This window comes from Halosubterraneus shenae (assembly GCF_050510935.1).
In the GTDB taxonomy this organism is placed as follows: Archaea; Halobacteriota; Halobacteria; order Halobacteriales; family Haloferacaceae; genus JBDGPU01.
The window spans coordinates 164177-218024 of sequence record NZ_JBNLVO010000004.1; the positions used below are offsets into that span (position 1 = coordinate 164177).

Here is a 53848-nt window from a genome sequence, read left to right on the forward strand (position 1 = left end):
CGAACCGATGGCGGACGTGGCGATCGAGAACCCCGCTTACGACGCGACTCCCGTGGAGCTGGTCGACCAGGTCATTACCGACGACGGCGAACTCGACTTCTGAAGGTCGCGGGTGGTGGTTCGATGGTTCGTTTTTTATATACTATATAAAGGAACGGCCGCTGGGGTACTTGGTCTGAACCGCTGGAGCGGTCTCTGCCGCTCTTGCTTATAAACTGTATGAACAGGTGCAGACGCTGCTGCACTTGACCGCATCGCAAACGCCCAGAAAGCCTTCGGCCTTTCTTTATAAGCGCGCTTGAACAGGTGATACGGTCTTGCTCTCGACAGCACTGCAAACAACCAGAAAGCCATCGGCCGCTCGCGGTCGCTGAGCAGGATATCCGCGGCTCTCCGCAAAGCCCGCCGCGGATAGAGCCTGGCTCAGCGACTCCGTTACACCGCGACCGGCCGTCGCCCTTTCAGCCCGCCAGGACAGCTCCGCTCGGCAACTGCGACAGCGACAGCACCTCAACCGCGACAGCGACAGCTCTGCAACCCCGACAGCGACAGCTCCGCAACCGCGACGGCGACAGCTCTGCAACCGCACCGCGCGCCAGCTGTCCGGCGGACGACGCCAGCCCAGTGGCCGCCGCGCGCGACGCCACGGCCACCACTCCTGGGTGGGACTGAAAGGGGCAGCCGCTGAGCGGGAAGCACTGCGATGGTAGCACCGCAACCCGTCGAGCGAACGCAGTGAGCGAGCCGGGTGAGGAGCGCAACGAGCAGCGCGACCGCTCAGCGGCTGGGGCTTTCTGGGGGTGCCGAGTGGTGTCGCTCGCGACGACAACCGACGCTATTTATAAAGGCTCAGCTGGGACGAAACAACTCGCGGATCAGACGTCGAAGACGACGTAGGCGTACCAGCCGTCGTCGCGCCGCTCCAGCTCCATCTCGGAGTAGGTGACGGCTTTCACGTCGCGGGCGTCGACCGCGTCGAACGGGACGCCCCGCGCGCTCGCGTCGACGACCCACTCGCCGTCCTCCCCGTCCGGCTTATAAACCGCGGCCTCGTGGAAGGCGGGAAGAACGCCGCGCACGTCGCGCTCGTAGATGAGCTGGTCGAGGTAGTCGAAGAGGAGAGCGTCGCGGGATTCCGCGCGGACCTCGAACTCGAATCGGTCGCCGACCTCGGGGACGTCCTCGCACATCGCGGCGGTGAGCCCGTCGGCGACCGCGGCGAAGACGCCGCCGAGCGTGTCGGCCGTCGCCTCGACGGCCACGTCGGCGGTGTGGGCGCGGAGGTCGAAGCTCATGCGTCCCTCTCTCCGTCGTCCTCGCCGTCCGCGTCGTCGGTCGAGCGCTCGCTACCCGCGCCGTCGCCGGACTCACCGTCGCCTTCAGCCGACTCCGCCGATTCGACCCGGTCACTTCGAGCCCTGTTCGTCCGGTGTTCGGGCGGTTCCTCGGTCGGTTCGCGCTCGTCGGGGTCGCGCCCGGCGGCGCGTTCGGGTTCGGTCTCCGTCGGCTCGCGTTCGTCGGGGTCTCGGGCGGCCTCGTCCGGGGGCCGTTCGGTCGGTTCCCGCTCGGACTCGTACCGGCCGGCGCGCTCCGCGGGCGTGACCCGGCTGTACGCGTCGTCCTTGTCGCCGGGCATGGAGCGGTCCGGCGTCTCCGGCTCCTCGCGCTCCCGCCGGGCGAGCGAGTCGGCCGTCCTGGCGCGCTCGGGGTCGACGTTCTCGTCGTACTCCTCCGGTCGGTCGGTGATCAGGTCCTGCGGGCGCGTGATGTCGCCGATCTTCTGTCCCGGGTCGAGTCGCTGCTCGACCTGGTCGATCATCGAGATCTCCCGGAGCTTGCTCTCGGAGACGCCCGACACGCCCCCGGTCGCCTCGGTGAGCGCGACGCCACTCGTCACGAGCGCCCGGATCCCTTCCTCGACCGTGAGGTCGACGTCGACGACGCGGTCCTCGCGGACAAAGATGACGTAGCCGCCCATCACCGGGTTCGGCGCCATCGGCATGAACAGCGTCTTCATGTCGCTCTCGCCGACCGGCCCGGCGATCGACTGCGGCGTCTCGCTGGTCACGAAGGCGATCGTGTACGACCCGTCGGTGGGGTACTCGACGAGGACGACGTCCTGGAAGTTCTCCGTCTCGGAGTCGATCATCACGTCGCTCATCTGGCGGAAGCTCTGGTAGACGGAGCCGATGCCCGGGATGCGCTCGATGACGTAATCGAAGTAGTCGACGGCGAGCTCCCCGTACCGCGAGGAGTTGGCCGTCAGGCCGACCAGCAGGATCAGCACCAGGAGCACGAGCGGCGTGGTGACCTCGACGAGGACTTCGCGCTCGACGACGCCGTAGTGAGGGACGTGGACCCGCGGCGAGAAGGGGAGGATGACGTCGGAGAATAAGTCGAGATAGACGTAGATGTAGTTGAACGCGATCGCCAGAACGATCAGCGTGATGAGCAGCGGAACGATGACCGCAACGCCCGTGAGAAACGCGTTCCGGAGCTCGGAAACGATCCGCGGGGAGTCGTCTGCCATCGTCGGATCGGACACGGGTGCGGGAGTTAACACTTCTGACACCGGTGCAGGGCGAGGACGGTTGGAAGCGACTGCCGAGAACGCCATCTGGTCCGCGGCAGTCCCCTGTGACGGAGGAATTATATTCGATGCGCTTCTTAGTCCACCTCAGTGAGCGTCACCGCAGAGAAACGCGAGGACCCGATCGGCTGCTCCGATCACGTCACGGAGGCGTGGGAGTTGAAGGAGCGGATTCGGGAGGCCGAGGGCGTCCTCCAGCAGCGACGAGGGTTCTTTACCGACGCCTATCGGCGGGCGACCTGTCACCTGCTGTTCGAGGACGACGAACTCGTCGCGTTCGCCTCCGCCCGTCGCGACGGCTACATCCTCTTTCTCGCGGTTTCGCCCGACGCCCGCGGCCGTAACTACGGCGAGCGGCTCGTCGCGGAGGTGGCCGAGAACCACCGCACAGTCACCTGTCACGCCCGGACGACGAACGAGAACGCCATCGGCTTCTACAAGCACCTCGGCTTCGAGATCAAACGGCACATCGACAGCTACTACGAGGACGGTGGCGACGCCTACTACCTCAAGCTGGGCGAGAACTCCCTGCGAGACCGGCTCTCCGACTTCATGCGCGGGTAGCCCTCGTTTTTCTCGCCGGGGGCGACGAGGAACCAAACTACTTAGGCAGACGATTGAGGGGAGCCGTCCGCGTTCTCGTTGCTACGGACGAGGGACGGCGGCGCGAGCCCTCGTTCGTCGGCCGGTGGAATGTCGGCCGCAGCGGCTATCCGGGCCTGTGGGATACAGGACAAACGCCATCCTGCGTTTTCGTGAGAAAACCGGGGCGGCGTCCCAGGTACCCCGTTTCCGGATTCAGCCGTCACGTCCGGCGGCCGCGATCGCTATCGCCCGGGAGACTTCCGCTCGTCGAGAGTCGGTTCGCTCCGTAGAGACGTCGGTTCGCTCCGTAGAGACGTCGACGCGAAGAAGCGGTCGACCGATCGGAAATAGCAATCGGCGAGTGATTACGTCGCATGGGCGCGAGAGTGGGGAATCACGCGAGAGGGACGGAGGTACTCTCAAGAACAGGGGCTGCTCTCGGGAGGGTACGGTCCGGGAACGCGGAGCGCGGCGTGACAAGCGCTCGCGTGCCTCGCGCTGAAGAACAACCGTTAAAAGTCGCGGGAGGGTTCGTATGGATATGGCTGGAACTATCGAAGTGCTCGTCCCCGGCGGGCAGGCCAACCCCGGTCCGCCACTCGGTCCGGAGCTCGGCCCGACGCCGGTCGACGTGCAGGCAGTCGTTAACGAGATCAACGAGGAAACCGAAGCCTTCGACGGGATGGAAGTCCCCATCACCGTCGAGTACGAGGACGATGGCTCGTTCACCATCGAAGTCGGCGTCCCGCCGACGGCGGAGCTGATCAAGGACGAGGCCGGCTTCGAGACGGGCTCCGGTGAGCCCCAGGAAGACTTCGTCGCCGACCTCTCCATCGACCAGGTCAAGAAGATCGCCGAGCAGAAGTCCTCCGACCTGCTCTCGTACGACACCAAGAACGCCGCCAAGGAAGTCGGCGGCACCTGCGCCTCCCTCGGTGTCACCATCGACGGCGAGGACGCCCGCACGTTCGACGACCGCGTCGACGCCGGCGACTACGACGACACGCTCGAAGCGTAACGAGTTCCACTTTTCACTCGCGGCTCGCCGCTTTCCCGAACCCGCTACAGTAGCGAAGCCGCGGCTCTGCTCGCGTTCAGTTCATCCGCGGGTCGAGGCTCTCGACGAGCGCGTCGCCGACGACCTTGAACGCGACGACGGTCGCCGCCAGCGTCGCCACGGCGAAGCCGGAGACCCACCACTTCACCAGCAGCGGCACCTCGCCGCGGACGGTCCCGCGGGCGATGACGTTTCCGAACGACTGGAGATCGAACGCCTCCAGTCCGAGGAACGCCAGCCCCGCCTCCGTCAGCAGCAGGATGGGCACCTGCCGGGTCGCCGTCGGGATGGTGACCCCGGAGACGGCCGGGACGACGTGCGTACCGAGGATGTGCCGATCGCTGCCGCCGAGTGCGCGTGCGGCCTCGACGAACTCGGCGTCGCGGAGGCGACGGGTCTCGCTCCGGACGATCCGGGCGGCACCGCCCCAGCCCAGGAACCCGAACAACAGCAGGATGACCAGCAGCGACTCGCCGGTGATGAAGATGACGAGCAGGTAGACGATGAGCGGCGGTACCGCGTCCTGGACTTCCACCGAGCGGATCGAGACGACGTCGACGAGCCCGCCCTGGTAGCCGGCCACCACGCCGACGACGAGCGCGATGGGCACGATGAACGCGAGCGAGATGACGCTGACGTAGAGCGTGATGTGGAGGCCCTGGAGCAGTAGCAGTTCCAGCCGGTACCCGTTCAGGTCGGTCCCGAGCGGGTACTGCCAGCTGCCGTGGCACTGCCCTTCGACGACCCGACCAGCACACTGGGGGACGTGGGTGGCGTCGATAGTGGCGAACACCGGCGGCTGGTTCGCGTGCAGGAAGGTGAGCTTCAGGTCGGGCGCCAGCACGATGCCGACCGTTCCGAGGAGGTACACGGCGGCGAGCCAGCAGAGCCCGACGACGGCTTCGGGTCGGGCGCGAAACCGAGCCCAGAGCGTCCGCGCCTGTTCGCGGTCGGCCACGAGCGGGATCACGACGTAGAACAGCAGCGGTACGTGAGCCGCGATGAACAGCCAGTCCAGCGGCGTCGCCCGCCACGTTCCCACGGTGAACCCGTCTCGAACGAGGAGGTCGAACAGGGCAACGGCAGCGACCGCCCCGAGCACGACGGCGAATAGGCTGGTGCGGTGCCGCTGCCAGCGGTTGCGGGAGGGCATCGATGGGGGACACCACTGTACATGTCTTGATAAGATTTATCTCTCATCCTCTTGACGCTCGTGTAACGAACAACCCCCGAACCCTCCCCGAACCCCCTCCAAACACTCTCCGAACCCCCTCTAAACCCCCTCCGAACCCCTCCATGAACGTTCGTCGTCACGTCCTCAAGCGGCTCGTGTTCGCCGTCATCGCCGTCTATCTCGTGATCTCGCTCACCTTCGCCGTCGTCGTCCTGACGCCGGACGCGAACCTCCGGGGCGAGCTCGGGACGGCCGCCTGGGCCGGCGCGTCGGAGGAGGAACTGGCCGAGATCCGGGAGACGTACCTGGCGGCCCGCGATCGGAACGCGCCGCTCTCCGAGCGCTACGTCGACTGGCTGGTCGACGTGACGCTCTTCCGGTGGGGGCTCTCGCCGACCCAGGAGAAGCCCGTCGTCGACGCCGTCGCCGGGGCGGTGAGTCGAACCGCGGCGTACCTGCTCCCGGGGGTCGTCGCCGCGACGGTCGGCGGGACCGCGCTCGGCCTCCACTCGGCCCGGCGCCGGGACACCGTCTCCGACCGGGCGGGCCGGATCGGGAGCTACGTCCTGCTGGGCCTCCCCAGCTTCTGGCTGGCGACCGTCGGCATCGCGCTCCTCGGCGATAGCGGGACGCCGTTCGCGGTGGCTCGCGGGGAGGCCGGGCTCGTCTGGACGGTCGTCGCCCCCGCGGGCATCGTCGCCGCCGGGTTGCTGGCGGGACAGGTGAGCCTGACGCGGTCCCACAGCGTCGACCACTTCGGCACCAACTACGTCCAGTTCCTCCGCGCGAAGGGACTCTCCGAGGGAGCGATCTCCTGGCGGGTGCTCCGGAACGTGATCGTCCCCGTGCTCTCGCTGCTCGCGGCGGAGCTGTTCGCCGTCCTCGTCCTCACGATCGTCGTCGTGGAGACGGTGTTCCACATCCAGGGGATCGGCTGGCTGATGTACGTCGCCACGAGGGAGAACGACATCCCGCTGATCCTCGGGACGACGATGGTGTTCGTGGTCGTCGGCGTTGGCGGCAGCCTCGTGTCCGACCTGGCGAGTGCCTGGCTCGACCCCCGAACGCGGGAGTCGCGCTGAAGCGGGAGCGGAGCGCACAGGCGGGAGCGGAGCGCACCAGCGGAAGCGGAGCGCACACGTCTCCCACGCGACGCAGTCTCACGGGCCACACCCTTCGACGCTTTTAAGCCTGTCATGGGCGTCTTTCCGATGAGACAGGCTTCGCCTGTTTCACTGACCCGTAGGAGCATTCACGCGTACTACGGAGGTGAACTAATGGCAGATTCAATAGAAGAAGCAGTATCCCGCGCACTCAGCGAGGCACCTGAGCGGAACTTCCGCGAGACGGTCGACCTGGCTATCAACCTGCGCGACATCGACCTAGACGATCCGTCGAATCGTATCGACGAGTCCATCGTGCTGCCGTCCGGCACGGGGCAGGAAACGTACATCGTCGTCTTCGCGGAAGGCGAGACCGCCGTCCGCGCCGAGGACGTGGCTGACGAAGTGCTCGACAGCGACGACCTCGAGGAGCTTGGCGACAACGACGACGAGGCCAAGGACCTCGCCGACAAGACCGACTTCTTCGTCGCCGAGGCCAACCTCATGCAGGACATCGGTCGGTACCTCGGTACCGTCCTCGGTCCGCGAGGGAAGATGCCGACCCCGCTCCAGCCCGACGACGACGTCGTTGACACCGTCGAACGGATGAAGAACACGGTCCAGCTCCGGTCCCGCGACCGGCGGACCTTCCACACGCGCGTCGGCGCGGAGGACATGAACGCGGACGACATCGCGGACAACATCGACGTCATCGTGCGTCGCCTCGAAGCGGACCTCGAGAAGGGGCCGCTCAACCTCGGCGACCTGTACGTGAAGACGACGATGGGTCCGTCCGTGGAGGTGCCCGCATGAGCTCCGTTCGCAAAACGGAGACGATCCCGCAGTGGAAGCAGGAGGAGGTCGACGAGCTCGTCGACTTCATCGACTCCTACGCCTCCGTCGGGGTCGTCGGGATGGCGGGCATCCCGAGCAAGCAGCTCCAGAGCATGCGCCGCGACCTGCACGGCTCGGCCGAGCTGCGGATGAGCCGCAACACGCTCGTCACGCGTGCGCTCGAGGAAGTCAACCAGGGCGTCGAGGAGCTGACCCAGTACGTCAACGGACAGGTCGCGCTCATCGGCACCAACGACAACCCCTTCGGGCTCTTCCAGCAGCTGGAAGCCTCGAAGACGCCGGCCCCGATCAACGCCGGCGAGGTCGCCCCGAACGACATCGTCATCCCCGAGGGTGACACGGGCGTCGACCCCGGGCCGTTCGTCGGCGAGCTCCAGACCATCGGCGCTGCTGCGCGCATCCAGGAGGGCTCCATCCAGGTTACCGAGGACTCGAAGGTCCTCGAGGAAGGCGAAGTCGTCGACGACGACCTCGCGAACGTCCTGACGGAACTCGGCATCGAGCCGAAGGAAGTCGGACTGGACCTGAAGGGCGTCTACTCCGAGGGCGTGCTGTTCGAGCCGGACGAGCTCGAAATCGACGTCGAGGAGTACCGCGCGGACATCCAGTCCGCCGCGGCCGCAGCCCGGAACCTCTCCATCAACGCGGAGTACCCGACGGCCCAGACCGCCGGCAGCCTCATCGCGAAGGCCGCCGGCGACGCCAAGGCCGTGGGCCTCTTCGCGGAGATCGAGAGCCCGGACGTCGTCCCGGACCTGATCAGCAAGGCGGACGCACAGCTTCGCGCTGTCGCCACGCAGGTCGAGGACGAGGATGCGCTCCCCGAGGAGCTGCAGGGTGTCGAAGCCGCCCCGGCTCCGACCGAGGAGAGCGCTGCGGACGAGGAGACGGACGAAGAGGAACAGGCTGACGAAGAAGAAGCTGCCGAGGAACCCGACGACACCGACGAGGACGAAGACGGTGACGGCGGCGAAGGTCTCGGCGAGATGTTCGGTTAAACGGAGTTTACAACAATGGAATACGTTTACGCTGCACTGATCCTGAACGAATCGGGCGACGAAATCAATGAAGAAAACCTCACGGACGTGCTCGAGGCTGCGGGCGTCGACGTCGAGGAATCCCGCGTCAAGGCGCTCGTCGCCGCGCTGGAGGACGTCGACATCGAGGAAGCCGTCGAGACGGCCGCCGCGGCGCCCGCCGCTGGCGCAGCCGCCGGTGGCGCCGCCGAAGCCGAGACCGAGGAGGTCGAGGCTGCCGAGGAAGAAGAGGAAGCCGAAGAGGAGGAAGCCGCCGAAGAAGAAGAGGAAGAAGAGGGCGACGAGGGCGAAGGCCTCGGCGAGCTCTTCGGTTAAACTCCGGCTTCCCGGAGCGCGCCCACGCGGGCGTACTGACCTCGACGCGGACTCGACGTTTGACTCCCGTTTTTTCTTGACTCACATCGACCAGCGGTGCGGCCACTCGGTCCAGTGAGGTCGACCCCCACTCGCTCAGCTGCGTCGCCGTCGCGGGCGGCCGCCGATCCTCCGCGCTGGTAGCGACGGCGACTACCTATTCGCGGCGTCGCGAGTACACCACCGCGAGGTAGCCACCGACGCCCGCGAAGAAGGCCGGATAGATCACGCCAACCCCGAACGTCGCCCAGAGGATGCTCGGCATGATCGTTCCGCCTTCGCCGGGGACGCGGAGCAGGAACGCCCCGATCAGCCCGAGCGGGGCAGTCCCGGTGAACAGCAGGGCCGCCTTCTTCGCTCGGCGCATGCCGAAGGTCGTGTCGACGTCGCGCGTCGCGAGCGCGCCGGCGACGGTGTAGACGACTGCCGGGATCGCCAGGAAGAGCAGGGGGAGGCCGCCGGCTTCCAGCAGCAGGTTGATCGTGACCGAGGCCCTGAACTCCGCGCCGGTCGAGACGGGCACCGACAGCGGCGCCAACTGCGCGTTATAGAAGAGGTGGCCCGCGGCGACGGGCGTCGACACGACGCTCGGTCCCAGCACGTCCGTCAGCGACAGCCTGAACGACGAGAGTTCGAACTGCGCGCTCGCGAGCAGCGACTGGTACGTCCAGGCCGCCAGTGGGAGGAACGCGAGGTAGCCGACGAGGAACGCGGCGACGCCGTAGGGCGCGCGCTTCCCGGCCGGATACCGGACGCGGGTATTGCGGGGGCCAACCATGGTACCACTCAGCAAGCGATGCGGGAAAAACCGGGTGGTTCCGGCGGATGCGACGGGTTCGGGCGATGAACGGATTCCGGCGAGTGCGAGGGATTCGGTCGACTGAACGGATTTCTGCCGCGCGCGTGCCAGGATCGACTACCGTCTCGGCGCGGCGCTCCCTGGACGGACTCGCCAGTGGTCGTCTGTTGCTTCTTATAAAAACGTCGTGCCGTCGTCGTGGTCGACGGCGACGGCAGGGTGCCGTATCGACAGCTACCGCAGCTATCGGAGTCGAACGCGGGCGCGAGACTTACTGGAAGGCGGCGGGGCCGACTTCCTCTTCCGTCTCGACGTCCGCTTTCTGGAACCGCTCTTCGATCTCCTCGTACTTCTCCTTGGACTCCTCGGTGACGCTCGGGCCGACCTCCTCAAGCGCCTCCTCGAAGTGCGCCATGGTGATGCGCACGTTGCCGACGGATTCGGCCAGCTCGTCGGGGGAGACGCTCCCGATGAACTCGCGGGAGGCCGCCATCGAGGCCTCGCGGGTGAGCGCCTCGATGTCGGCGCCGACGTAGTTCTCCGTACGACGGGCGATCTCGTCGAGGTCGACGTCGTCCGCGAGCGGCTTCTCGCGGGTGTGGACCTCGAGGATCTTCCGGCGCGCGTCCTCGTCGGGCACCGGCACGTGGATGTGGCGGTCGAGCCGACCGGGACGCAGCAGTGCGGAGTCGATGAGGTCCGGGCGGTTCGTCGTCGCGATGACGACGACGTCCTCGAGCGATTCGAGGCCGTCCAGCTCCGTCAGGAGCTGGGAGACGACCCGTTCGCTGACGCCGGAGTCGCCGGTGTTCTGGCCGCGCTCCGTGGCGATGGCGTCGATCTCGTCGAAGAAGACGACGGTCGGCGCGTTCGACCGGGCCTTCTCGAAGATCTCGCGGACGCCCTTCTCGGACTCCCCGACGTACTTGTTCAGCAGCTCGGGGCCCTTGATCGAGATGAAGTTGGACTCGCTCTCGTTGGCGACGGCCTTCGCGAGCAGGGTCTTCCCCGTGCCCGGCGGGCCGTACATGAGGACGCCCTTGGCGGCCTCCATGTCGAGCTCCTCGAACACCTCGGGGTAGTCGAGGGGCCACTGGATCGTCTCGCGGAGGCGCTCCTTCGTCTCCTCGAGTCCACCGACGTCCTCCCAGGTGATGTCGGGGACCTCGACGAACACCTCGCGGAGGGCGGAGGGTTCGATCCCCTTCATCGCCTCCTTGAAGTCGTTCTCGGTAACCTGGATGGACTCCAGCACGTCAGCGTCGATCTCGTCGGACTCGAGGTCGATGTTGGGCCGGATGCGCCGCAGGGCGTGCATCGCGGACTCCTTCGCCAGCGACTCGAGGTCGGCCCCGACGAAGCCGTGGGTGTTCTCGGCGTACTCGTCGAGGTCGATCTCGTCGACCAGCGGCATGTTCCGCGTGTGGACCTGCAGGATCTCCTTGCGGCCGTCCCGGTCCGGGACGCCGATCTCGATCTCGCGGTCGAAGCGGCCACCGCGGCGCAGGGCGGGGTCGATGGCGTCGACCCGGTTCGTCGCCCCGATGACGACGACCTGGCCGCGCTCCTCTAGCCCGTCCATCAGCGAGAGCAGCTGGGCCACGACGCGCCGTTCCACGTCGCCGCCGGCCTCCTCGCGCTTGGGCGCGATGGCGTCGAGCTCGTCCATGAAGATGATCGCGGGGGCCTCCTCGGTGGCCTCCTCGAAGATCTCACGGAGCTGCTCCTCGCTCTCGCCGTAGTACTTCGACATGATCTCCGGCCCGGAGATGTTGTGGAAGCTGGCGTCGATCTCGTTGGCGACGGCCTTGGCGATCAGGGTCTTCCCCGTGCCCGGCGGGCCGTGCAGGAGGACGCCCTTCGGCGGGTCGATGCCGAGCCGCTTGAACAGCTCGGGGTGGCGCATCGGCAGCTCGATCATCTCGCGGACCTGCTCGAGCTCGTCGTCGAGGCCGCCGATGTCCTCGTAGGCGACGTCGGGACCCTCCCCGGTGCCCTCGGGACCGCCGGTGGTCTCCTCGACGATCTCCTCGGCCGGCTTCTCGGAGATGGTGATCTCGGTGTCGTCGGTGACGACGACGGTGCCGGACGGCGTCGTGGAGGCGATCTTCAGCGGGACCGCCTGCGACTGGCCGCCCATGAAGCCGAATCCCAGCGGGAGCTGGACGTTCTGGCCGGCGGTGACCGGCTGGCCGCCCAGCTCGCGGCGGATGAGCGCGTCGACGTTGCCGCGGATCCCCAGGCGCTGCGGGAGCGCGATGGTGACCTGCTCCGCGGGCTTGACGTCGACCTTCTCGACGTCGACCTGGTCGTCGATGCCGACGTTGGCCTCCTGTCGAAGGTTGCCGTCGATCCGGATGACGCCGGAGCCGTCGTCCTCGGGGTAGCCGGGCCAGACGCGGGCGATGGCGCTGCCCTCGTCGCCGCTGACGCGGACGAAGTCACCGCCGGAGAGGTCCTTCTCCTCGGCGGCGACGCGGTCGATCGCGGCCAGGCGGCGGCCGGCATCCTTCTGCTTGAGGGGTTTGACCGTCAGCGTCATTTCTCCACCTCGATGGTGAGGACACCGTTGGATACCGACGCGGCGTCGGCCGTGTCGGGCAGGTCGAGCTCCGCCTCGGACACGTCGTCCCCGCGGTCGACCACGACGATGGCGGTCGAACCAACCGTGTCGACGGAGACGTCGTCCTCGTCGACACCGAGGTCGGCGGCAACGACCCACCGGTCCTCGTACTCGTAGCGACGCAGCAGACTTTCGCCGCCGATTGTTTGCGTTGAGTTCATTAGTGCTAACTACAAGTTAGGTTCGAGACTATATAAGCCTGTCGCCAACTAATCGCAAGAGGGCTCCGGGTCGGTCCCACAGGATGATGTTGCGGTTCATACCGCAATGCTACCGTCTCTCAATCCGGGCCGTCCACCGACGGCGGCGGCGGCGACGTGACACGCCATCCGGACCAGGGCGACGGGGCCCACGGGGTTTTTGCCCGCTCCGCCGGGAGGTGTCGTATGGAGTGGGTGTCACATCACGACCGGGAGACCGCGTATCGGCTGTCGGACCGCGACGCTGACGGACCGACGGTGCTCTGTATCCACGGCAGCGGCGGGTCTAGCGGGGTCTGGAAGGCCCAGGCTCGCATCGCCGACGAGTACCCGGTGGCGGCGCTGGACCTCTCGGGCCACGGCGAGAGCGACGACGTCGAGGCAGCGGCGGGGTACGAAACGCTCATCGCGTACGCGGACGACGTCGTCGCCGTCGCCGAGGCCGTCGACGCCGACGTACTCTGCGGGAACTCCCTCGGTGGCGCGGTCGTGCTCTGGATCGCCCTCCAGCGCGACCTCGACCCCGAGGGGATCGTCCTCTCGGGCACCGGCGCGAAGCTCTCGGTGCTGCAGGACCTGCTCGACTGGCTCGCCGGCGACTTCGACCGGGCGATCGAGTTCCTCCACGGGGAGGACCGACTGTTCCACGACGCGCCCGACGAGTACGTCGAGCTCTCCGAGGCGCAGATGCGCGAAACCGGTCGTGCGGTCACCGAGCGCGACTTCCGAACGTGCCACCGGTTCGACGTTCGGGACCTGATCTCGGACGTCGACACCCCGGCGCTCGCGGTCGTCGGCGAGCACGACAAGCTGACGCCGCCGCGCTTCCACGACTTCTTCGCGGAGGAAATGCCGAACTGCCGGCGTGCGCTGATCGAGGACGCAGCGCACCTCGCGATGTTGGAGCAACCGACCGCGTTCAACGCGGTGCTCACGGAGTTCCTGGACGCGCTCGAGGCCTGACGGCTGCGTCGCTACTTGTGAAGATCGACGCCGACGGCCGCGTCGCTACGCGGTGAAACTTCGAAGAGAGAAAGAACGGAAACGACGCGTCAGTTGTCGCCCGTCTTCGACTGCCAGCTGTACGAACGGCGCTTCGCGGACTTCCCGAACCCACACGAGGAGCAGCGCTCCTTCTTGATGTGGTAGGATGCTTCGCCACAGCGGCGACACTTCACGTGAACCGTCTTGTTTTTCTTCCCCTGAGAGGGCGTTCCAGCTCCGGTCATGCTTTGATAGTGACGACGTTATCGCCGCGTATAATCGTTGTGTCTTCCACCGCGACGGCGAACTCCTCCTCGACGTCGAACCGCTCTTCCGCACCGTCCTCGGGTTCGATGACGACGTTCATGTGCTGGTCGTAGCCGGCGAGGATTCCGTAGTACGTCGTGCCGTCCTTGAGATGGACCGTCACCGCACCGTCCAGTGATTCTTCGAGAACGTCGAGAGGTCGTCCAGGCATATCCGGGAAGGCGCGCGTCGCACTATTAAAAATACCGGGATGGCGAAGGTAGCGCCGGGATTCGGCCGTCGATCGCGGGGGAGTGCCCTCGTGAACGCGGAGCGAACTCCAGGTGTGACGATGCAAGACATCGCCCGCGAGGTCGAAACCGTTGCCAGCGAGGGCAAAACGCGTCGCCCGCGAGGACAGCCACGCCACGAGCAGGGCGGACGACCACGTTCCCGGCGTCTCGCCGCGCGACGCGTGGCGTCGATGGCCGAACCCCAGTAGTTTTTAAGAGACGGGCGTGTAGGCGCAACTACCACACTCCCGCGGGACACGGTGAGCCGGTGTCGGCTCGACCGCAGCGGGGCCCATCGCCGACGTGCTGTAAGACGCCGGGGCTTTGGCCCCAATTTGCGGGTTTCAGTGAGTAGCATCACCGCATTAGCGGCTTCAGATGCTCAGCAAAACCATGGAAATCGAAATCGCAACAATCGGCGGATACGAAGAAGTCGGTCGACAGATGACGGCCGTTCGCGCGGGCGACGACATCGTCATCTTCGACATGGGCCTGAACCTCAGTAAGGTCCTGATCCACGACAACGTGGAGACCGAGAACATGCACAGCCTCGACCTGATCGACATGGGCGCCATCCCGGACGACCGGGTCATGTCCGAGCTCGAGGGCGACGTGCAGGCCATCGTGCCGACGCACGGCCACCTCGACCACATCGCGGCCATCCCGAAGCTCGCCCACCGCTACGACGCGCCCATCGTCGGCTCGCCGTACACGATCGAGCTGGTCAAACAGCAGATCCAGGGCGAGAGCAAGTTCACGGTCGAGAACGACCTCGTGAAGATGGAGGCCGGCGGCACGATGGCCATCGGCGACTCCGAGCAGGTCGAACTCGAGTTCGTCAACGTCACCCACTCGGTGATCGACGCGATCAACCCGGTCCTCCACACGCCGGAGGGCTCGGTCGTCTACGGCCTCGACAAGCGCATCGACCACAACCCGGTCATCGGCGACCCGATCGACATGGAGCGCTTCCGCGAGATCGGCCGCGAGGACAACGGCGTCCTCGCCTACATCGAGGACTGTACGAACGCGGGCCGCAAGGGCCGCACCGCCTCGGAGTCGGTCGCGCGCGAGCACCTGCACGACGTGATGACGTCGATGGAGGACTACTCGGGCGGCATCGTCGCCACGACGTTCTCCTCTCACATCGCTCGCGTGAAGTCCCTCGTCGAGTTCGCCCGCGAGATCGGCCGCCAGCCGGTCCTCCTCGGGCGCTCGATGGAGAAGTACTCCGGCACCGCCGAGCGCCTGGACTTCGTCGACTTCCAGGGCGACGTCGGCATGTACGGCCACCGCAAGTCCGTCGACCGCACGTTCAAGCGGATCATGAAGGAGGGGAAGGGCAACTTCCTCCCCATCGTGACGGGCCACCAGGGCGAACCCCGCGCCATGCTCACCCGCATGGGTCGCGGCGAGACTCCCTACGAACTGGACGACGGCGACAAGGTCATCTTCAGCGCCCGGGTCATTCCGGAGCCGACCAACGAGGGCCAGCGCTACCAGTCCGAACAGCTCCTGCGGATGCAGGGCGCCCGGATCTACGACGATATCCACGTTTCCGGCCACCTGCGCGAGGAGGGCCACTACGAGATGCTGCAGGCGCTCCAGCCCGAGCACGTCATTCCGGGTCACCAGAGCATGGAAGGCTTCGCGCCGTACGTCGACCTGGCCAAGTCGCAGGGCTACAAGCTCGGCCGTGACCTGCACGTAACGGAGAACGGCAACACCATCCAGCTCGTCGAATGAGCGACGAAGCGATGGAGGCACGGGTCCTGGACGCCATCCGCGACCGGCGGGAGCTCGTCAACGGCGCCATCGACGAGGAGCTGCCAATGGCGGAGCCCGAGCGGCTCTACGAGGCGTCCCGCTACATCATCGAAGCCGGCGGGAAGCGCCTCCGCCCGACGGTGACGCTGATCGCCGGTGAAGCGGTCACCGACGTCGCGCCGGGCTCGGCGGACTACCGGTCGTTCCCCGCCCTCTCGGGCGAGGAGATCGACCTCATGCGAGCGGCGGTCGCGCTGGAGGTCATCCAGTCGTTCACGCTGATCCACGACGACATCATGGACGAGGACGAGCTCCGTCGCGGCGTCCCGGCCGTCCACGAGGAGTACGACACGGCGACGGCGATCCTCGCCGGCGACACGCTGTACTCGAAGGCGTTCGAGATCCTCACGGAGACGGGCGCCGACCCGCAGGACGCGCTGGAGAGCATGCGGATGCTCGCGTCCACCTGCACGAAGATCTGCGAGGGGCAGGCGCTGGACGTCTCCTTCGAGGACCGCGAGGACATCCTGCCGGAGGAGTACCTCGACATGATCGAGCTGAAGACGGCGGTCCTCTACGGAGCGGCCGCCGCCATCCCGGCGCTACTCGTCGGCGCCGACGAGGAGACCGTCGATGCCCTCTACAAGTACGGCATCGACTCCGGGCGCGCGTTCCAGATCCAGGACGACGTCCTGGACCTGACGGTGCCCTCCGAGAAGCTCGGCAAGCAGCGCGGGTCCGACCTCGTCGAGGGGAAGGAGACGCTGATCACGCTCCACGCCCGGCAGGAGGGCGTCGACGTCGACGACCTCGTCGACGCCGACACCCCGGCCGAGGTCACGGAGGCCGAGGTCGACGAGGCGGTCGCCGCACTCGAGGAGGCGGGCTCCATCGAGTACGCCCAGGAGAAGGCCCAGGCGCTCACGACGCGGTCGAAGGAGCACCTCCAGGTGCTCCCCGACAACGAGGCCCGATCGCTGCTCGAGGACCTCGCCGACTACCTCATTAGCCGCGGCTACTGAGGCGGACGCAGGCGGGGCGGCTTCGCTGGCGAGTCGCCGTCGCCAGCGACCGGCCTTCGCCGGCGACCTCTTCATTTCCGTTACTGCTCGTGCCGAGTGGCAACACCGGATCGTTTCACCGGAAACGAGGTGTGGTGATGGCTCACTAGCTCGTCGGACGCGGGAGTGGACACCAACCGGTACTGCTGGAAAATCGCCGGCCTGTGCCGTATCCGGCGGAAGCGCGCCAGGGACCCGCCAGTCGCGACACCGGCGAGGGCGACCCGAACGAACAACGCTTTATCCGACACGGTCGTGGGTCGATCCGTGTCCCGCTACCGGAACGCGCTGCTGTTTTTCACCCTCGCTACCCTCTGGGGTGGCTCCTTCGTCGCTATCGAGATCGGGTTGGAGTTCTACCCGCCGGTGCTGTACGCGGCCTACCGGTTCGACTTCGCCGCGGTCATCCTCGTGAGCTACGTGCTCCTGACGCGCGACGCGCCGCTGCCGACGACGCGGGCCGACCTGCTCGCGATCGCCCTCGCGGGCGGGTTCACCGTCGCGGCCAACAACTCGCTGCTGTTCGTCGGCCAGCAGTACACGACGAGCGGCATCGCGGCGGTCACCTACAGTCTCGTGCCGATCATGACCGCCGCCGTCGCCGGCGTCATCGCCCAGGGCTCGGGCCTCGACGCGCGGGGCGCGATCGGTGTCCTCCTCGGCCTCGCCGGCGTCGCCTTCGTCGCGCAGCCGGACCCCCAGAACCTCACCGGCGGGGTCACGATCGGCGTCGCGCTCGTCTTCCTCGGGGTCACCGCCGTCTCTATCGGAAGCGTCGGCCTGCGCGAACTCGAGACGACGTTCTCGAGCATCGAGACCACGGCCTGGGCGATGCTCGCCGGCGGCTTCTTCATGCACCTCTTCAGCATCGGCCTCGGTGAATCCCAGAAGCTCCCGGTCGCCGAACCGATGGCCATCGTCGCCCTCGGATTCCTCAGCGTCTTCGCGAGCGCGGCCGCCTACTCCATCTACTTCACGCTGCTCGACCGCGTTGGCGCCTTCCAGATCAACCTCGTCTCCTACGTCGTGCCAGTCGTCGCGACCGTCGCCGGCTGGGCGCTGCTCGGCGAATCCGTGACGGTGTACACGGTCGTCGGCTTCTGCATCATCGTCGTGGGCTTCGTGCTCCTGAAGCGCGCGGCGATTCGCCGGGAGTTGCCGAAAGTGCGTGGCGCAATCGGGAGCTGGTTCTGAGCTTTTCGTGTGGGCTTTCTTTCGGTGATTGGCAGTCGTCGCGTGCGACAGGGTTCGGTTTGCTCCGAAAGGTCCAGTCGCTGAGCGGTCGTGTTTATAAATGAGGTCGGGGGTCGTCGCGAACGACACCACTCAGTATGTCTCGAAAGTCTCAGCTGCTGAGCGCTTGTGTTTATAAACAGGATCGGCTATCCTCGCTGTCGACACCACTCAGCATGCGTTGAAAGCCTCAGCCGCTGAGCGGTCGCATTTATAAACAAGATCGACCGTCGTCGCTTTCGATACCACTCAGCATGCCCAGAAAGCCCCAACCGCTGAGCGGTCGCGCTGCTCGCTGCGCGCTTCGCCGACTCACTCGCTCCCTCCGGTCGCTCGTTCGCTGGCTCAGTGCTTACGTCGCAGGGCGTCCCGCTCAGCGGTTGCCCCTTTCAGTCCCGCCCCGGAGTGGTAGCCGGGCGTCGCTCGCGGCGGCTGCCGGGTGGTCGCGGCGCGGGTGCGGCGGCGCGCGCGAGCAACGCGTGCGAGGGAGGCCGGCGCCGAGGCGGTGCGGTTCCGGCGCCGGCCGAGGCTGGGGAGGGCCGAGGCTTGCGGTAGCTGGGCGGTGCTGTCGCGGTCGCTGTTGCGGTCCTGGCGGACTGAAAGGGCGACGGCCGCTCGCGCCGGAGGGGAGTCGCTCCGACGGCCCCTATCCGCGGCGGGCGGTGCTGAGAGCCGCGGATATGCCGCGGAGCGACCGCGAGCTGCCGAGGGCTTTCTGGGTATTTGCGGTGCTGTCGAGAGCAAGCCCGTATCACCTGTCCAACCCCGCACAAAACGAACGGCCGAGCGTTTTCTGGGTGTTTGCGGTGATGACAAGCGCAGCAGCGTCTGCACCTATAAATATCTCTTATAAATAAGAGAAGCTGAGGGGTTTCAAGGAGGTCGCAGTGCTGTATGGAGCGCGACCGTCTCACCTGTGCAAATCAGCATATCAATAGCAGCCTACAACGTTCCAAAGATGGGCGAGGCTATCCAGTACGACTAACGAAACGCAAAACGAACTGAGCGCTATTTAAAGACGACCGACGCTTTCGACGGAGACGGACTCGATGTCGTCAATGTCGGAGAAGGCCTCCTCGACGGCTTCCGTCCCACCAGCGTCGTCCGGAACGATGACCGTCGGCAGGAGGGCGACGAGGCCGAACGCGACGTCCTCGCGCTCGAAGCCGCGGATCTTCGCGCCCTGGGGGAGCGCCGCCTCGAGCTGCTCCTGCAGCGAGTCGAGGTCGACGTCCGGGTTGTTCGGCATGACCTTGATCTTGGCTGCAACGTCGCCCATCGTTAGGGCCCCCGGAAGCCGCAGTCAGGACACTCGTAGAGGTTGCTCTGCTTGCGGCAGGTCGCGCAGCGGCTGATCTGCGTGCCACAGTCCGGGCACTTGAACCGGGCGGCGTTCGTCCCGGACACCTTGATACCACAGGAGACGCACTTCTCGTCCGCCTGCTGGTGGGTTTCGCTCATACTCAGTAGAACCGGCGCGTGACTTTTAACCGTTGTTCTTTGCCCCGGGCTCAGCTGAGGAGGATCGGCCCGATCAACACCCCCATCAGGTGGACCCGCCGAGCCCCCATGCGAGGCGGAACCAGCCCCAGCACCGTCGCCCCGGCGAACGCGACGACGCCGACGACGCCCGCGAACAGGTACGAAACCGTGAGAAGCAGAAGCAGGACCGCAACCGAGAGCCGTGCGTAGTTCACCGCCCCCACCAGTCGAAGGTAGGCGTCCCCGACGAGGAGGAGCAGACAGAAGCCGGACACGGCGCCGAGCGTCGCGGCGACGAGCAGGATCGGGAGCGCGAACGGCACCTTCGCCCGGTCGAGCGCGACCATCACGCCGGTCCGGGGCGTGCCGAGGGCGACGAGCGCGAACAGCGCGAAAATGGTGTTCGCCGTCGACGCACCGCTGGTGGCGACGACGAACCCGCGGTCGGCGTCGTCTTCGGGGACTGCGGGCAGCGCGAGGATCGCCGCGATCGCGGCCGAGACCCCCGGAATGTAGCCGACGACGGCCCCGGCGAGCGACCCGGCGCCGGCCGTGATCCCGAGGGAGCGCGGCGCCATCGCGATCCGTGCGTCGGCCTGCGGCGGGATCCCGGAGCCGCGGACGGATTCGACGACGACCGGGGCGCCGAACAGCCCCGCGAACAGCGGGACGAGCATCCCGCCGGTGTCGAGCGGCGCCGCAGGCCTCACGTCCAGCGCCACCACTCCGAGCGCGGCGCTCGCCGCGAAGGCGGCGAACCCGCCGACCGCTGCGTGGCGCGAGGATTCCGTGAGAACGAGAAAGACCACGACGCCCCCGAGGAGCAGCGAGAGATGCGCGCGGACGAGCGGATAGAGCCGGACCATGAGCCAGGTCACCGGCACGGCCAGCGGGAGCGCGAGCGCGACGGCGGCGCCGGAGCCGATCGCGGAGAGCCGGACCGCCTCCCGGCCGCGCCCGGCGATGACGAGGCGGTGGCCCGGCAGCGAGGCAACGGCCATCGCGGCGTCGGGAACGCCCAGCGCGAGCGCGGGAACCACGTCGAGGAAGGTGTGAACGACGCCGGCACCCAGCATCGCGACGCCGACTAACAGCGGATCCGCTGGGGTGCTCGGCGCGAAGCCGGCGAGGAGGAGCGCGAAGTTGTTCGCGTGAAGTCCCGGCAGGAGGCCGCTGAGGGTCCCGAGCGCGGCGCCGCCGAGGAGAAACGCGAGCGCCGCAGCTGCGAAGCCGGGGTCGACGACGGGACGGACGAACGGCTCCATCCCGTGGTCTTGGCCTCGGCTTCCCGGGTAAAGCTACGGCGAGAAAGCGACCGAGTTACGCGGCGGTCGGCTGCGTCTTCTTGCGCGTGACGTAGCCGGCGATCCGGTTGCGGACGCCCTTCGATTCCACGGTCGTGAGCTTGTCGACGCTCTCCTTGTTCGTCTCGAAGTCCGTGTTGAACGAGTCGGGGTAGCGCTCGAGGAGCGCGTTGCCGAGCTGTTTGATGTACTTGGGTTTGATAGCCATACGGGCCGATACCCGCGGCGCAAACTAAAAGGGTTCGTTCCGGTTCGGCCCGACGCACGGATTCAGCGACGCTCCCGCCAGTTCGTGACCTCGTCGATCGTGGCAAACGCCTCGCGCTCGCGGGGCCCGCCGCACCGCTCGACCGTGTCCGCGAAGTACGCCAGCCGCGTGAGGAGCTCCTCCTCGTCGAAGTCGGGCACGTCGAGCCGGGAGGCGGCCACGGTCGCGTCGACGACGGCGCCGAACCCGCGATTGATCGTCGGCACGCGCTCCGCGAGCACCTCGCTCTCGACGGGCGAAAGCTCCCACGTGACGATCTCCGTGTCCCCCTGCTGGGCCGCGTCGACGCGCGTCGCCTCGACCTCCACCCAGGCGTCCGCGCCGGGAAGCACCGGGTCGTGCTCCTCCCGAACCGTCAGCGCCGCGTCGACGAACTCCCGGGGATCCGTGGTGAACTGGACGACGCCCCCGCCCCGCGCTTCGAAGTTGCGTCGCGTTCGCGTCCGCCCGTACGTGCGAGCGGTGACCGCAGCAGTCTCGTCGTCGCTCCCCGGTGCGTGCACCCCCAGGGCGGCCATGTTCCACAGGTCGTTCGGGCCGAGCGTCGCGACGACGGTCTCCGTGACACCCCGGAGGTCGACGGGCCACTCGTCCGGCTCGGCGGTCGGTTCGGCCTCGGCTCGTCCGTCTTCCCCCTCCCCGGTCACAGTTCGAGCCCCCGTTCGAGCGCGATGAACGTCGCCGCGCAGGTGAGATCGGCCGTGGTTCCCGGATTGATCCCCTCCTCGCGGAACTCCGCCGCGAGCTCCTCGGCGGCGACGAGGTCGTTACCGACCGCGGCCGCGCGCTGCATGACGTCGCGCGCGACGTCCGCGTCGTGGTGTGTCGCAACCAGCGTGTCGGGGGCCTCGGCGAGCAGCCGGAGGAACGCCCGCGCGACCCTGTCGAGGACCGGGCCGTCGTCGGCGAGGATCCCCTCGGCGGCGGCGAACGAACGGGTAAACTCGCCGACCCACTCCGTCGCGTTCGCGTCCGGGACCCCCTCGTCGGGCTCCGCGGAGAGCGCCATCACGTCGTAGAGCGTCAGCTCTCGCTCGCGGAGCGTGGGCGCCGCGTCGCCCCCGCGGCGGACGTCGAGCGCGGGCGCGTCGCTCGGCGGGTCGCCGACGGCGACGTCGACGTGTTCGAACGCGCGGTAGAAGTCGACGGCGTCGTCGACGGTCGTCGCCCGGACGACGCGGTCGACGGCCGACGGCGACAGCGCCGCCTCGCTCGCGACGGTTCGCACGAGCGGCGCCAGCAGCAGTAGGCAGCCGAACTGCGTGTTGCCACCGCCTTGCCGCCCCATCCCCGCGACGGCGCGCTCGAAGGCGTGCCCGACGCGTGCGCCGGATTCGGCGCGCTCCAGCCCCTCGCGGGCGCCGACCGCTCCGGTCAGGAAGTGCTCGAACCGGAGGTCGTCGAGGTCGCGCTGCCTGTCGACGTTTCCGGGCTTCGGCGTCCCGGCGACCTCCAGCAGCAGCGCCAGCTGGGCGTTGTCGGCGGGCGAACGCTCGGGGGCCGGCAGAGGTCCGGACGCTGGCGTCACTGCCGGACCTCCTCGGCGGCACTCGACGATTCAGTCTCGTCTCCGGCCGACTCGTCGACATCCCCCGCCGACGCGACGGCCGCCGCGACCCGGGAGAGCACCCGCGGGTCGTCGCTCGGTCGCCCGACGCTGACGGCGTCCGCGCCGTACTCGAGGTACTCCCGCACGCTCTCTCGGTCCCGGACCTCGTTGTTCGCGACTACGAACAGGTCGGTGGCGTTCGCGACGTCGGCGACGACGACCTCCGAGTCCATCGCGTCGACGTGTATGAGGTCGGCCCCGGCCCGCTCGACCGTCCGGGCCACCTCTGCGAGGTCGACGCCCGGGACCTCCGTGCGGACCTTCACGCTCACCGTCGCGCCGGCGTCCGCGGCCGCCGCGACGTGGTCCGCGAGCCGGTCCGGTTCCTGGAGGAGCGATTCGCCGCAGCCGACGGCCTTGAGCTCCGGCTGGCGACAGTGCGCGTTGACCTCCGCGATGGCGTCGTGGTCGGCACAGACCGCTGCAGCCTCGCGGATCGGGGCCGGTGTCGCGCTCCGGAGGTTGACGCCGGCACGGAGCGGCGCCTCGGCGAGGGCTTCGAGCTGGGCGTCGACGAACGCGAGCGGCCGCTCGGGCAGGAACTCGTCGCGATCGCGCTCCACGAGGTCGCGAGCCGCGGCACGACTGGCGGGGTCCAGCGAGACGCCGCCGAGGAACGCGCAGCCGACGTGGGGCGTGGCCCGTTCGGCCCACGCGGCGTCCGCCTGGCCGCTGAGGCTGGCCGCCGCAACCGCTGGGTCGAAGGGCACGTCTCCCCCCGAGTCCGCCGTTTCGTCGTCGGGCGTCACGAGACCCCCTCCAGCGCGGTTCGGCACGCGCGGGCGACGCGCTCGGCGTCGTCGGCGTCGTCGATCCGGGTGTCGGTCCGGACGACCGGGCGGTCCAGGTCGGTGCCGTCCTCGTCGTCGAGGACGAACGCGTCAGCGAAGGGGTAGACGTCCGCGACGCCCGCGGTGGTCGGCGTCTCCCCGACGCCCGCCATCAGCTGGTTCGCCGGACCGGAGAACACCTGGTCCTCGATGAACGGGGAGACGGCGACGGCGGGGGTTTCCCGCAGTGCGTTCTCGACGCCCGGCAGCGCCAGCATCGGGCCGATGCTCGTCACCGGGTTCGACGGACCGATAACGACCGGCTCCGCGAGGGCGTCCAGCACGGCGTCGGTCGGGGCGGCCTGGTCCCCGCCGCGGAACTCGACGTCCTCGACGGTCGGCTCCCCGCGGCGCGCGACCCAGAACTCCTGGAAGTGCATCGGTCCCTCGTCGGTGTGGACGATGGTCGCCACGGGGTCGTCCGACATCGGGAGCAGGTCGATCTCGAGGTCGAAGGCGTCCGCGAGCGTCCGCGTGACCGCGGTCAGCGAGCGCCCCTCGTCGAGCAGGCTCGTGCGCGTGACGTGGACTGCGCGGTCGCGGTCACCGATCTCCATGAACTCGGCGACGCCGGAGAACCGTCGCCAGCGCGCGATCTCGCGGCCGCTCGTCTGGGCTTCGTCGTCGAGGTAGCGCGGGCCGCGTTCGAGCCCGGCTTCGTCGGCGAGCCGGAGCAGCTCCTCGTGTGTCGCCGTCGTGTCGTCGGCGATCCCCCACCACGTTTCGCGGTCGAGGACGCCCCCGCCGTGGAAGAGGACGGTGTCGACGTCGGGACAGACGAGGTGGCCGCCGAGCTCGACGTCGTCGCCCGTGTTGCCGACGACCGTCACGTCGGCGGGGTCCCACAGGCGCGTCGCGCCGTCGAGCAGCTTCGGCGTGCCGGTCCCGCCGGCGAGGAACGTAACCATGTGTCCCGTTCGTGCGTGGGCGGAAATGTAAGTATCGACGCCGGATCGCCATGGGCAACGTCGTCGGGGAGCCCGCAACGGTGTACGTTTTTACCACCGACCGACCAACGCCCTCGCATGAGCGACGTTCGCCGCCGATTGCTGGAGGAACTCGCCGAGGGCCCCGTCTCCGGGCCGGAGTTCGCCGAGGCCGAGGGCGTCTCCCGCGCTGCCGTCTGGAAACAGATCGAGGGCCTCCGGGACGCCGGCTTCGCCATCGAGAGCACCGACGAGGGGTACGAGGTCGTCGACACGCCGGCGTTCGGCGGCGACGCCGTCGCCTTCGACCTCGACGCACCGTACGACGTCGAGTTCCACGAGTCCATCGGATCGACGAACGAGCGCGCGCGTGAGCTGGCCGGCGAGGGCGCCGCCGACGTCGCGGTCGTCGCGGACGAGCAGACGGGCGGCCGCGGCCGACTCGACCGCGAGTGGTCGGCACCGTCCGGCGGCGTGTACGTCTCTATCGTCCTCCGGCCGGACGTGCCACCGGCGCACGCGCCGATATTCACCCTCGCCGCGGCCGTGGCGACGACCCGGGCCTGCCGCGAGGCCGGCGTCCACGCGACGATCAAGTGGCCGAACGACGTGCTAGTCGTCGGTGACGGGGGAGGGGACGGCGGCGAGGAGGGTGACGGGGACGGCGGCGAGGAGGGTGACGGGGACAGCGGCGACGACGGCTCGGCCGACGCGGAGTCGACACCCAGCCGTGGCGGCCACAAGCTGGCCGGCATCCTCACCGAGATGGAGGGCGAGGCCGACCGCGTGAACTGGCTCGTCGTCGGCATCGGCGTCAACGCCAACGTCGACGCCGCGGCCCTCCCGCCGGGCGCGACGAGCCTCCGGGAGCAGGTCGGCGACGTCGACCGCCGCGTGTTCCTCCAGCGCGTGCTCGAGGAGTTCCACGACCTCGCGGAAGCACCCGAGACGGTGCTCCCCGCGTGGCGCGACTACGCCGAGACGATCGGTCAGCAGGTCAGGGTGGAGACGGGCAGCGGCGTCATCGAGGGCGAGGCCGTCGACGTCGAGTTCCCCGGCGCGCTCGTCGTCGAGACGGACGAGGGGCGAGAGCGGGTGCTGGCGGGCGACTGTGAGCACGTTCGCCCGACCTGAGAATCCGGTCCGGTCTCGGCGGAAAAACGGTCCTGTTCTGACGCTGGTTCCGGTTCGAACGCCGACGCCTCAACTGCTCCCGGACGCTTCCGGGCCGGCCGATTCCGAGATGTTGGTTTCGTCCTCCTCGGCCGAACCGGACGCGACCTCCCCCTCACCGAACTCCGGCGGTCCCTCCTCACCGAGTCGAACCGTGAGCACGGGGACGCTCGACCCGCGGACGACCTTCTCGGCGACGCTGCCGAGCAGGAGCCGGTCGATACCCCCTCGGCCGTGGGTGCCCATCACGACGATGTCGCAGCCCTCCTCCTCGGCGTAGCGGATGATCTCGCGGCTCGGCGATCCTTCGACGACGGCGGTCGTCACGTCGACGTCGTACGGCTCCGCGACAGCCTCGACGTCGCGGACCGCGGCGTCCGCGTCCGAGCGCAGGAGGTCGTCGATACCGTCCCACGAGGACTCCATCGGCAACCCCGCGTAGCTCGCCGTGTTGATGACGTACAGCGCGTGGACGCTGGCGCCGTGGGCGGCCGCGAGCTGGAGCGCGTGCTCGACGGCCTGCTCCCCTTCCGCCGAACCGTCCGTCGGCACCAGAATCCGATCGTAGAGGACCATGATAGTGTGTCGCAGGGTACCCGCTGCACTTTTAAAAAGACTGCGCACGTTTTGCCGGTTTCTGAGCACCGATCGGCCAGCTACCAGGGCAGGCGACCTGCACGCTCGAGTCGAGCAGTCGACCCGAGTGCGGTTTCAGGGTCGTCGATGAGTCCGATCGCGAACTTCGGCCGCCGTCGGATTACGCCATGTTTGTCCACGAGAGTCCGACACACCGGACCGCCAGGGGGGTTACCCGCTACCGACGAAGCCTGGCCACCGTCGCGCCGTCGTCGTCCTCGTCGACGGTCACCAGGTCGTCGTCGGCGAGGTCCTCGACGAGCCCGGCGAGCCACTCCCGGCCGTACTCGCCGTTCGGCGCGTAGTCGACGCGAATCCGGGGCCCGAGGTCGTCCAGCGCGAGCTCGTCGAACTCCTTCAGCGTGGAGATGACGCGCCCCCGGAACTGCCGGCGACTCCCCTCGAAGCTGGGCTGCTCGGGCACGTCGGGCGCGGTGAAGTCGCCCGTCTCGTAGGCGTGGCACCACTCGCGCCAGGGGCAGCCGGCCGTGTCGCAATCGGGACTCTTGCCGCAGGCGACGCCGCCGAGCTCCATGATGGCGTTGTTCCAGACGCGCGACTCGCCGTCGGGCATCACGAGCGAGGCGACCCTTTCGAACGCGTCGTCGTCATCGGGCACGTCGAACGCGCGATGCAGGACGCGCTTGACGTTGGTGTCGACGACGGCCTCGCCGTTGTTGAACGCGAAGGAGGCGACGGCGTTGGCTGTGTACGGCCCGACGCCCATCAGCTCCGAGAGCTCGTCGGGGGTCCGGGGGAACTCGCCGTCGTAGTCCTCGACGATCTGCGTGGCCGCCTCGTGGAGGTACTTCGCGCGGTTGTTGTACCCGAGCGAGTGGCTCGACCAGAAGCCGACGACGTCGCCGCGCTCGGCCGCCGCGAGGTCCGCGGGCGCGGGCCACCGGTCCAGGAACGCCTCCCACGCGGGGACGACGCGGTCGAGCTGCGTCTGCTGGCTCATCACCTCGCTCACGAGGATCTCGTAGGGGTCCTCGGTCCGGCGCCAGGGGAAGTCGCGGTGGTCGGCCTCGTACCACTCGACGAGCGCCGACCGGATCGCGTCGCGTTCGTCGGGGGCCGACGGCAGCGCGGGCGCGTCGCCGTCCTCGATCTCGACGCCCTCCTGAGTCATGGTCCGGTCTGGGGACTCGGGCCGCTTAGCGATGGTGATCGCGCGGCGGCGCGTCTCCGTGGCGGCGCGTCTCCGCGCGCCGCGTCCATACGGTCGGGCGAGGTCGCCGGCGACGGGTCCCGCGTCGAAACCCGTTTCCGCCCGGGCGCCGACGTTCCGCCCATGTCGCTCGACGAGCTTTCGGCGGACGTAGAGGACACGTACAGCGACCTCGGCGACGAGGTCGAGGTCGAACTCCCGCGCGAGGCGCGCACGGAGCTCGCGATGCTCGCGGCCGCCTTCGGCACCGACCCCGAGGAGCTGGTCCGGCGCGGGATCCACGCGCTGTTCCGGCAGAGCGTCGACACCGGCGACCTCGACTTTCAGCTCCGGAGCGCGTACGACGTCACCTACGACGAGTACCTCTCCGACATGACCTACGACGAGATGACCGGGAGCAGTCCGCCGCCCCGCGACGACGAACGTCGGTATCAGATGTAAGTGGGAGACCGGAAGGCGGGATAGTGTGGATGGATCGTCGGTGGGAGTTCTCGAGGTGATTCTCTCGGTCCAGTCCGACTGCCGAGCGGTTGTGCTTATAAATGAGACCGGTTGTTGCCGCTTGCGAGACCACTCGAGATGCTTCGAAATCCCTAGCCGTTGAACGGACCCACTTATAAACAAATCCGGCTGTCGTCGCCTGCGACACCACTCAGCATGCTTCGAAAGCCTCAGCCGCTGAGGCGGCCGCGCTTATAAACAAATCTGGCTGTCGTCGCTTGTGACCACTCGGCATGGTTAGAAAGCCCCAGCTGCTGGGCGGTCGCGGCGCGAGGGCGATGGCGCGCGCGAGCAACGCGTGCGAGGGAGGCCGGGGCGCGCCGGCGCGGTGTGGTCCCGGCGCGCCCCGGCCGAGGCTGGGGAGGGCCGAGGCTTGCGGTCGCTGTGTGGTCGCGGCGCCGTTGCTGTTGCTGTCCTGGTCCTGGCGGACTGAAAGGGCGACGGCCGGTCGCGCCGAAGGGGAGTCGCTGCGACGACCTCTATCCGCGCCGGGCGGTGCGGAGAGGCGCGGATATGTTGCGCAGCGACCGCGAGCGGCCGAGGGCTTTCGAGGTGTTTGCGGTGCTGTCAAGCACAAGTCCGTATCACCTCTTCAATCCACTTTATAAAGAGCGGCCGAGGGCTTTCAAGAAGTCTGCAGTGCCGTCAAGCCCAGCGCCGTCTGATCCTTCCCCTTCAACTTATAAACAAAATCCTCCAAAAAACCGCTCCCGTACCTCCCGATTTCAGTCAGTTCACGTCCTGCACGGCCTTCGTCAGCAGGTCGACGCCGAGTTCGATCTCGCGTCCGGTCACGTCCATCGGCGGGAGGAAGCGGAGGACTTTGTAGCCGCACGAGAGCGTCAGTAGCCCACGCGAGAGCGCGGCGTCGACGACGTCGTCGCGGAGCTCCTTGGACTCGAACTCGGCGGCGAGCATGAGCCCCTTGCCGCGGACGTCGACGACGCCGTCGAGGTCGGCGTCGCGGAGGGTCTCCTGGAACTGGCGCCCGCGTTCGGTTGCGTTCGCCATCAGGTTCTCCTCCTGGATGGCGTCGAGGGTGAGCACGCCCTGTAGGGAGGCGATGATGTCGCCGGCGCCCCACGTCGAGGAGAGGCGGCTCTTCTCCTCGGGGAAGACGTCCGAGCGCGAGACCGTCGCGCCGACGCGGAGCCCCTTCGCGCTCGTGATGACGTCGGGTTCGATGGCGTAGTGGTCGGAGGCCCACATCTCGCCGGTCCGGCCGACGCCCGACTGGATCTCGTCCGCGATGAGCGTGATGTCGTGCTCGTCGGTGAGCGCCGCGATCTCGTCCATGAACGCCTCCGAGGGGAAGCGGTAGCCGCCCTCGCCCTGAATCGGCTCCATGATCACGTACGCGACCTCGTCGGGGTTGATGTGACCGCGGTCCGGGTCGAGCTTCTTCCGGAGCCGGGACTCACCGTCGACGAAGAAGCCGCACGAGCAGCTCTCGGGGTCGCTGCCCGCGTCGTCACAGAAGGGGACGTCGTGGATGGAGCTGATCTCGGGGAAGTTGCGCCGGTAGACCTCCTTCGAGCGGTTCAGCGAGAGCGTGCCGAGCGTCCGACCGTGGAAGGCGCCCTCGAAGGTGATCCCGTACTTCCCGCCGTCGCTCTCGTCGTAGGCGATCTTGAGCCCGTTCTCGACGGCCTCCGCGCCGGAGTTCGAGAGGAACACGGTGTCCATGTCGTAGTGGCTGGTGAGGTCCGTGAGCCGGTCCATCAGGTCGGCCGGACCGGGGAGGGCGTCGTCGCCACCGGGTTCGCCGCCGCCGGAGACGTAGAAGTCCTGGCCCGCGATCTTCAGCGGGTCGACGAGGTCGAACTCCTCCAGTTCGTCCATGATCAGGGGGTTGTTGTACCCGAGCGGCGCCGCGGCGACGTGGCTCGTGAAATCGAGCAGGACGTTGCCGTCGACGTCGGTACAGAACGGGCCCTCGGCGGGCGCCGACCGGTCCCAGACGAAGTCGTACACGTACGTGCTCGGTGCAGCCGACTCGTGATGGTACTCGACCCACTCCCGGGCGCGGTCCCCGGGGAGGTCGTCGACCTGGGGTTCGACGGTGTCGCGATCCATACACCCCCCTCACACCGGGGGCAGTTAAATCCAGTCTCGGGCAGAGCAAGTTGGAGAAAACTCCAAGCAGTCGCCCGGTTTCGATCGGTTGATCCCGGCAGTCGCGCTTATGGTGGCGTCAGATTTCGCCTGTCGGGCACCGCGGCCCGCAGGGTCGCCGGCGACCCCGCGATCGAGTCAGGCAACGTGCATGAGCGCGGTCGCGAGGAAGCCGACGGCGAGGGTGACGGCGCTCCAGACCGAGACGCGGCGGAAGAACTCCTTCGTGCCGCCGGCCGCGAGGACCGTCTTGACGACGATGCTCGCGGTCGTCGCGAAGAGGATCGCGACCGTGGCCGCCGTCGCGTCGACGGTCCCGCTCCGGAAGAGGAGGACCGTCGAGGTGGCGACGCCCGCCGAGGAGACGAGCCCGGAGATGAACGCCCCGGCGTACAGCCCCGCCGTGCCGAACTCCGCCTGCGCGATGGCCGAGCCGGCGAGGATGAACAGGAACACCGAGCCGAACGCCAGCGCGTTCCGGAGCGAGAACGGGTTCTCGATCTCCATCTCGATCGTCGTGTCCCACTCCGCGACGAGGTAGGAGATGACGACGCTCGCAACCGCGATCGACCCCAGCGGGATGGCGATGTCCCAGAGCATCGCGGTCCCCGCGGTCACCGTGAACGCGACGGCGATCCCGAGGTTCCGGAGCGCCATGGCCGCGTTCGACAGCAGGACCGCCGCGACGCCGTAGTTCGCGCTCCCCGGGTGCTGGTTGATGTGGTCGATCATCGCGCCGACGACGGCGGCCGAGGACGCGAGCCCGCCGAAGAAGCCCGTCACGGCGATCCCGTGGCCGCCGTACGTCCGGACGAGCACGTAGTTGACGATACCGATAGCGGCCACCGTGACCACCATGAGCCACGCGATCCGGGGTTCGAGTACGACGCTGCCGACCTGGACGCTCTCGGCCGGCAGCAGCGGGTAGACGACGAACGCGATGATGGCGAACTCCGTCGCCGACCGGATCTCCCGCCGCGAAAGGTTGCCGGCGAAGGTGTGGAGCTCGCGTTTCAGTACGAGCAGGAGCGACGAGAAGACGGCGACGCTGACGCCCTCGACGATGCGCCCGATCGCGACGAGCATCCCCACGCCGTACGCGACCATCAGCGAGACGCTCGTCGTCAGTGCGAGCGCCCGCGGGGTGTCCGCGAGCAGGCCGTCCACCGCCAGGAGGACGCCCATGACGATGACGAAGACGGCGCCGGCGACGACGAGCAGGTCCGAGAGGAACGGCGTCTGCATCGCCAGCATTGTGAACACCGCGCCCAGAAGCGCCGTCAGCGAGAACGTCCGGATGCCGGCCGGCTTGTCCGACCACTCGCGCTCGAGCCCCAGGAAGAGACCGAGGGCGGTCGCGAGGGCGAGCCGGACGACCGGTTCCTCGAAGGAGACGCCGACGAAGGTCTGAACGATCGACGGCGAGAGGTCCGCAGGCAACATGCCGATGGTGTACGGCAGGGGCTCGTAAAACCTCACGGGTGTTCGCGGGAGTGGCCGGAGCGGATGCTCGCGGGAGTGGCCGGAGCAGATGCTCGCGGGAGTGACCCGCGCCGACGCGCACGACCGCGGTCGCCCCGCGTCTGCGACGCTGACGGGTCGCGACACGTTTTTACTGTCGCGTCCGCCGGTTGTAGTATGACGCTCGAGTGGGACCGCGGCCGGCTGGCCTGGTGGCTGTTCGGGGCCCTCCTCGCGGTCGTCGTCGGGTTCGTCGCCCTCTCATTCCTCGGCACCATCGTCTTCGCGGTCTTCCTCTACTACGCGACCCGCCCCGTGTACCGTCGGCTCCGCCTCCGGGTTCATCGCCCGAACGTCGCCGCCGCGGTGTCGATCTTCGCGCTCGCGCTCCCCGCGCTCCTGCTCGTCGGCTACACCGTCATCGTCGCCGCCGGCCAGTTCCAGCGCGCCACAGCTATCCAGCTGCCGGAACTGGACGACGAGCTACTGGCGGCCATCGCGGAACCGCGCGCCATCATCACCGCCGACCTCCGGTCGTACATCTCGGCGGGGTCGATGGGGCGGCTGCTGGACACCCTCGGTTCGGCGGCGGACACCCTGATCCTCGTCGGGGTCGGCGTGGTCCAGCTGTTCCTGGTCGTCGCGCTCGCGTTCTACTTGCTGCGGGACGACGCGAAGATCGGGCGCTGGTTCGTCGAGACCTTCGACAGGTCCGACGGGGTCGTCGTCCCCTTCCTCACCGCGGTCGACGACGACTTCCAGAGCATCTTCTTCGGCAACATCCTCAACGCCTTCCTCACCGGCGCCATCGGAGCCATCACCTACTCACTGCTGAACGTCTTCGCCCCCGAGGGGATGCTGATCCCCGCCGCGGCCCTCGTCGGGCTCCTCGCCGGCGTTGCGAGCCTGGTGCCCGTGGTGGGAATGAAGCTCGTCTACGTCCCGGTGGCGATCTTCCTCGTCGGTCGCGCGTTCGTCCTCGGCGATATCGAGTCGCTCTGGTTCGCGGGGCTGTTCCTGGGCGTCTCATTCGTCTTCGTCGATTCGATCCCGGACCTGATACTCCGGCCGTACGTTTCCGGCCGCTCGCTCCACGTCGGCGCGGTCATGATGGCGTACACCCTCGGCCCCCTGCTGTTCGGCTGGTACGGGATCTTCCTGATGCCGATGCTGCTGGTCGTCGTCGTCCGCTTCGCACAGATCGTCCTGCCGGAACTGGTTCACATCGGAAGCGGGACCGAGAAACTCGACGTCGCCGCGGCGACCCAGCCCCGGCGCGACGCGACCGCCGGCACGGCTGCCGAAGCCACCCCCGCCGAGAAAGCCGATGGAGGTAGCGACGTGGTCGGCGACGAAAACAGCGTCGCCGGCGACGAGAACACCTTTGCCGGCGACGAGAGCAACGTTGCTGGCGACGAAAGCGGCGTTAGCGGGGACAAAAGCGGCGTTGCCAGCGAGAAAAGCAGCACTGCTGGCGAGAAACGACCCGGCGGCGACGCTATCGGGCAGGACTGAAAGAGAATCGGTGGCGAGAGCGGCCTTACTCCGCGTCGACGTACTGCCCTTCCCACTCCTGGCGGGCCTCTATCTCGCGGCGACCGCGACTCGTCAGCGTGTAGTAGTTCGTCCGGCGGTCGCGCTGCCCCTTCTCGACGAGCCCCTTCTCGACGAGCGTGTCGAGGTTCGGGTAGAGTCGACCGTGGTGGATCTCCTTCTCGTAGTAATCCTCGAGTTCGTCCTTGATCGCCAGCCCGTGGGGTTCGTCGAGCCCAGCGATGACGTACAACAGGTCTCGCTGGAAGCCTGTCAGATCATACATTGGTCGGATCTACTTCTATATTAGAGTTGAGAGAAAATAAATATGTCGCTATCATCTTTGACTATAAACCTATTCACCCCGATCAACGCACGATACTGGGGAGAACCGTTGCTGTCAACCTCAGAATACGATACGACGCCTGTCAGATTTGACAGGGATTCGTGTCTGTTTGGGTGAATTTTGTGCAGGCAGGATCCGGTCGCTGCATCTCCGCGGAGTTTGGCCGACCGATGAATCGAGCTCGACGCCGTTTGGACACGCAGAAACCTGCTCGAGATCGTAGATACTGTCCGAATAAGCCGAAAGGAAAACAAACCACGCGGGAACCGCGTGGTTGCTTGCCGCCCTGAATCAGTCCCCGCTGACGCTTCGGCCCTCCAAGCGAAGCGTCGTTTGAGGCTTTTCCGTGGCACATAATAAAGGCTTGGGTCGTGAGAACACGCACCAGGGGGTTCGGACGGCCGTCGGAGACCGTCGTCGCTGGCGGGCGATTAGATGTGCTCCTCCTCGAGCACCCAGCCGAGGGCTCGTTTGTAGTAGGTGAACATCTCCTTGATGCCCTCGTGGCGCATGTTCTCGTCGTCGAGCTGCTCCTGGAGGAACTCGTACTGCTCTCGGATCTCCGCTTCGTCGCGCATGTAGGGGCTTCAGGAGCCCTGGGATAAGAGAGTGTGGTCGAGCGTCGTGCCCGTCCTGACCGCGAGGTGTCGCCGCTGATTGTCCCTGGGAGGCTCCCGGTCTTTCCACGACGTCGTGGGGGCGACCCACGTTCGGAGCGGTGCGAACGACAACGCCTTTAGTCCGGTCGACAGTAGAAACGGAGAGCGATGGACGACCGCACTCGTGAGTACCTCAAGGGTCGCTTCGGCGATTACTACCGGAGCACGTCGCTCACGCCGCCGCCGGACGCCAACGAGCGCGAGTGGGGTCACATTCCGTGGACGCCGGGGTCGGAGACGACGATGATCCGGCACCAGTCGCTGTACGACCTCGGCGACCTCGACACGTTCTTCGAGGAAACCGCGCCGCGGCACGCCTACTTCTCCGCGGCGCGCTACGGCAACCCCGGCGCGTCGACCATGTCGAAGAAGGACTGGCGGTCGGCCGACCTCGTCTTCGATCTCGACGCCGACCACCTGCCGAGTATCGACCCGGAGGAAGCCACCTACGCCGAGATGCTGGCGACGTGTAAGGCCGCCCTGGAGCGTCTGCTCGACTTCCTGGAGAACGACTTCGGCTTCGAGGACCTCCAGATCGTCTTCTCCGGCGGGCGCGGCTACCACGTCCACGTCCGCGACGAGGCGGTGCAGACCCTCGACAGCGACGCACGCCGCGAGATCGTCGACTACATCCGCGCGATCGACCTCGACACCGACGACCTCATCCAGACGGTCTCCGCGAGCGGGACTACCCAGCGCGTCCTCCGGACCAACGGCGGCTGGGGCGCGCGCGTCCACGAGGCGCTCGTCGAGTACGCCGAGGAGCTCCGCGAGATGGACGACGAGGACGCCATGGAGCGCCTGCAGGAGCTCGACGGAATCGGCGAGGGGCGCGCGGAGACGATCCTCGGCGCGTTCCGCCGGAATCCGGACGCCGTCAGCGAGGGGAACCTCGAGGCGGGCGGTCCTGGCGTCCGCCGACTCGTCGACGCGCTCGCCAGCCGCGTCCGGGCGAACGAGACCTCGCCCATCGACGAGCCGGTCACGACCGACACGCGCCGACTCATTCGGCTACCGGGCACGCTCCACGGCGGCAGCGGGCTCCGCGTCACGCGGATCGACCCTGACGACCTCGACGACTTCGACCCGCTCGTCGACGCCGTCCCCGACCGCTTCGTCGGCCGGGAGATCACCGTCGCGACCGACGAGCAGCGGACCGTCGAGCTGCGCGACGATACTTTCATTGTGGAGCCGGGAGAGAACTCTGTACCTGAGTTCGTGGGCATGTTCCTCATGGCCCGCGACGAGGCTCGCAAGGTGCCCGAAGCATGAATCTGGACGAACTCCGCTCCGTGCAGGCGAAAGAGCGACGGAAGGACAGCCTGCAGCATCTCCGCGACGACTTCTACGACGACGTCGCGGCGTACATCGCCGACCTCAAGGCCGCACGCGACCGCCGCGCCGAGGAGGTCGAGAAGCCGTTCCAGGACGACGACGTCCGGCGGATGTCCGACGAGATCGAGACGGCCGAGGAGGTCGCCGAGGCGCTGTACGAGCGTCGCGTCGGCAAGGTCGTCAAGCTCGCCTCCTTCGAGGCCGCGGACATGCCCGTCGAGCAGGAGGGGATGACCAGCCAGGAGCGCGCGCTGTTCGACGACCTCGTCGCGCGCATCAGCGAGAACAAGGCGTCAGTCCTCGACGTGCTGACCGGCGACTCGGAGCCGTCCAACACCGGCACCGACGCTGCCAACGCCGCCGGCGCGGCCGGCGAGTCGACGTCGTCGACCGCGCCGGAGCCGGAGCCGAACATCGCGTCCGATCAGCCGGCGGCCGTCGACCCCGCGGACGAGACGGGCGAAGCGGCCGAACCGGACGACGGCACGCTCGCCGACGCGATGGGCGTCGGTGGTTCGGACGACGACCCGCAGGGGAGCGGGTCCGAGGGCCGGCCACCATCGGAGGCTTCGGAGCCGGCAGAGTCGCCACCGAGCGACGAGCCGGCGGAGTCCGCGCCGCCCGGTCACACGCCGGTCGAACCGGACACCGCCCCGCCGCCGGATGCGGGCGAGGCCGGAACGGACGCGCCGGCGGAAGCGACGCCGGAAGGGGCTGTGAAGGAAAGTTCCGACCGGGCCGAAGCGGGCGAGTCGCCGGCGACGGCTACCGAGCCAGCCGACGAAACAGACCGGACAACCGTCCGGATCACCGCCGACGTCGGCGACATCTTCGGGGTCGACGAGCGCGAGTACGACCTCGCGAGCGAGGACGTGGTGACACTACCGGAAGCGAACGCCGAACCGCTGATCCAGCGGGACGCGGCCGAGCGACTGGAGTAGGTCCACGAGCGGTCGCCAACACAGAAACGCCGAGCGGCGCGAATAGGGACCCTTTTGACACATCGCGGTGAGCCACCTGTATGCTCGACGTCGGCACCCAGGCGCCGGAGTTCACGCTGCAGAATCAGGACGGCGAGGACGTCTCGCTCGACTCGTTCGACACCGACTACGTCGTCGTGTACTTCTACCCGCGGGCCGACACACCCGGCTGCACGACGGAGGCGTGCAGCTTCCGCGACAACTGGGATACCTTCGAGGACCACGACGTCGCCGTGGTCGGGATCAGCGACGACCCCGTCGACGACCTCGAACCGTTCGCCGAGGAGTACGACCTCCCGTTCGACCTGCTCTCGGACGAGGACGGGTCCGTCTCCAGCCAGTACGACTCCTACGGCGAGAAGCAGATGTTCGGCAACGAGTTCGACGGCGTCTTCCGGAACACGTACGTCGTCGGCCCGGACGGCGAGGTCGTCTTGGCCTACGAGGGCGTCGACCCCGAACAGCACGCCCAGGAGATCCTCGCGGACATCGAGTCGCTGTAGCAGGCTACCGAGGGCGACGCGCTCGACGACCGACCCACCTTGTTCCGTGCGTCAGCCGGCCTGGTGATCGGTCGTGTCGCGGCCGTGCTCCTCCCGGTCCGACCAGTACCCCAGGTAGATCTCCGCGAGGAGGAGGACGGTGAACACGGCGTTCAGCACCGTCGTGTATCCTTTCGGGGCCGTTCCCCCGGCCGTCCCCTGCGGCGGTATCAGTCCGAGTCCCGCCCAGAGGTAGTGGATCACGACCCCGGAGATGACGGCGGTGACGAAGATGGAAACGAACAGCACCGCGGCCATCCGGAGGCCGTAGTAGCGCCGGTAGGCGTCGTCGATCGTCGGCACGATGAGGTCCGCGAAGATGAACGACATGACGCCGCCGAAGGCGATGCCGTTGTTCCAGAGGATCACCGCGAACGGAACGTTCCCGACCGAGCAGACGAAGGTGACGACGCCGATAACGACCCCGAAGATCGCGCTCGCGACGACCCATCCCAGGGTGCCCTCGGTCCCGAGCGTGAACAGCGTCGTCCACCAGCTTCGCGGGACGAAGGCGCCGATGAGCCCGGCGATCAAGAAGCCGGCGACGATGTCCGTCCAGAGCATCCGCCATTCGCCGAGCGCGTTCTTCGCGGCGAGCCGCCAGCCGTCGCGGCTGCGGAACCGTTCCCGCCAGCCGGCGTCCTGCTGTCGCTGTTCCTCGACGTACGAGCGCTTGCACGCCTCCGAGCAGAAGTACTCGGTGCCAGCGTCGGTCTCGAGCTCGACGACGTCGTCGCTCGTCGGGTCGACCTCCATCCCGCAGGACGGGTCACGGACGCCCTCCGACTCCCGGAGGTGCTCGCGGGACGCCGCGAACCACGCGTCGGGGACGACGTATTTAAATGTACCCGCGAGGAGCCCGATGAGGATCAGCCCGGCCACGTAGTCGGCGAGGACGAACTCCCAGCCGAGGAGGATCCACATCACCAGCCCCAGCTCGATGACGAGGTTCGTCGAGGCGAACTGGAAGGCGGCGAGGCTAGCCAGCGGCGAGGCGCCCTTTTTAAACAGGGACTTCGTCGTCGCGACGGCGCCGAACGAACACGACGAGGAGGCGGCGCCGAAGACGGTCCCAAGCCCGAGTTCGCGCCAGCCATCGCCGCCAAGGACCGCGGACATCCGCTCCTCGCTGACGAAGGTCTCGACGACGCCGGCGATGGTGAACCCGAGGACGAGCGCCCACCAGGTTTCCCAGGCCATCTCCCCGGCGAGGCGCAGTCCCTCGAGGACGATCTCGACTACCATTCCCGATCACCCCGGCACTGGTGCTTTGCGAGCCACGCTCTCACCCGAGCAGGGCTCGTCCGTCTCATATGTGGTTATTGGGCCGCCGGATTCACTACGGTTGTGGTTATCTAGCGAAACAAAATGGTCCCGGAATTTTGAAAATGAATCTGAATCGGTACTGAATCCGTGTATTCGAAATCCCTCTGCGTCGGTCGAGTCGCCCGGGCACGTCGCCCGGGCACGTCGCCCGCCGACCGGCTCACTCCCCCCGAGTTCCTCGACATCGGTCCCTACCGCGAACACTCGATACCGGCCTCGCCCTGGGGACACTCGACATCGGCCTCGCACTCGGGACACTCGACATCGGCCTCGCACTCGGGACACTCGACATACGTCCCCCACGGCCGATGGTCGGTACACTCCCACTTCTCTCGGCAGCCGCCCCGGAATGCTCCGACGATGTGCGTCGGCTACCCGAGCCCCAGCTTTTGGACGGAATCGGAAGCTTACGTCGCCCCGCGAAGCCCGCGTCGGCGGCCTGCTCGCGGATGGTCCGCAGGAACTCGGCCGCGACGTCCTCGCGGGCGAGGGCGTCGACCCGAACAAAACGTCCGGCGATCGCCGAGGACATCGCGGACCCGTCGCCCGAGCTACTCAAAAACGATGGAGGGGCACCCTCAGTTCTCGACGACCGACCGGAATCGAGCGGCGATCGTTTCGGGGTCGCTGAGGTACCCGACCGAGATCAGTTTCCCGCGGTCGATGCTGAACGTCGCGTGTCCCAGGCTCAGGAGGGACTCCACGACCGTCGATCCCGTCTGGATCTGACCGACCCGGCTAAGCTCGTACGACTCCGTCGCGTCCGTGTTTTCCACGATTAGCCGCCGGTTCGTCAGCACGTACTGCGGTCGTTTTCTGAGCCGCCACGCGTACACCATGAGCGCGATACCCCAGCCGATGGGTATCAGTACGAACCCGACGAACAACAGCGGAAGCCACTGTGAGCGTTTAACCACGGTCGCCACGATCGGTTCCTCCTTCGCATCGAGCCCGATACTATCGGGCAACTGGCGGTTGCTTGGGGAGACGACCGCCGAGGTGAAGCCGACGTCGATAGCCCCAGTGTAGGCTCCGACGACGACCGCTACCGGCAGTGCGAACACCCCGAGGACGAAAAAGATACCCAGTAATCCAGCCAGTAAACCTCCGGACATATCTAGGGTCCGTCTTAGCTCTCGCGCTGGTAGTTACGGATCGTGTTGGTAACGCTCTGGTAGTCCTTCAGTCCGTAGAACGTAATGTCCGTCGAGGTGGCGGCCGTACTGAAGGTGACGTTACCTGCCCCTAACAGCTTCTCGATGATCGATTGACCCGTGTTGATCTGCTGGATGTCCTCGATACGGTACTCCGTGGTGTCCGTTCGGAGAATCCCCGTACGGAGAATGACTCGCTCGTCGGTCACCACGAAGGATGACTGTTTCGCGTACAGGAGTGGTGCGATACCGAAGGTGATGAGCGACACCAGAAAGTTCTGTGTGAGATACGCGGCGATCGAGGGACTCTCGTTGATCTCCACCTGTTCCCCTTCCATCAGGGCAACGGATACGTCGCTTGCTGACATGTACACCGGATAGTCTGGAGTATCATACAAAAAACATTCGCTCTCAGTCATATATTTATTGGCAGAACCACCGGGGGAGGAGTCGTCGTCTCGCCTCGCCGGAAGCTGGGGCCCTGGCCGTCCGTAGTTCTACCCACGAGACGAGATCCGCGACAACCGAACCAGCCCCGCGGTGGCTGGTGAACCCGACGACTCGAGGGACCCCAAGCCGTCCGGGGCGCCGGACGAACCGTGAACGGGCCGGCCGGGACTCTATCCGCTCTCCTCCGGGACCTCGACGTCGGCTTTACACTGCGGGCACTCGACGTACGTCCCCGGCGGCCGGTCGCCGGTGTACTCCCACTTCTCGCCGCACCTGTCGCAGAATGCTTCGACCATGTGACTCGTTCCAGCCGGGTCGACCCTGAACTTTTGGGCCGTTTCCGCGGGCGGCTTACTCGGAGACGCCCCCGTCCGCGACGCGGTCCCGCATCGCCCTGAGATACTCGACGGCGACGCCGGGGTCCTCCGCGGCGTGGTACTCCACTTCCTCGCAGCCGTGGAGGAGCTGTTCGGCGCGGTCGTCGGCTGGAAGCTCCTCGCTCGCGATGCCGGCGATCCGGCGGACCGTGGCGCTCGCCGCGTCGGCGTCGCCCTCCCGTATCTGTGCTCGCGCCCGGTCGATCTCCTGGAGGAGCTGCTCCCGGACCTCTTCCGGAATGGCTGCCATCGTCGTCGGCTTTGCCCCGGGATACTAAAAGGGAACTGACCGGGCGGCGCCGGACCCGACGCGCACGCCAGCCTGGCGCCGGACCCGACGCGCATACCACTCCGGCGACGGAACCGACGCGTATACGGCGCGTCGCCCGCGAGTCCCGGTATGAGCGACCACGCCGACCGGGCGACGGTCACCGAGCGCGCGGCACGCGCGGGGGCCCGGATCGCCCACGAGCACTTCCGGACGGACATCGCCGTCGAGACCAAAGGCGAGAAGACGGACGTCGTGACCGAGGCCGACCGCGCGGCGCAGCGCGAGGTCGTCGACGTCGTCCGCAAGGAGTTCCCGGACGACGCCATCGTCGGCGAGGAGGAAGACGAGCTGAAGGCGGTCCCGGACACGGGCGCCGCCTGGGTGATCGACCCCATCGACGGGACGAACAACTACGTCCGGAACATGCGGACCTGGGCGACCGCCGTCGCCGCCGTCGAGGCGGGGGAGCCGGTCGCGGCGGCGACGGTGCTTCCCGCGCTCGGGGACACGTACACGGCCGACGCGGAGACGGCCTTCCGCAACGACGAGCCGGTCACGGTCAGCGACGAGACCGACCCCGAACGCGCCGCGGTCGTCCCGACGATCTGGTGGGACCGCGACCACCGCGACGAGTACGCCCGCGCCTGCGAGGCCATCGTCTCCCGCTTCGCCGACCTGCGCCGCTTCGGCTGCGCGCAGGCGTCGCTCGCGGCCGTCGCGGACGGCGGCGTCGAGGGCGTGATCACGAACGTCGCCGCCAACCCGTGGGACACCGTCGCCGGCGTCCACCTGGTTCGACAGGCCGGCGGCCGCGTGACGGACCTGGAGGGCGACCGCTGGCGACACGACTCGAAGGGGATCGTCGCCTCGAACGGCGAGGTCCACGAGGAAGTCCTCGCCGCGGCTCGCGAGATCGAGCGGACGACGTAAAACGGGCAGTAGAGGGCGTCGGCTGGACCCTACCTGGGCCTGACAAGCCGAAGCTACGAGTCGTCGCGTTCCGCGTTTCGGCTGCGTGGGTTGCCGCCGTACAGCGGCTCGTCGAAGCGGTCGGCCAGCTCCTCGGCGTTCTCGAGCTTCGTGTTCGCCTTCCGGAGCACGCCGAGCAGCGTGTGGATCTCGCGCTCGGTCGGGTGCGCGCGGCCGAACAGCCGGCGGACGAGCGTCTCGGCTTTCTCCTTGCGATGGTCACGCTGGTCGACGTTGTCGAGGAACTCCGAGAAGTACTCGTGGAAGCGCTCGATGTCCCCCGCGTCGGCGCGCTCGCGCTCGACGTCCGGGAGCTGCGTGTTCTCGACGGTGAGCTCGCGGAGTTCGTAGAGGATCACGTTGGCGGCCTGCCCGAGGTTCATCACGGGGTACCGCTCGTCGGCCGGGATCGCACAGACCTCGTCGAGCTGGCCGAGCTCCTCGTTGTTGAGCCCCTTCCCCTCGCGGCCGAAGACGATGGCCGTGTCGGACTCGACGGTCTTCAGGTCCTCGACGACCTCTCGCGGCGTCTTGAACGGGAATCGGACGTGACTGCGCGCGTCCTCGCCCGTGATCGCGGTGGTGCCGATGGTGTGGTAGTTCTCGACGACCTCCTCGAAGGTGATCTCGTCGGCGTTGGGGAGTACGTCCTCGCGTGCGTGGCCCGCGAAGCCGTACGCCTCGCCGTCCTCGTCGAGCTCGGGCGGGTCGACCAGCTTCAGGTCGTAGAGCCCGAAGTTCTTCATCGCGCGGGCGATGGTGCCGACGTTGCCCGGGGTCTCGGGCTCGACGACGACCACAACCGGTTTCTTCGTTCGGGGGCCCGAGGGGGCGCTCTCGGGGTCGAGAGTGCGGTCGGCCTCGGCATTGACGTCAGCGTTGACGTTGGCGTCGGCAACGTCGGCCGCGTCGGCGCCGGCCTCGCCCTCGGCGACGCCCGTCGGCTGGTCCTCGCTCATCGGTCCGGGTAGTTGGTCGAGAGGTCGAGGTCGGCCTCCGCGAGGTCCTCGTCGTCGACCCGCTCCTCCTCGTCGGGCTTCTCGACGTCGTCGGCGTAGTCCCGGAGGTCGATGCGCTTGCCCTCGAAGTTCTGCTCGATCCGCTCCTGGATCTCGAGCGGGTCCGGCGGGTCCGGCAGCGCGTCGGGGTCGGCGTCGACGTGCTCGATGCCGCCGAAGCCCTCCGGCGCGCGGTTGCCGGCGTCGAACCACTCGTGGAAGCGGTTCGCGAACTCCTCGTCACCCGTGTACTCGCTGCCACCTTCCTCCTGGAACCAGTAGCGGAAGTCGGGTTCGTGGTCCGCACAGAGCAGCACCTCGTCGAACGGCTCGCCGTAGACGACCGTCGCCTGCCGACAGCGATCGATCTCCGCCTCGCCGTACGTCAGGTAGCAGGCGTCACACGGCTCCTCGACGAGCGTCCGGAGCCGGACGAGCCGCTCGCGCGGCTCCTCGGGGATCTCGTCGAGCGGTTTGAACTCCCCGTCCTCGTCGAAGATCTCGGACTCCGTGAACCGCCACCCGCGAAGTCCGACACTCACCTTGTCCATACCGATTCGTCGGGTACGGACGGATAAAAGGCCGTTCGTTCGGTGGCTGAGCCGAGGGCTTCCGGGACCCTCGCGGACGACGACGCGGCGCTTGCCGCCGGCGCGACACAGCGTCCGTCGCTGGCGACGAAAGCAGACGCGCCGGCCCCTTCCGGGCAGCCTTTGGTGATGGCGACCAACCGTGATCCATGCGAAGCGTGGACGCCGCAGGGCTCGGGATCGGCGACGACCATCCGCCGCGGATCATGGGCGTACTCAACGTCAGCGAGGAGTCGCCGTACGACCCGAGCGTCTACGACGACCCCGGCGAAGCGGCCCAGTACGTCGACGAGGAGCTCATCGGCGAGGGCGCCGACATCGTCGACGTCGGCCTCGAATCCGCCAACAAGCGGTTCGAGGTGCTCTCGGCCGAGGAGGAGCTGGAGCGGCTCGACACCGCCATCGAGACGATGGCATCGACCTCCGGCGACGCCGTCTGGTCGATCGAGACGCGTTACCACGAGGTCGCCGCCGAGGCGCTCGACCGCGGCTTCGACATGGTGAACGACATCTGCGGGTTCGCGGACCCGGAGATGCCCAGGGTCTGCGCGGAGCGCGACGCCGCGGTCTCGAAGATGGCGTCCCCGCCGGACCTCGAACGCCCCGGCGCCGTCGAGGAAGTCGACGACATCTACGACGCGCTCTCACAGAACGGCTTCACGGACAAGACCATCCTCGACCCCGCCTTCGGCGGCTGGTCGGAGGCGAAAACGACCGATCACGACCGCGAAACGTTCCACCGCCTCCGCGAGTTCCGCGGCTACGGCCGCCCGTTGCTCGTCTCGATCAACCGGAAGAACTTCCTCCGGGAGGTCGCCGGCCGCGACACCGAGGAGGCGCTCCCGGTCTCGCTGGCGGCCACGTCGATGGCCGTCGAGCGCGGCGCCCACGTCATCCGGACCCACGACGTCCGGGAGACGCGCGACGCGGCGCTCATCGGCGAGGAGTTCGCGCGGGACCGCGCTCGCCGGAGCGACGACGTCGCGGTCGAGGAGCTGGACGTGACGACGCCCAGGGAGGTCGACCGCCACCTCGACCGCCTCGACGCCGACCCGACCGTCGCGGACGAGGCGATCCTCCGGACGTTCGAGCTGTCGGGGCTCGACCAGACGGCCCTGGGCGCACTCCGGGCCGCGGTCGTGGAGACGAATGCGTTGTTCGCCCCCGCCGCGGGCAACGGCGAGTCCGTCGAATCGGACGACCCCACCGCCGGTCTGCTCGTCGTCACGCCGTCGGCGGCCGAGGACCTCGAACGCCGGGTCTCGGACGAGTCAGCCGCGCTCCGGGACCCACTCGAGGTCGTCGCCGATGGCTTCAGGTAAGAGAAAGTTTATGCCCCAGTGTGGACAACCACTCGACCGGACGCCGAAGGGGCACGTGGGTAGGGGTACTCGGTGCCACTTCGGCCCACACCGTATCTTTATCGCGGAGCGACAGCGCCGTCGGTCGGTTCACGAACGTGCGCGGGCGACGAGCGGAGAGGTGAGTCCGTGAACTTCGCCGAGTGGGAGCCCGCCTACGAGGCGGTGCTCGACGACTTCGGCTTCGACCGGACCGCCGACGAGCGAGCCCGCGACGTCGCCGCCGACCTCGCGTCGCCGTTCGCCCTCGGCAAGCTCGACTTCCTCGCGGACGCGACCGTCGCCGTCGCCGGCGCGGGCCCCGGTCTCGCCGAGCCCGCGGCGCTCGACCGCGCCCGCGCCGCGGACGCCGTCGTCGCGGCCTCGAGCGCGGCCGACGTGCTCCGTGAGGACGGCGTCGCCGTCGACCTGCTCGTGACGGACCTCGACGGCAACCCCGAAACCGCCCGGGAGCTCGCCGAGTCCGGCGTCCCGGTCGCGGCACATGCCCACGGCGACAACGTGCCGGCCGTCCGCGAGTGGCTCCCGCGACTCGCCGACGAGTGGACGCTCGCGACGACCCAGGCCGAACCGAACGGTCCGGTCCGGAACTTCGGCGGGTTCACCGACGGCGACCGCGCTGCGTTTCTGGCGGACCACTTCGGCGCGGGCGAGCTCCGGTTCGTCGGCTGGGACTTCGACGACCCCGACGTGGGACCGATGAAGGCCCGCAAGCTGACCTGGGCGGCGCGGCTGCTCCACTGGCTCGAGCGGCGTCGCGGGGAGGTGTTCGACGTGCTCGACGGCCGCCGCGAGTCGCTGTCGCTGCCCTGGGTCGCGGACGACGGCTAAAAGCGGTTGAAAGCGGGGACGGCAGCGAGTCGCTATTCGGGCGCCAGCGCCGCCATCGTCTCCCGGATCTCCGCGGTCTCCGCGCCGCGCGGGAAGGAGACGGCGACCGCGTCGAGGCCGTCGACCGCCTCGAAGCGCTCGAGGGCGCGCCCGGCCTGCTCCGGCGTCCCGCTGACGGTCAGCTTATCGAGCAGGTCGTCGTCGACGGCGGCCAGTGCCTCCTCGCGGTCCCCGGCCTGCCAGGCGTCGTAGATGGCATTCGCGCGCTCCTCGTAGCCCTGCCTGGCGAGCGCGTCGCGGTAGTAGGTACCCATCCCGCCGACGTAGAACGCGAGGTGCTGCCGCGCCAGCGAGCGCGCCCGCTCGCCGTCCTCGAGCACGCAGCAGTTGAGGGACAGCGTCGTCCGGATCGCGTCCGGGTCGCGGTCCCCGAGGTCGGCGCCGCGTTCGAGGTCGCCGAGGCGGTCCCGGAGCCCGTCCGGCGTGAACAGCAGGGCGTGCCACCCGTCGGCAAAGCGCCCCGCAAGCTCGACCGCCTTCGGGCCCATGGCGGCGACCTCGACGGGCGGGGCGGGCTCGGGCGGGTCGCAGCGCAGGCGGAAGCCGCCGACCTGGACGTACTCGCCGTCGTACCGGACCTCCTCCCCCGAGAGCGTCTGTCGGATCACGTCGACGTACTCCCGCGTGCGACGGAGGGGGTTCCCGAACTCCGCACCGTGCCAGTTCTCGATCACCTGCGGCCCGCTGGGGCCGATGCCGAGCCGGAACCGACCGTCGGAGGCCTCCTGGAGCGTCGCCGCGGTCTGGCCGACCAGCGTCGGCGACCGCGAGTAGACGTTGAGGATGCTCGTGCCGAGGCCGATCGTCTCCGTCCGCTCGGCGGCGAGCGAGAGGGTCGTCACGGCATCGCGGCCCCAGGTCTCGGGGAGGTACGCCACGTCGTAACCGAACGACTCGCCCCGCTCGAAGAGATCGACGACGTCGTCGAGGTCGGGAAGCGAAGCGACCGGGAGGTGCAGATCGCGTTCCATACGGCGGCAGGGACGCCGCATCCCTTAAAAATGGGGGCGCCCGGTCCCGATGGGACCTTCCAGTATCTTCAGGTGGCGAGCGACACATGGGTGGGTATGGAACTGTTCTGGCATCGGCGGGACCTTCGCGTCGCCGACAACCTGGGACTGGCGGCGACCGCCGACCGCGACGCGGTCGCCCCGGTGTTCGTCTTCGACGGGGCCGTGCTCGACCACGCCGGCGCGCCGCGGGTTCGGTTCATGCTCGACGCGCTCGCCGCCCTCCGCGACGCGTATCGTGACCGCGAAAGCGACCTGCTCGTGGCCCACGGCGACCCGGCCGCGGTCCTCCCCGCGCTCGCGGACGCACTGGACGCGGACGGGAGCGCGTGGAACCGCGACTACTCGGGACTGGCTCGCGATCGCGACGCGCGCGTTCGCCGCGCGCTCGACGACGTCGACGTCGGTCGCGAGGCCCACCACGACGCCGTCCTCCACACGCCCGATGCGATCCGGACGAACCAGGGCGATCCCTACCAGGTGTACACGTACTACTGGAAGAAGTGGCAGGACCGCGAGAAGGAGAACTCCAGAGACCCGCCGAGCCCCGACGATCTCGTCGCGAGCGGGGACCTCGAAGACGCCGTTGCCGACGTCGACGTCGCCGCCGTGGAGGGAGTCGACGCCGTCGCCGTCGGCGACCTCCCGAGCATCGAGGGCCTCGGCTTCGAGGCGCCGGACGCGACCATCCAGCCGGCCGGCACCGCCGCCGCGCGCGACCGGCTCGAATCGTTCTGTGGCGCGGACGTCTTTCGCTACGAGGAGGGCCGGGAGTATCCCGCGGAGTCGGGGACCTCACGCCTCTCCGCGGACCTGAAGTTCGGCACGATCGGCGTCCGGGAGGTCCACGAGCGCGTGATGGACGCGAAGGCGACCGCCGAGGCCGGGGAGTTCGAGGGCGACCTCGCGGACCTGGACCCGGAGACGGCCGTCGAGAGCGTCGAGGAGTTCGAGAGTCAGCTCGCCTGGCGCGAGTTCTACACGCAGGTGCTGTTCCACAACCCCGAGGTCGTCACGGAGAACTACCAGACGTACGAGGAACCGATCGAGTGGGAGAACGACCCGGACCACCTGGCCGCGTGGAAGGCGGGGGAGACCGGGTATCCCATCGTCGACGCCGGCATGCGGCAGCTCCGCGCGGAGGCGTACATGCACAACCGCGTGCGGATGATCGTCGCCTCCTTCCTGACGAAGGACCTGCTGATCGACTGGCGGGAGGGGTACGACCACTTCCGGGAGCACCTCGTCGACCACGACACCGCCAACGACAACGGCGGCTGGCAGTCGATCGCGTCGACCGGGACGGACGCCCAGCCGTACTTCCGCATCTTCAACCCCATGACGCAGGGCGAGCGCTACGACCCGGACGCCGAGTACATCAGGGAGTTCGTCCCCGAGCTCCGCGGCGTCGACGCCGACCTGATCCACGAGTGGCACGAGCTCTCCGACACGCAGCGGCGGCGCGCGGCGCCGGACTACCCCACCCCCATCGTCGACCACTCGGAGCGCCGCGAGCAAGCCCTCGCGATGTTCAAGCGCGCCCGTGGCGAGGATCCGGAGGAATAGCGGCTCTCAACGTTCCACTCGGTTGTCACACCCACCGCAACACTCTTTGGATCGCTTCCCTCCGATCGATTATGAACGTCCAGATCCTCATTTACGACGGATTTGACGAGCTCGACGCCATCGGCCCATACGAGGTGTTCGATTACGCTGGACAGTACGCCGACGGCGAGGTGTCGCTCTCGTTCGTCACGCTCACTGAGCGGGACCGGGTGACCGCGAGCCACGGTACCCGAATCGAACCGGACGGCGTCCTGGCCGATCCCACCGACGAGGCCGTCGCCGCGGCCGACCTCCCTGACCTCCTCGTCGTCCCCGGCGGGGGCTGGAACGACCGCGACGCCGAGGCGAGCGCGTGGGCCGAAGCCCAGCGGGGCGAAGTTCCGGCCGCGCTCGAGGACTATCACGACGCCGGCGTTCGTATCGCCTCGGTGTGTACCGGTTCGATGCTCCTCGCCGAGGCCGGTATCACGGACAACCGCCGGGCCGTGACACACGCGAGCGCGACCGACGAGCTCCGCGAGTCCGGCGCCATCGTCGTCGACGCGCGCGTCGTCGACGACGGCGACGTCGTCTCGGCCGGCGGCATCACCTCCGGCATCGACCTCGCGCTGTACGTCGTCGAGCGGGAGTTCGGCACCGACGTTGCCGAGGAGATCGCGACCGTCATGGAGTACGAACGCCAGTACGACGTCGCCGAGAGCTAAGGGAGAAAACGAGTCCGCACCGAGAGGAACTACCCTACGCCAGCGATCCGACTTTTTCCGCGACGTAGCCGAACTGCTCCTCGTAGCCGTACGCGGACAGCAGGACGGGGTAGAAGTCCTCGTCGGCGACGAGCTCGTCGTCGTCCGCCCGGGCGAACGTCTCGCCCTCCTCGACGCGTTCGAAGTTGTGGGCGAACACCTCGTAGTCGGTCGCGCGCGGCTTCGGGATCCGGTCCTCGAGTCGGAACACGTCCACGTCGTCGCGCCCGCCGGCGTCGACGACGTCGTCGTTGCCGGGGGCCGGCAGCGCGCCCGTCGCCGTGAGGAACGCGCGCGAGAGCCAGTAGGCGTTGTCCGCGGCCGCCTCGGACCCCTGGAGGCCGGCCTCGACCTCGATCGTGTGGGGATGCTCGATCAGGCGGCCCTCAGTGAAGAGGTCGGTCTGGATGACGATGTCGACCGGGAGGTGCGGGCAGACGCCGCGAGCGACCTCGTCCATCGTGTCGACGACGGCGAACGGTTCCGCGTACGACTGCGTCGAGTGGAGCGCCAGCGTCGTACAGCCCGTCAGCTCCGACTTCAATCGGTGGGCCAGCCGGCCCTCGTGGCTGTCGGCGTCCGGATCGCCCGGGAACGCCCGGTTGAGGTCCTCGTCGAGGTACCGCTGCTCCGCCTCGAGCGCCTCCTCGTTCGCGATGATGAGCTTCACCGGTCGCTCGAGATCCAGATCGTCGCTCACGAGTCGCTCGACCGCCCGCGCGCCGCTCGGCTCGTCGCCGTGGATCGCGCCGACGACTGCGATGTCGGGGGTTCCCTCCCCCAGCTCGAACACTTCCATACCGGATCGAGGGGGTGGGGAGGGAAGACCTGTTCGGATCCAGGGCGATTCGACCGGTTTCCGTCGCGTTGGGCGGGTTTACCCTCCCGCGGCCGGCTTCAGGGACCGTGCTCCAGCCCCTCGGCGTACTCGTAGTCCGCGGGATAGGCGGCCGGTTGCTGGTCGTCGAGCGCGATCCGCCAGCCGTCGAGGGTCGCGGGGTCGTCGAGCGCCGCCCGGAGCGTGGCCCGGACGTCGTCGACGTTGACCCCGTAGAAGTCGCCGGGCACGCCGTGGAGGTACTGCAGCGCCGTCTCGAAGAGGCTCCGCATGCCGGCGTCGTTCTCGAAGTCGTCGTGCTTGTACGCCCCCGCGGCCACCTGGACCATCCCGTGGAGGAAGGCGCTCTCGGTGGTCCCGCTGCCGTAGTTGTACCACTCGTCCTCGAAGCAGTCGTGGGACTCGTGGTAGTCGCCCGCGTTGAACAGCCGGACGCCGTGGGCCGTCGCCCGGCGCAGCGTCGCGTGCTCCCACTGCCGGCGCTCGCGGTGCCACCCGGTGGGGTCGCCCAGTGGTGGCGCGACGCTCGGGTCCCGGGTGTGGTCGTCCATGTGGACGCGTACGTGCTGGCGCCGCCTAACCGTTTCTCTCGGGCGCGCTCGACCGACGAAAATCGGCAGGTTGAACCCGGCCGATGGCGGACATGACGCTGCGTGCGAGGGTAGCCAAGCTCGGAAACGGCGGCGGACTCAAGATCCGCTCCTGTAGAGGTCCGAGGGTTCAAATCCCTTCCCTCGCATCGCCGGGGTCCACCCCCCGTGATGCGGAAGACGCTCGCTGGAGCGCTCTTCCCTCGCAAAACTCGTTCAAAAAACCCCGAGCAGCAGGTGTATCCCACTCGAACAGACCGAGCGTCAAGCTGCACGAGACGAGAAGAGGGAGCCGAAATACGGCTCACACTCGGCTAAACCTCCGCTAGCGGTCCTGGAACTCTACCGTGTAGCCGTTCTCGCGGAGCGCTTCGACGAGCTCGTCGCCGGGACTGATCTTGAACTCCTTGAACGAGTTGTCCGGGACGTCCGTCGAGTACAGCTCCGGGTCGATGTTGTCCGGAATCTCGTTCTGGTGGGAGTCTTCCTGAACGATGACCGGTTGACTGGGGACCTGCTTGGAACTGGTATCGTCCGACATCTGGATATCTATGCATTGGATCTATTCGGCTATTTGTATTCCGGTTCCAGTTTCCGTTGGAGTGGCCGGCTGCCGATGGCGCGCACGCACCTCCCGAGCACGCAGTCTCGACCCATCCGAGGTCGTTCGTGTCGTTGGTAAGACCGATCCCTGCCGTTGAATTGCCAGTGTTCCAGCCTACGCGACCGCCACCGACAGCGCCGCCGCGGGCGACGCGTTCCGCCGGACGAACGCGCCGTCCGCCACCGCGAACACCTCCAGTCGCACGATCAACCGCCGCCCGTCGAGCGTCGCGCGCAACGTCGGCCCCGTGCTCGTGACGACGACGTACGGCGGCGCGGCGACGGGCTTTGCGGGCATCGACGCCCCCGCGGCCTCGACGGCGTCGGCCAGGACCGCCGGTAACTGCTCCAACACGCCCGCACGCTCCAGCGTCGCCTGCAACGGGTCCCGGATCGACCGCGAGTCACGCGTCGCCGGCGCGCTGTCGACGGTCGTCTCGAAGTCGGCGGCGACGGCGTCCGCGCAGTCGAGGACCGTCGCCAGCAGCTCGCCGTGCTCCGCAAGAAGGCGGTCGCGCGCGGCCGCGACGTCGAGGTCGGTGGTCACGGTTGCGCGTGGTCGCGGCAGGTCATACGGATTGCGGTCGTCCGTGCGCATTGCGGTCGGCTTTTTACCTCGAAGCCCGCAGTGTGGGTATGGATACCGACGAGATCGAGGCACTCATCGAGTCCGCGATCCCGGACGCCGAGGCACGCGTGACGATGCCCCGCGTCCACAACGACGAGGCCGAGGACGACCACTACGCCGCCGTCATCGTCTCCCCCGCCTTCGAGGGCGAGACGCTCGTGGACCAGCACCAGATGGTGTACGACGCGCTCGACGACCACATGACGACGGACATCCACGCGATGGAGCTGTCGACGTACACGCCGGAGGCGTACGCGGAGCACGGCGACGGCGAGCTCGACGCCTGAGGCTTTTATAAACAGACGGACCGAGCGGCCAGACCGCGCGTCCGGATCGTTTCGGTGGGTTTTACGCTGGCTTAGACCCGAGCCTCGGGTATGGCAGACGACTACCGCATCGAGGAGGATAGCCTCGGAGAAATGGAGGTCCCGGCCGACGCCTACTGGGGCGCCCAGACCCAGCGCGCCGTGGAGAACTTCCCCATCTCGGACCGGACCTTCGGGCGGCGGTTCGTCCGCGCGCTCGGCGTCGTGAAGAAGGCCGCCGCGCAGGCGAACAACGACCTCGGGCTCGTCGACGACGAGATCGCCGACGCCATCGTCGAGGCCGCCGACGAGGTCATCGCCGGCGAGCACGACGACCAGTTCCCGGTCGACGTGTTCCAGACCGGCTCGGGGACGTCCTCGAACATGAACGCGAACGAGGTCATCGCCAACCGCGCCGCCGAGATCATGGGCGCGGAGGTCGGCGAACGCGTCGTCCACCCGAACGACCACGTCAACTACGGCCAGTCCTCGAACGACGTCATCCCGACCGCGATGCACGTCGCCGCGCTCGAGGCCGTCGAGAAGGACCTCATCCCGGCCCTCGAATCGCTCCACGCCGAACTCGAGACGAAGGAGGTCGAGTTCGACGACGTCGTCAAGACGGGCCGCACGCACCTGCAGGACGCGACGCCGGTCCGGCTCGGCCAGGAGTTCGGCGGCTACCGCGCGCAGGTCGAGAAGGGCATCAAGCGCGTCGGCGACGTACGCTTCCACCTCCGCGAGCTCGCGCTCGGCGGGACGGCGACGGGCACCGGGCTCAACACGCACGAGGAGTTCCCCGAGCTGGCTGCGGAGTACATCTCCGAGGAGACGGGGACGACGTTCCGCGAGGCCGACAACCACTTCGAGGCGCAGGCGGCCCACGACGCGATGTCGGAGGCCCACGGCGCGCTCCGGACGGTCGCGGGCTCGCTGAACAAGATCGCCAACGACCTCCGGCTGCTCGCCTCCGGCCCGCGCAACGGGCTGGGCGAGATCGAACAGCCCGAGAACCAGCCCGGCTCCTCGATCATGCCCGGCAAGATCAACCCGGTCGTCGCCGAGTCGGTGACGCAGGTCCACAAGCAGGTCGTCGGCAACGACGCCGCCGTCTCCGCGGGCGCGGCCCGCGGCGAGATCGACCTGAACCTCTACAAGCCGGTCCTCGCGAGCAACTTCCTCGAGTCCACGAAGCTGCTGGCGAACGCCGCCGAGACGTTCGGCGAGAAGTTCGTCGCGAAGCTCGAGGCCAACGAGGAGCACTGCGAGCGCCAGGTCGAGCGCGCGATGGCGCTCGCGACGGCGCTGAACCCCGCGATCGGCTACGACAAGGCGTCGAAGGTCGCCAAGCAGGCGCTCGCGGAGGGAAAGACGGTCCGCGAGGTCGCCGTCGCCGAAGGCTACCTCACCGAGGAGGAAGCCGACGAGGTGCTCGACCCCGAGGCGATGACCCACCGCGGGATCCTCGGCCAGGACTGAGCGCTTAAAAGGAACTCCTAGTAGAGGTCGTCCAGACTTTCCTCGACGTGGCTGTGTTCCGCCGCCGGGAACGACCCGTCCTCGACGGCGTCCCGGTAGTCCGCGACCGCTTTTTCCATCTCGCTGCGCACGTCGCCGAACTGCCTGGAGAACGGCGGCGACCAGTCGTCGAGCCCGAGCACGTCGGTGATGACGAGCACCTGTCCGTCGGTGTCCGGGCCCGCGCCGATCCCGATCGTCGGGACGTCGATGGCCTCGGTCACCGCGCCGGCGAGGTTCGCGGGGACGTGCTCTAAGACGAGCGAGAAGGCACCGGCGTCCGCGTGGGCCTTCGCCCCCTCGATGATCTCCTCGGCGGCGTCCTGCTCGGTGCCCTGCCGCGTGTACCCGCCGAGCTGGTTGACGTGCTGGGGCGTGAGCCCGAGGTGGGCCATCACGGGGATGCCGAGCTCGGTCAGGCGCCGGGTCAGCTCGACGGTGTGGGGCCCGCTCTCGAGCTTGACGGCGTCGGCGCCGGCCTCCTTCAGCATCGTCCCCGCGTTCTCGATGGAGTCGGCCTCGTCGACGCCGAACGAGAGGAAGGGCATGTCGGCGACGACGAGCGCGTCCTCGGTCGCGCGCACGACCGACTCGGTCCGCCGCTGGACGTCCGCCACGGTGACGGGCAGCGTCGACTCGTAGCCCATCACGGCATTGCCCATGCTGTCGCCGACGAGGATCACGTCGATGCCGGCCTCGTCGACGACCTCCGCCGTCGGCGCGTCGTACGCCGTCAGCATGGTTATCGGCTCCTCGCCGGCCATCGACCGCAGCTCCCGCGTCGTGGTCATGCCCGCTGATTCGACCGCTGTGGGATAAAGAGGTTGG

At 68.1% G+C, this 53848-nt stretch carries 59 protein-coding genes and 1 tRNA gene (1 of these 60 only partly in view); 25 read left to right on the top strand and 35 right to left on the bottom strand.

Translation table 11 applies throughout. The features are described 5' to 3' along the window. Window positions 1-103 carry the final stretch of an eIF2B alpha/beta/delta subunit family protein gene (locus ACQE3M_RS09900; RefSeq protein ID WP_430505440.1) on the top strand. The gene continues 743 nt to the left of window position 1, outside the view, so only the last 103 of its 846 coding nucleotides appear in the window; the start codon falls outside the window, past its left edge; the stop codon is at window positions 101-103. A gap of 772 nt (window positions 104-875) precedes the next feature. On the opposite strand, the gene ACQE3M_RS09905 is transcribed toward ACQE3M_RS09900, so the two are convergent. Both ACQE3M_RS09905 and ACQE3M_RS09910 read right to left on the bottom strand, forming a co-directional pair. Beyond that, entirely contained in the window at window positions 876-1295 is a 420-nt protein-coding gene (locus ACQE3M_RS09905; RefSeq protein ID WP_430505441.1) for an archease, read from the bottom strand. Continuing rightward, window positions 1292-2530: a DUF502 domain-containing protein gene (locus ACQE3M_RS09910; protein ID WP_430505442.1), complete on the bottom strand. Its 1239-nt coding sequence runs from the start codon at window positions 2528-2530 to the stop codon at window positions 1292-1294. Before ACQE3M_RS09910 ends, ACQE3M_RS09905 begins: the two co-directional genes overlap by 4 nt. Before the next feature lie 150 nt (window positions 2531-2680). Here ACQE3M_RS09910 and ACQE3M_RS09915 point away from each other — a divergent pair, with 150 nt between their 5' ends. Together ACQE3M_RS09915 and ACQE3M_RS09920 are read left to right on the top strand one after the other, a co-directional pair. Continuing rightward, window positions 2681-3154, top strand: a complete 474-nt coding sequence (locus ACQE3M_RS09915; protein WP_430505443.1) for a GNAT family N-acetyltransferase — start codon at window positions 2681-2683, stop codon at window positions 3152-3154. Window positions 3155-3716: 562 nt separating this feature from the next. Further along, the gene (locus tag ACQE3M_RS09920; RefSeq protein WP_430505444.1) at window positions 3717-4193 is read left to right on the top strand and encodes a 50S ribosomal protein L11; all 477 of its coding nucleotides are present in this window, start codon (window positions 3717-3719) and stop codon (window positions 4191-4193) included. A gap of 76 nt (window positions 4194-4269) precedes the next feature. Here ACQE3M_RS09920 and ACQE3M_RS09925 read toward each other — a convergent pair whose 3' ends face one another. Then, window positions 4270-5385 (bottom strand): ABC transporter permease, encoded by a 1116-nt coding sequence (locus tag ACQE3M_RS09925; protein WP_430505445.1) that lies wholly within the window; start codon window positions 5383-5385, stop codon window positions 4270-4272. A gap of 143 nt (window positions 5386-5528) precedes the next feature. On the opposite strand from ACQE3M_RS09925, the gene ACQE3M_RS09930 reads away from it, so the two are divergent. From ACQE3M_RS09930 to rpl12p, 4 genes are all read left to right on the top strand, one after another. After that, complete coding sequence (locus ACQE3M_RS09930; protein WP_430505446.1) at window positions 5529-6488, top strand: ABC transporter permease; 960 nt, start codon at window positions 5529-5531, stop codon at window positions 6486-6488. Between the two features lie 195 nt (window positions 6489-6683). Beyond that, window positions 6684-7322, top strand: coding sequence for a 50S ribosomal protein L1 (locus ACQE3M_RS09935; protein WP_430505447.1), 639 nt, complete (start codon window positions 6684-6686; stop codon window positions 7320-7322). Further along, entirely contained in the window at window positions 7319-8362 is a 1044-nt protein-coding gene (locus ACQE3M_RS09940) for a 50S ribosomal protein L10 (protein WP_430505448.1), read from the top strand. Before ACQE3M_RS09935 ends, ACQE3M_RS09940 begins: the two co-directional genes overlap by 4 nt. A gap of 15 nt (window positions 8363-8377) precedes the next feature. Further along, on the top strand, window positions 8378-8716 hold the full coding sequence (gene rpl12p / locus ACQE3M_RS09945) for a 50S ribosomal protein P1 (RefSeq protein ID WP_430505449.1): 339 nt from the start codon (window positions 8378-8380) through the stop codon (window positions 8714-8716). A 196-nt stretch (window positions 8717-8912) separates the two neighbouring features. Here rpl12p and ACQE3M_RS09950 read toward each other — a convergent pair whose 3' ends face one another. From ACQE3M_RS09950 to ACQE3M_RS09960, 3 genes are all read right to left on the bottom strand, one after another. Beyond that, a complete protein-coding gene (locus ACQE3M_RS09950) occupies window positions 8913-9533 on the bottom strand; it encodes a DUF7978 family protein (protein WP_430505450.1) in 621 nt (206 codons plus the stop codon). A gap of 292 nt (window positions 9534-9825) precedes the next feature. After that, window positions 9826-12096 (bottom strand): CDC48 family AAA ATPase, encoded by a 2271-nt coding sequence (locus ACQE3M_RS09955; protein WP_430505451.1) that lies wholly within the window; start codon window positions 12094-12096, stop codon window positions 9826-9828. Then, window positions 12093-12338 carry an Hsp20/alpha crystallin family protein gene (locus ACQE3M_RS09960; protein WP_430505452.1) on the bottom strand — a complete coding sequence of 82 codons (246 nt, stop codon included), beginning with the start codon at window positions 12336-12338 and terminating at the stop codon, window positions 12093-12095. The genes ACQE3M_RS09955 and ACQE3M_RS09960 overlap by 4 nt, the downstream gene beginning before the upstream one ends. 225 nt (window positions 12339-12563) lie before the next feature. Here ACQE3M_RS09960 and ACQE3M_RS09965 point away from each other — a divergent pair, with 225 nt between their 5' ends. Beyond that, window positions 12564-13340 (top strand): alpha/beta fold hydrolase, encoded by a 777-nt coding sequence (locus ACQE3M_RS09965; protein ID WP_430505453.1) that lies wholly within the window; start codon window positions 12564-12566, stop codon window positions 13338-13340. 89 nt (window positions 13341-13429) lie between these two features. On the opposite strand, the gene ACQE3M_RS09970 is transcribed toward ACQE3M_RS09965, so the two are convergent. Then, complete coding sequence (locus ACQE3M_RS09970) at window positions 13430-13606, bottom strand: 50S ribosomal protein L37e (protein WP_430505455.1); 177 nt, start codon at window positions 13604-13606, stop codon at window positions 13430-13432. Beyond that, window positions 13603-13839, bottom strand: a complete 237-nt coding sequence (locus tag ACQE3M_RS09975) for an LSM domain-containing protein (RefSeq protein ID WP_430505456.1) — start codon at window positions 13837-13839, stop codon at window positions 13603-13605. Before ACQE3M_RS09975 ends, ACQE3M_RS09970 begins: the two co-directional genes overlap by 4 nt. A 454-nt stretch (window positions 13840-14293) precedes the next feature. Between ACQE3M_RS09975 and ACQE3M_RS09980 the strand changes: the two genes are divergently transcribed. The 3 genes from ACQE3M_RS09980 (at window position 14294) to ACQE3M_RS09990 (ending at window position 17922) form a co-directional block, all read left to right on the top strand. Continuing rightward, the gene (locus ACQE3M_RS09980; protein WP_430505457.1) at window positions 14294-15646 is read left to right on the top strand and encodes an RNase J family beta-CASP ribonuclease; all 1353 of its coding nucleotides are present in this window, start codon (window positions 14294-14296) and stop codon (window positions 15644-15646) included. Beyond that, window positions 15643-16689: a geranylfarnesyl diphosphate synthase gene (idsA3, locus tag ACQE3M_RS09985; RefSeq protein WP_430505458.1), complete on the top strand. Its 1047-nt coding sequence runs from the start codon at window positions 15643-15645 to the stop codon at window positions 16687-16689. The genes ACQE3M_RS09980 and idsA3 overlap by 4 nt, the downstream gene beginning before the upstream one ends. A gap of 306 nt (window positions 16690-16995) precedes the next feature. After that, complete coding sequence (locus ACQE3M_RS09990) at window positions 16996-17922, top strand: DMT family transporter (RefSeq protein WP_430505459.1); 927 nt, start codon at window positions 16996-16998, stop codon at window positions 17920-17922. Window positions 17923-18973: 1051 nt separating this feature from the next. On the opposite strand, the gene ACQE3M_RS09995 is transcribed toward ACQE3M_RS09990, so the two are convergent. The 8 genes from ACQE3M_RS09995 to cofD form a co-directional block, all read right to left on the bottom strand. Continuing rightward, a complete protein-coding gene (locus ACQE3M_RS09995) occupies window positions 18974-19240 on the bottom strand; it encodes an elongation factor 1-beta (protein WP_430505460.1) in 267 nt (88 codons plus the stop codon). 2 nt (window positions 19241-19242) lie between these two features. Next, window positions 19243-19422, bottom strand: a complete 180-nt coding sequence (locus tag ACQE3M_RS10000; RefSeq protein ID WP_430505461.1) for an HVO_2753 family zinc finger protein — start codon at window positions 19420-19422, stop codon at window positions 19243-19245. Window positions 19423-19472: 50 nt separating this feature from the next. Continuing rightward, window positions 19473-20708 (bottom strand): tripartite tricarboxylate transporter permease, encoded by a 1236-nt coding sequence (locus tag ACQE3M_RS10005; RefSeq protein ID WP_430505462.1) that lies wholly within the window; start codon window positions 20706-20708, stop codon window positions 19473-19475. A 55-nt stretch (window positions 20709-20763) separates the two neighbouring features. Continuing rightward, a complete protein-coding gene (locus ACQE3M_RS10010; RefSeq protein WP_430505463.1) occupies window positions 20764-20955 on the bottom strand; it encodes a 30S ribosomal protein S17e in 192 nt (63 codons plus the stop codon). Between the two features lie 62 nt (window positions 20956-21017). Further along, entirely contained in the window at window positions 21018-21662 is a 645-nt protein-coding gene (locus tag ACQE3M_RS10015) for a DUF447 domain-containing protein (protein WP_430505464.1), read from the bottom strand. Further along, complete coding sequence (locus ACQE3M_RS10020) at window positions 21659-22543, bottom strand: triphosphoribosyl-dephospho-CoA synthase (RefSeq protein WP_430505465.1); 885 nt, start codon at window positions 22541-22543, stop codon at window positions 21659-21661. Before ACQE3M_RS10020 ends, ACQE3M_RS10015 begins: the two co-directional genes overlap by 4 nt. Then, window positions 22540-23373, bottom strand: a complete 834-nt coding sequence (locus tag ACQE3M_RS10025) for a tRNA-dihydrouridine synthase (RefSeq protein ID WP_430505466.1) — start codon at window positions 23371-23373, stop codon at window positions 22540-22542. Before ACQE3M_RS10025 ends, ACQE3M_RS10020 begins: the two co-directional genes overlap by 4 nt. Beyond that, window positions 23370-24362 carry a 2-phospho-L-lactate transferase gene (gene cofD, locus ACQE3M_RS10030; RefSeq protein ID WP_430505467.1) on the bottom strand — a complete coding sequence of 331 codons (993 nt, stop codon included), beginning with the start codon at window positions 24360-24362 and terminating at the stop codon, window positions 23370-23372. Before cofD ends, ACQE3M_RS10025 begins: the two co-directional genes overlap by 4 nt. Before the next feature lie 117 nt (window positions 24363-24479). Here cofD and ACQE3M_RS10035 point away from each other — a divergent pair, with 117 nt between their 5' ends. Then, the gene (locus ACQE3M_RS10035; RefSeq protein WP_430505468.1) at window positions 24480-25514 is read left to right on the top strand and encodes a biotin--[acetyl-CoA-carboxylase] ligase; all 1035 of its coding nucleotides are present in this window, start codon (window positions 24480-24482) and stop codon (window positions 25512-25514) included. Window positions 25515-25583: 69 nt separating this feature from the next. Here the strand turns inward: ACQE3M_RS10035 and ACQE3M_RS10040 are convergent, their stop codons facing one another. Together ACQE3M_RS10040 and ACQE3M_RS10045 are read right to left on the bottom strand one after the other, a co-directional pair. After that, entirely contained in the window at window positions 25584-26129 is a 546-nt protein-coding gene (locus ACQE3M_RS10040) for a universal stress protein (RefSeq protein WP_430505469.1), read from the bottom strand. A 238-nt stretch (window positions 26130-26367) separates the two neighbouring features. Then, window positions 26368-27321 carry an HhH-GPD family protein gene (locus ACQE3M_RS10045; RefSeq protein ID WP_430505470.1) on the bottom strand — a complete coding sequence of 318 codons (954 nt, stop codon included), beginning with the start codon at window positions 27319-27321 and terminating at the stop codon, window positions 26368-26370. Window positions 27322-27483: 162 nt separating this feature from the next. On the opposite strand from ACQE3M_RS10045, the gene ACQE3M_RS10050 reads away from it, so the two are divergent. Further along, a complete protein-coding gene (locus ACQE3M_RS10050) occupies window positions 27484-27801 on the top strand; it encodes a hypothetical protein (RefSeq protein WP_430505471.1) in 318 nt (105 codons plus the stop codon). Between the two features lie 789 nt (window positions 27802-28590). Here ACQE3M_RS10050 and ACQE3M_RS10055 read toward each other — a convergent pair. Together ACQE3M_RS10055 and ACQE3M_RS10060 are read right to left on the bottom strand one after the other, a co-directional pair. Then, a complete protein-coding gene (locus tag ACQE3M_RS10055) occupies window positions 28591-29937 on the bottom strand; it encodes an aminotransferase class III-fold pyridoxal phosphate-dependent enzyme (RefSeq protein ID WP_430505472.1) in 1347 nt (448 codons plus the stop codon). A 177-nt stretch (window positions 29938-30114) separates the two neighbouring features. Continuing rightward, complete coding sequence (locus tag ACQE3M_RS10060; RefSeq protein WP_430505473.1) at window positions 30115-31419, bottom strand: MgtC/SapB family protein; 1305 nt, start codon at window positions 31417-31419, stop codon at window positions 30115-30117. 195 nt (window positions 31420-31614) lie between these two features. Between ACQE3M_RS10060 and ACQE3M_RS10065 the strand changes: the two genes are divergently transcribed. Then, window positions 31615-32952: an AI-2E family transporter gene (locus ACQE3M_RS10065; protein WP_430505474.1), complete on the top strand. Its 1338-nt coding sequence runs from the start codon at window positions 31615-31617 to the stop codon at window positions 32950-32952. Between the two features lie 25 nt (window positions 32953-32977). On the opposite strand, the gene ACQE3M_RS10070 is transcribed toward ACQE3M_RS10065, so the two are convergent. Both ACQE3M_RS10070 and ACQE3M_RS10075 read right to left on the bottom strand, forming a co-directional pair. Then, window positions 32978-33256: a PadR family transcriptional regulator gene (locus tag ACQE3M_RS10070; RefSeq protein ID WP_430505475.1), complete on the bottom strand. Its 279-nt coding sequence runs from the start codon at window positions 33254-33256 to the stop codon at window positions 32978-32980. 491 nt (window positions 33257-33747) lie between these two features. Continuing rightward, window positions 33748-33894, bottom strand: a complete 147-nt coding sequence (locus ACQE3M_RS10075; protein WP_430505476.1) for a hypothetical protein — start codon at window positions 33892-33894, stop codon at window positions 33748-33750. A 189-nt stretch (window positions 33895-34083) separates the two neighbouring features. On the opposite strand from ACQE3M_RS10075, the gene priS reads away from it, so the two are divergent. The 3 genes from priS (at window position 34084) to bcp (ending at window position 36793) form a co-directional block, all read left to right on the top strand. Beyond that, window positions 34084-35247, top strand: coding sequence for a DNA primase small subunit PriS (gene priS / locus ACQE3M_RS10080; protein ID WP_430505477.1), 1164 nt, complete (start codon window positions 34084-34086; stop codon window positions 35245-35247). Continuing rightward, the gene (locus tag ACQE3M_RS10085; protein WP_430505478.1) at window positions 35244-36251 is read left to right on the top strand and encodes a DNA replication complex subunit Gins51; all 1008 of its coding nucleotides are present in this window, start codon (window positions 35244-35246) and stop codon (window positions 36249-36251) included. Before priS ends, ACQE3M_RS10085 begins: the two co-directional genes overlap by 4 nt. Before the next feature lie 80 nt (window positions 36252-36331). After that, window positions 36332-36793 carry a thioredoxin-dependent thiol peroxidase gene (gene bcp / locus ACQE3M_RS10090; RefSeq protein WP_430505479.1) on the top strand — a complete coding sequence of 154 codons (462 nt, stop codon included), beginning with the start codon at window positions 36332-36334 and terminating at the stop codon, window positions 36791-36793. A 51-nt stretch (window positions 36794-36844) separates the two neighbouring features. Here the strand turns inward: bcp and ACQE3M_RS10095 are convergent, their stop codons facing one another. The 5 genes from ACQE3M_RS10095 to ACQE3M_RS10115 all read right to left on the bottom strand — a co-directional run bounded on the left by ACQE3M_RS10095 (window position 36845) and on the right by ACQE3M_RS10115 (window position 40389). Then, window positions 36845-38077 carry a permease gene (locus tag ACQE3M_RS10095; protein WP_430505480.1) on the bottom strand — a complete coding sequence of 411 codons (1233 nt, stop codon included), beginning with the start codon at window positions 38075-38077 and terminating at the stop codon, window positions 36845-36847. Window positions 38078-38736: 659 nt separating this feature from the next. Further along, entirely contained in the window at window positions 38737-39222 is a 486-nt protein-coding gene (locus tag ACQE3M_RS10100; protein WP_430505481.1) for a hypothetical protein, read from the bottom strand. A gap of 65 nt (window positions 39223-39287) precedes the next feature. Continuing rightward, complete coding sequence (locus tag ACQE3M_RS10105; protein WP_430505482.1) at window positions 39288-39680, bottom strand: PH domain-containing protein; 393 nt, start codon at window positions 39678-39680, stop codon at window positions 39288-39290. 252 nt (window positions 39681-39932) lie between these two features. Continuing rightward, window positions 39933-40058: a hypothetical protein gene (locus ACQE3M_RS10110; RefSeq protein WP_430505483.1), complete on the bottom strand. Its 126-nt coding sequence runs from the start codon at window positions 40056-40058 to the stop codon at window positions 39933-39935. 55 nt (window positions 40059-40113) lie between these two features. Next, window positions 40114-40389, bottom strand: coding sequence for a DUF8101 family protein (locus ACQE3M_RS10115; RefSeq protein ID WP_430505484.1), 276 nt, complete (start codon window positions 40387-40389; stop codon window positions 40114-40116). 150 nt (window positions 40390-40539) lie between these two features. Between ACQE3M_RS10115 and ACQE3M_RS10120 the strand changes: the two genes are divergently transcribed. Then, the gene (locus tag ACQE3M_RS10120) at window positions 40540-41340 is read left to right on the top strand and encodes an inositol monophosphatase family protein (RefSeq protein WP_430505485.1); all 801 of its coding nucleotides are present in this window, start codon (window positions 40540-40542) and stop codon (window positions 41338-41340) included. A 53-nt stretch (window positions 41341-41393) separates the two neighbouring features. Here ACQE3M_RS10120 and ACQE3M_RS10125 read toward each other — a convergent pair whose 3' ends face one another. Then, window positions 41394-42338 carry an RNA methyltransferase gene (locus ACQE3M_RS10125; protein ID WP_430505486.1) on the bottom strand — a complete coding sequence of 315 codons (945 nt, stop codon included), beginning with the start codon at window positions 42336-42338 and terminating at the stop codon, window positions 41394-41396. Then, entirely contained in the window at window positions 42335-42928 is a 594-nt protein-coding gene (locus tag ACQE3M_RS10130) for a hypothetical protein (RefSeq protein ID WP_430505487.1), read from the bottom strand. The genes ACQE3M_RS10125 and ACQE3M_RS10130 overlap by 4 nt, the downstream gene beginning before the upstream one ends. 188 nt (window positions 42929-43116) lie before the next feature. Here ACQE3M_RS10130 and folP point away from each other — a divergent pair, with 188 nt between their 5' ends. Together folP and ACQE3M_RS10140 are read left to right on the top strand one after the other, a co-directional pair. Then, a complete protein-coding gene (gene folP, locus ACQE3M_RS10135) occupies window positions 43117-44289 on the top strand; it encodes a dihydropteroate synthase (RefSeq protein ID WP_430505488.1) in 1173 nt (390 codons plus the stop codon). Window positions 44290-44457: 168 nt separating this feature from the next. Further along, complete coding sequence (locus ACQE3M_RS10140) at window positions 44458-45159, top strand: 6-hydroxymethylpterin diphosphokinase MptE-like protein (protein WP_430505489.1); 702 nt, start codon at window positions 44458-44460, stop codon at window positions 45157-45159. 32 nt (window positions 45160-45191) lie between these two features. Here ACQE3M_RS10140 and ACQE3M_RS10145 read toward each other — a convergent pair whose 3' ends face one another. After that, window positions 45192-46190 carry a TIGR04024 family LLM class F420-dependent oxidoreductase gene (locus ACQE3M_RS10145; RefSeq protein WP_430505490.1) on the bottom strand — a complete coding sequence of 333 codons (999 nt, stop codon included), beginning with the start codon at window positions 46188-46190 and terminating at the stop codon, window positions 45192-45194. 96 nt (window positions 46191-46286) lie between these two features. On the opposite strand from ACQE3M_RS10145, the gene ACQE3M_RS10150 reads away from it, so the two are divergent. Then, window positions 46287-47795, top strand: coding sequence for a cryptochrome/photolyase family protein (locus ACQE3M_RS10150; RefSeq protein ID WP_430505491.1), 1509 nt, complete (start codon window positions 46287-46289; stop codon window positions 47793-47795). 71 nt (window positions 47796-47866) lie between these two features. Next, window positions 47867-48499 (top strand): DJ-1/PfpI family protein, encoded by a 633-nt coding sequence (locus tag ACQE3M_RS10155; protein WP_430505492.1) that lies wholly within the window; start codon window positions 47867-47869, stop codon window positions 48497-48499. 34 nt (window positions 48500-48533) lie between these two features. Here the strand turns inward: ACQE3M_RS10155 and ACQE3M_RS10160 are convergent, their stop codons facing one another. Both ACQE3M_RS10160 and ACQE3M_RS10165 read right to left on the bottom strand, forming a co-directional pair. Beyond that, the gene (locus ACQE3M_RS10160) at window positions 48534-49337 is read right to left on the bottom strand and encodes a M14 family metallopeptidase (protein ID WP_430505493.1); all 804 of its coding nucleotides are present in this window, start codon (window positions 49335-49337) and stop codon (window positions 48534-48536) included. 98 nt (window positions 49338-49435) lie between these two features. Continuing rightward, the gene (locus ACQE3M_RS10165) at window positions 49436-49927 is read right to left on the bottom strand and encodes a DUF309 domain-containing protein (protein ID WP_430505494.1); all 492 of its coding nucleotides are present in this window, start codon (window positions 49925-49927) and stop codon (window positions 49436-49438) included. Window positions 49928-50031: 104 nt separating this feature from the next. On the opposite strand from ACQE3M_RS10165, the gene ACQE3M_RS10170 reads away from it, so the two are divergent. Further along, window positions 50032-50115, top strand: a tRNA-Leu gene (locus ACQE3M_RS10170). Between the two features lie 176 nt (window positions 50116-50291). Here ACQE3M_RS10170 and ACQE3M_RS10175 read toward each other — a convergent pair. Together ACQE3M_RS10175 and ACQE3M_RS10180 are read right to left on the bottom strand one after the other, a co-directional pair. After that, a complete protein-coding gene (locus tag ACQE3M_RS10175; RefSeq protein ID WP_430505495.1) occupies window positions 50292-50507 on the bottom strand; it encodes a hypothetical protein in 216 nt (71 codons plus the stop codon). Window positions 50508-50684: 177 nt separating this feature from the next. After that, on the bottom strand, window positions 50685-51116 hold the full coding sequence (locus ACQE3M_RS10180) for a DUF7988 family protein (RefSeq protein WP_430505496.1): 432 nt from the start codon (window positions 51114-51116) through the stop codon (window positions 50685-50687). Between the two features lie 89 nt (window positions 51117-51205). On the opposite strand from ACQE3M_RS10180, the gene ACQE3M_RS10185 reads away from it, so the two are divergent. Both ACQE3M_RS10185 and ACQE3M_RS10190 read left to right on the top strand, forming a co-directional pair. Next, window positions 51206-51484 carry a BolA family protein gene (locus ACQE3M_RS10185; RefSeq protein WP_430505497.1) on the top strand — a complete coding sequence of 93 codons (279 nt, stop codon included), beginning with the start codon at window positions 51206-51208 and terminating at the stop codon, window positions 51482-51484. A 90-nt stretch (window positions 51485-51574) separates the two neighbouring features. Then, window positions 51575-52981 carry a class II fumarate hydratase gene (locus ACQE3M_RS10190; RefSeq protein WP_430505498.1) on the top strand — a complete coding sequence of 469 codons (1407 nt, stop codon included), beginning with the start codon at window positions 51575-51577 and terminating at the stop codon, window positions 52979-52981. A 17-nt stretch (window positions 52982-52998) separates the two neighbouring features. On the opposite strand, the gene panB is transcribed toward ACQE3M_RS10190, so the two are convergent. Next, window positions 52999-53811 (bottom strand): 3-methyl-2-oxobutanoate hydroxymethyltransferase, encoded by an 813-nt coding sequence (gene panB, locus ACQE3M_RS10195; RefSeq protein WP_430505499.1) that lies wholly within the window; start codon window positions 53809-53811, stop codon window positions 52999-53001. Window positions 53812-53848 lie beyond the last annotated feature (37 nt).

Coding starts and splice junctions, on each gene's coding strand:
- ACQE3M_RS10000 (WP_430505461.1), bottom strand. CDS start 19,422: ATGAGCGAAACCCACCAGCAGGCGGACGAGAAGTGCGTCTCCTGTGGT.
- bcp (WP_430505479.1), top strand. CDS start 36,332: ATGCTCGACGTCGGCACCCAGGCGCCGGAGTTCACGCTGCAGAATCAG.
- priS (WP_430505477.1), top strand. CDS start 34,084: ATGGACGACCGCACTCGTGAGTACCTCAAGGGTCGCTTCGGCGATTAC.
- ACQE3M_RS09935 (WP_430505447.1), top strand. CDS start 6,684: ATGGCAGATTCAATAGAAGAAGCAGTATCCCGCGCACTCAGCGAGGCA.
- ACQE3M_RS10040 (WP_430505469.1), bottom strand. CDS start 26,129: ATGGTCCTCTACGATCGGATTCTGGTGCCGACGGACGGTTCGGCGGAA.
- ACQE3M_RS09920 (WP_430505444.1), top strand. CDS start 3,717: ATGGCTGGAACTATCGAAGTGCTCGTCCCCGGCGGGCAGGCCAACCCC.
- ACQE3M_RS10125 (WP_430505486.1), bottom strand. CDS start 42,338: ATGAGCGAGGACCAGCCGACGGGCGTCGCCGAGGGCGAGGCCGGCGCC.
- ACQE3M_RS10190 (WP_430505498.1), top strand. CDS start 51,575: ATGGCAGACGACTACCGCATCGAGGAGGATAGCCTCGGAGAAATGGAG.
- ACQE3M_RS10055 (WP_430505472.1), bottom strand. CDS start 29,937: ATGGATCGCGACACCGTCGAACCCCAGGTCGACGACCTCCCCGGGGAC.
- ACQE3M_RS10095 (WP_430505480.1), bottom strand. CDS start 38,077: ATGGTAGTCGAGATCGTCCTCGAGGGACTGCGCCTCGCCGGGGAGATG.
- ACQE3M_RS10150 (WP_430505491.1), top strand. CDS start 46,287: ATGGAACTGTTCTGGCATCGGCGGGACCTTCGCGTCGCCGACAACCTG.
- ACQE3M_RS09940 (WP_430505448.1), top strand. CDS start 7,319: ATGAGCTCCGTTCGCAAAACGGAGACGATCCCGCAGTGGAAGCAGGAG.
- ACQE3M_RS09960 (WP_430505452.1), bottom strand. CDS start 12,338: ATGAACTCAACGCAAACAATCGGCGGCGAAAGTCTGCTGCGTCGCTAC.
- ACQE3M_RS10010 (WP_430505463.1), bottom strand. CDS start 20,955: ATGGCTATCAAACCCAAGTACATCAAACAGCTCGGCAACGCGCTCCTC.
- ACQE3M_RS10130 (WP_430505487.1), bottom strand. CDS start 42,928: ATGGACAAGGTGAGTGTCGGACTTCGCGGGTGGCGGTTCACGGAGTCC.
- folP (WP_430505488.1), top strand. CDS start 43,117: ATGCGAAGCGTGGACGCCGCAGGGCTCGGGATCGGCGACGACCATCCG.
- ACQE3M_RS10060 (WP_430505473.1), bottom strand. CDS start 31,419: ATGTTGCCTGCGGACCTCTCGCCGTCGATCGTTCAGACCTTCGTCGGC.
- ACQE3M_RS09905 (WP_430505441.1), bottom strand. CDS start 1,295: ATGAGCTTCGACCTCCGCGCCCACACCGCCGACGTGGCCGTCGAGGCG.
- ACQE3M_RS10165 (WP_430505494.1), bottom strand. CDS start 49,927: ATGGACGACCACACCCGGGACCCGAGCGTCGCGCCACCACTGGGCGAC.
- ACQE3M_RS10035 (WP_430505468.1), top strand. CDS start 24,480: ATGAGCGACGTTCGCCGCCGATTGCTGGAGGAACTCGCCGAGGGCCCC.
- ACQE3M_RS10110 (WP_430505483.1), bottom strand. CDS start 40,058: ATGGTCGAAGCATTCTGCGACAGGTGCGGCGAGAAGTGGGAGTACACC.
- ACQE3M_RS10105 (WP_430505482.1), bottom strand. CDS start 39,680: ATGTCAGCAAGCGACGTATCCGTTGCCCTGATGGAAGGGGAACAGGTG.
- ACQE3M_RS09980 (WP_430505457.1), top strand. CDS start 14,294: ATGGAAATCGAAATCGCAACAATCGGCGGATACGAAGAAGTCGGTCGA.
- idsA3 (WP_430505458.1), top strand. CDS start 15,643: ATGAGCGACGAAGCGATGGAGGCACGGGTCCTGGACGCCATCCGCGAC.
- ACQE3M_RS10050 (WP_430505471.1), top strand. CDS start 27,484: ATGTCGCTCGACGAGCTTTCGGCGGACGTAGAGGACACGTACAGCGAC.
- ACQE3M_RS10155 (WP_430505492.1), top strand. CDS start 47,867: ATGAACGTCCAGATCCTCATTTACGACGGATTTGACGAGCTCGACGCC.
- ACQE3M_RS10115 (WP_430505484.1), bottom strand. CDS start 40,389: ATGGCAGCCATTCCGGAAGAGGTCCGGGAGCAGCTCCTCCAGGAGATC.
- ACQE3M_RS10065 (WP_430505474.1), top strand. CDS start 31,615: ATGACGCTCGAGTGGGACCGCGGCCGGCTGGCCTGGTGGCTGTTCGGG.
- ACQE3M_RS09995 (WP_430505460.1), bottom strand. CDS start 19,240: ATGGGCGACGTTGCAGCCAAGATCAAGGTCATGCCGAACAACCCGGAC.
- ACQE3M_RS09970 (WP_430505455.1), bottom strand. CDS start 13,606: ATGACCGGAGCTGGAACGCCCTCTCAGGGGAAGAAAAACAAGACGGTT.
- ACQE3M_RS10145 (WP_430505490.1), bottom strand. CDS start 46,190: ATGGAACGCGATCTGCACCTCCCGGTCGCTTCGCTTCCCGACCTCGAC.
- ACQE3M_RS09925 (WP_430505445.1), bottom strand. CDS start 5,385: ATGCCCTCCCGCAACCGCTGGCAGCGGCACCGCACCAGCCTATTCGCC.
- ACQE3M_RS10085 (WP_430505478.1), top strand. CDS start 35,244: ATGAATCTGGACGAACTCCGCTCCGTGCAGGCGAAAGAGCGACGGAAG.
- ACQE3M_RS10045 (WP_430505470.1), bottom strand. CDS start 27,321: ATGACTCAGGAGGGCGTCGAGATCGAGGACGGCGACGCGCCCGCGCTG.
- ACQE3M_RS10005 (WP_430505462.1), bottom strand. CDS start 20,708: ATGGAGCCGTTCGTCCGTCCCGTCGTCGACCCCGGCTTCGCAGCTGCG.
- ACQE3M_RS09965 (WP_430505453.1), top strand. CDS start 12,564: ATGGAGTGGGTGTCACATCACGACCGGGAGACCGCGTATCGGCTGTCG.
- ACQE3M_RS10185 (WP_430505497.1), top strand. CDS start 51,206: ATGGATACCGACGAGATCGAGGCACTCATCGAGTCCGCGATCCCGGAC.
- ACQE3M_RS09955 (WP_430505451.1), bottom strand. CDS start 12,096: ATGACGCTGACGGTCAAACCCCTCAAGCAGAAGGATGCCGGCCGCCGC.
- ACQE3M_RS10075 (WP_430505476.1), bottom strand. CDS start 33,894: ATGCGCGACGAAGCGGAGATCCGAGAGCAGTACGAGTTCCTCCAGGAG.
- ACQE3M_RS10175 (WP_430505495.1), bottom strand. CDS start 50,507: ATGTCGGACGATACCAGTTCCAAGCAGGTCCCCAGTCAACCGGTCATC.
- ACQE3M_RS09930 (WP_430505446.1), top strand. CDS start 5,529: ATGAACGTTCGTCGTCACGTCCTCAAGCGGCTCGTGTTCGCCGTCATC.
- panB (WP_430505499.1), bottom strand. CDS start 53,811: ATGACCACGACGCGGGAGCTGCGGTCGATGGCCGGCGAGGAGCCGATA.
- ACQE3M_RS10120 (WP_430505485.1), top strand. CDS start 40,540: ATGAGCGACCACGCCGACCGGGCGACGGTCACCGAGCGCGCGGCACGC.
- ACQE3M_RS10070 (WP_430505475.1), bottom strand. CDS start 33,256: ATGTATGATCTGACAGGCTTCCAGCGAGACCTGTTGTACGTCATCGCT.
- ACQE3M_RS10160 (WP_430505493.1), bottom strand. CDS start 49,337: ATGGAAGTGTTCGAGCTGGGGGAGGGAACCCCCGACATCGCAGTCGTC.
- cofD (WP_430505467.1), bottom strand. CDS start 24,362: ATGGTTACGTTCCTCGCCGGCGGGACCGGCACGCCGAAGCTGCTCGAC.
- rpl12p (WP_430505449.1), top strand. CDS start 8,378: ATGGAATACGTTTACGCTGCACTGATCCTGAACGAATCGGGCGACGAA.
- ACQE3M_RS09910 (WP_430505442.1), bottom strand. CDS start 2,530: ATGGCAGACGACTCCCCGCGGATCGTTTCCGAGCTCCGGAACGCGTTT.
- ACQE3M_RS09975 (WP_430505456.1), bottom strand. CDS start 13,839: ATGCCTGGACGACCTCTCGACGTTCTCGAAGAATCACTGGACGGTGCG.
- ACQE3M_RS09950 (WP_430505450.1), bottom strand. CDS start 9,533: ATGGTTGGCCCCCGCAATACCCGCGTCCGGTATCCGGCCGGGAAGCGC.